This is a genomic window from Alicycliphilus denitrificans (genome assembly GCF_044792555.1).
Taxonomy (GTDB): domain Bacteria; phylum Pseudomonadota; class Gammaproteobacteria; order Burkholderiales; family Burkholderiaceae_C; genus Alicycliphilus; species Alicycliphilus denitrificans_A.
Window position 1 is genome coordinate 170,182 of sequence record NZ_CP126238.1, and the last position, 55,017, is coordinate 225,198.

At 64.3% G+C, this 55,017-nt stretch carries 57 protein-coding genes (2 of these 57 cut by a window edge); 17 read left to right on the forward strand and 40 right to left on the reverse strand.

Annotation, left to right across the window (positions count from 1 at the left end; translation table 11 throughout):
* The 5 genes from uraH to minE all read left to right on the forward strand — a co-directional run.
* On the forward strand, positions 1-90 hold the end of the coding sequence (uraH, locus tag P7644_RS00765; RefSeq protein WP_404301108.1) for a hydroxyisourate hydrolase. The gene continues 321 nt to the left of window position 1, outside the view; the window shows 90 of its 411 coding nt (coding positions 322-411); the start codon falls outside the window, past its left edge; its stop codon occupies positions 88-90.
* Positions 91-286: 196 nt separating this feature from the next.
* The gene (gene pssA, locus P7644_RS00770; RefSeq protein WP_404301109.1) at positions 287-916 is read left to right on the forward strand and encodes a CDP-diacylglycerol--serine O-phosphatidyltransferase; all 630 of its coding nucleotides are present in this window, start codon (positions 287-289) and stop codon (positions 914-916) included.
* A gap of 94 nt (positions 917-1,010) precedes the next feature.
* On the forward strand, positions 1,011-1,754 hold the full coding sequence (minC, locus tag P7644_RS00775) for a septum site-determining protein MinC (RefSeq protein ID WP_404301110.1): 744 nt from the start codon (positions 1,011-1,013) through the stop codon (positions 1,752-1,754).
* A gap of 50 nt (positions 1,755-1,804) precedes the next feature.
* Positions 1,805-2,620: a septum site-determining protein MinD gene (gene minD / locus P7644_RS00780; RefSeq protein WP_404301111.1), complete on the forward strand. Its 816-nt coding sequence runs from the start codon at positions 1,805-1,807 to the stop codon at positions 2,618-2,620.
* Positions 2,621-2,626: 6 nt separating this feature from the next.
* The gene (gene minE, locus P7644_RS00785; RefSeq protein WP_404301112.1) at positions 2,627-2,893 is read left to right on the forward strand and encodes a cell division topological specificity factor MinE; all 267 of its coding nucleotides are present in this window, start codon (positions 2,627-2,629) and stop codon (positions 2,891-2,893) included.
* Positions 2,894-2,905: 12 nt separating this feature from the next.
* Here minE and P7644_RS00790 read toward each other — a convergent pair whose 3' ends face one another.
* Complete coding sequence (locus P7644_RS00790; protein WP_404303264.1) at positions 2,906-3,388, reverse strand: flavin reductase family protein; 483 nt, start codon at positions 3,386-3,388, stop codon at positions 2,906-2,908.
* Positions 3,389-3,539: 151 nt separating this feature from the next.
* Between P7644_RS00790 and P7644_RS00795 the strand changes: the two genes are divergently transcribed.
* Entirely contained in the window at positions 3,540-4,319 is a 780-nt protein-coding gene (locus P7644_RS00795) for an alpha/beta fold hydrolase (RefSeq protein ID WP_404301113.1), read from the forward strand.
* A gap of 88 nt (positions 4,320-4,407) precedes the next feature.
* On the forward strand, positions 4,408-5,040 hold the full coding sequence (locus P7644_RS00800) for a TetR/AcrR family transcriptional regulator (RefSeq protein ID WP_404301114.1): 633 nt from the start codon (positions 4,408-4,410) through the stop codon (positions 5,038-5,040).
* Here the strand turns inward: P7644_RS00800 and P7644_RS00805 are convergent, their stop codons facing one another.
* From P7644_RS00805 to P7644_RS00815, 3 genes are all read right to left on the reverse strand, one after another.
* Entirely contained in the window at positions 5,041-5,463 is a 423-nt protein-coding gene (locus P7644_RS00805) for a universal stress protein (RefSeq protein WP_404301115.1), read from the reverse strand.
* 91 nt (positions 5,464-5,554) lie between these two features.
* Positions 5,555-6,400, reverse strand: a complete 846-nt coding sequence (locus P7644_RS00810; protein WP_404301116.1) for a metallophosphoesterase — start codon at positions 6,398-6,400, stop codon at positions 5,555-5,557.
* A 17-nt stretch (positions 6,401-6,417) separates the two neighbouring features.
* Positions 6,418-7,371 (reverse strand): LysR family transcriptional regulator, encoded by a 954-nt coding sequence (locus P7644_RS00815; protein WP_404301117.1) that lies wholly within the window; start codon positions 7,369-7,371, stop codon positions 6,418-6,420.
* A 126-nt stretch (positions 7,372-7,497) separates the two neighbouring features.
* Here P7644_RS00815 and P7644_RS00820 point away from each other — a divergent pair, with 126 nt between their 5' ends.
* Positions 7,498-7,938, forward strand: coding sequence for a hypothetical protein (locus P7644_RS00820; RefSeq protein WP_404301118.1), 441 nt, complete (start codon positions 7,498-7,500; stop codon positions 7,936-7,938).
* 159 nt (positions 7,939-8,097) lie between these two features.
* On the opposite strand, the gene P7644_RS00825 is transcribed toward P7644_RS00820, so the two are convergent.
* From P7644_RS00825 to P7644_RS00870, 10 genes are all read right to left on the reverse strand, one after another.
* A complete protein-coding gene (locus P7644_RS00825) occupies positions 8,098-9,963 on the reverse strand; it encodes a phosphoenolpyruvate carboxykinase (GTP) (RefSeq protein WP_404301119.1) in 1,866 nt (621 codons plus the stop codon).
* A gap of 332 nt (positions 9,964-10,295) precedes the next feature.
* Positions 10,296-10,454, reverse strand: coding sequence for a hypothetical protein (locus P7644_RS00830; protein ID WP_404301120.1), 159 nt, complete (start codon positions 10,452-10,454; stop codon positions 10,296-10,298).
* Positions 10,455-10,537: 83 nt separating this feature from the next.
* Positions 10,538-11,737, reverse strand: a complete 1,200-nt coding sequence (locus tag P7644_RS00835; RefSeq protein ID WP_404301121.1) for a threonine ammonia-lyase — start codon at positions 11,735-11,737, stop codon at positions 10,538-10,540.
* Between the two features lie 78 nt (positions 11,738-11,815).
* Positions 11,816-13,489 (reverse strand): isovaleryl-CoA dehydrogenase, encoded by a 1,674-nt coding sequence (locus P7644_RS00840; protein ID WP_404301122.1) that lies wholly within the window; start codon positions 13,487-13,489, stop codon positions 11,816-11,818.
* Positions 13,490-13,545: 56 nt separating this feature from the next.
* Positions 13,546-16,266, reverse strand: a complete 2,721-nt coding sequence (gene mgtA, locus P7644_RS00845; protein ID WP_404301123.1) for a magnesium-translocating P-type ATPase — start codon at positions 16,264-16,266, stop codon at positions 13,546-13,548.
* A 120-nt stretch (positions 16,267-16,386) separates the two neighbouring features.
* Positions 16,387-17,424 (reverse strand): homocysteine S-methyltransferase family protein, encoded by a 1,038-nt coding sequence (locus P7644_RS00850; RefSeq protein ID WP_404301124.1) that lies wholly within the window; start codon positions 17,422-17,424, stop codon positions 16,387-16,389.
* Complete coding sequence (locus P7644_RS00855) at positions 17,421-18,311, reverse strand: LysR family transcriptional regulator (protein WP_404301125.1); 891 nt, start codon at positions 18,309-18,311, stop codon at positions 17,421-17,423. Before P7644_RS00855 ends, P7644_RS00850 begins: the two co-directional genes overlap by 4 nt.
* A gap of 37 nt (positions 18,312-18,348) precedes the next feature.
* Positions 18,349-19,512 (reverse strand): acyl-CoA dehydrogenase family protein, encoded by a 1,164-nt coding sequence (locus P7644_RS00860; protein WP_404301126.1) that lies wholly within the window; start codon positions 19,510-19,512, stop codon positions 18,349-18,351.
* Positions 19,509-19,892, reverse strand: a complete 384-nt coding sequence (locus P7644_RS00865) for a cupin domain-containing protein (protein ID WP_404301127.1) — start codon at positions 19,890-19,892, stop codon at positions 19,509-19,511. The genes P7644_RS00860 and P7644_RS00865 overlap by 4 nt, the downstream gene beginning before the upstream one ends.
* Before the next feature lie 173 nt (positions 19,893-20,065).
* Positions 20,066-21,031 carry a Bug family tripartite tricarboxylate transporter substrate binding protein gene (locus tag P7644_RS00870; protein ID WP_404301128.1) on the reverse strand — a complete coding sequence of 322 codons (966 nt, stop codon included), beginning with the start codon at positions 21,029-21,031 and terminating at the stop codon, positions 20,066-20,068.
* A gap of 216 nt (positions 21,032-21,247) precedes the next feature.
* On the opposite strand from P7644_RS00870, the gene recQ reads away from it, so the two are divergent.
* Positions 21,248-23,104 (forward strand): DNA helicase RecQ, encoded by a 1,857-nt coding sequence (gene recQ, locus P7644_RS00875; RefSeq protein WP_404301129.1) that lies wholly within the window; start codon positions 21,248-21,250, stop codon positions 23,102-23,104.
* 64 nt (positions 23,105-23,168) lie between these two features.
* On the opposite strand, the gene P7644_RS00880 is transcribed toward recQ, so the two are convergent.
* The 3 genes from P7644_RS00880 to P7644_RS00890 all read right to left on the reverse strand — a co-directional run bounded on the left by P7644_RS00880 (position 23,169) and on the right by P7644_RS00890 (position 29,650).
* Positions 23,169-26,528: an EAL domain-containing protein gene (locus P7644_RS00880; RefSeq protein ID WP_404301130.1), complete on the reverse strand. Its 3,360-nt coding sequence runs from the start codon at positions 26,526-26,528 to the stop codon at positions 23,169-23,171.
* Positions 26,529-26,900: 372 nt separating this feature from the next.
* Positions 26,901-27,329: a hemerythrin domain-containing protein gene (locus P7644_RS00885; protein WP_404301131.1), complete on the reverse strand. Its 429-nt coding sequence runs from the start codon at positions 27,327-27,329 to the stop codon at positions 26,901-26,903.
* A gap of 14 nt (positions 27,330-27,343) precedes the next feature.
* On the reverse strand, positions 27,344-29,650 hold the full coding sequence (locus P7644_RS00890; protein ID WP_404301132.1) for a nitric-oxide reductase large subunit: 2,307 nt from the start codon (positions 29,648-29,650) through the stop codon (positions 27,344-27,346).
* A gap of 148 nt (positions 29,651-29,798) precedes the next feature.
* Here P7644_RS00890 and norR point away from each other — a divergent pair, with 148 nt between their 5' ends.
* Entirely contained in the window at positions 29,799-31,388 is a 1,590-nt protein-coding gene (gene norR, locus P7644_RS00895) for a nitric oxide reductase transcriptional regulator NorR (protein WP_404301133.1), read from the forward strand.
* A gap of 89 nt (positions 31,389-31,477) precedes the next feature.
* Here the strand turns inward: norR and P7644_RS00900 are convergent, their stop codons facing one another.
* From P7644_RS00900 to P7644_RS00985, 18 genes are all read right to left on the reverse strand, one after another.
* Positions 31,478-31,969 (reverse strand): hypothetical protein, encoded by a 492-nt coding sequence (locus tag P7644_RS00900; protein WP_404301134.1) that lies wholly within the window; start codon positions 31,967-31,969, stop codon positions 31,478-31,480.
* 224 nt (positions 31,970-32,193) lie between these two features.
* A complete protein-coding gene (locus tag P7644_RS00905; RefSeq protein ID WP_404301135.1) occupies positions 32,194-33,024 on the reverse strand; it encodes a class I SAM-dependent methyltransferase in 831 nt (276 codons plus the stop codon).
* A 265-nt stretch (positions 33,025-33,289) separates the two neighbouring features.
* The gene (locus P7644_RS00910) at positions 33,290-33,589 is read right to left on the reverse strand and encodes an addiction module antidote protein (RefSeq protein ID WP_404301136.1); all 300 of its coding nucleotides are present in this window, start codon (positions 33,587-33,589) and stop codon (positions 33,290-33,292) included.
* 3 nt (positions 33,590-33,592) lie between these two features.
* A complete protein-coding gene (locus P7644_RS00915) occupies positions 33,593-33,889 on the reverse strand; it encodes a type II toxin-antitoxin system RelE/ParE family toxin (RefSeq protein WP_404301137.1) in 297 nt (98 codons plus the stop codon).
* A 104-nt stretch (positions 33,890-33,993) separates the two neighbouring features.
* A complete protein-coding gene (gene sugE / locus P7644_RS00920) occupies positions 33,994-34,314 on the reverse strand; it encodes a quaternary ammonium compound efflux SMR transporter SugE (RefSeq protein WP_404301138.1) in 321 nt (106 codons plus the stop codon).
* A 145-nt stretch (positions 34,315-34,459) separates the two neighbouring features.
* Positions 34,460-35,116, reverse strand: a complete 657-nt coding sequence (locus P7644_RS00925; protein ID WP_404301139.1) for a hypothetical protein — start codon at positions 35,114-35,116, stop codon at positions 34,460-34,462.
* Positions 35,117-35,190: 74 nt separating this feature from the next.
* Positions 35,191-35,877, reverse strand: a complete 687-nt coding sequence (locus tag P7644_RS00930) for a hypothetical protein (protein WP_404301140.1) — start codon at positions 35,875-35,877, stop codon at positions 35,191-35,193.
* 73 nt (positions 35,878-35,950) lie between these two features.
* A complete protein-coding gene (locus P7644_RS00935) occupies positions 35,951-36,691 on the reverse strand; it encodes a hypothetical protein (protein ID WP_404301141.1) in 741 nt (246 codons plus the stop codon).
* Positions 36,692-36,887: 196 nt separating this feature from the next.
* Positions 36,888-37,043: a hypothetical protein gene (locus P7644_RS00940; RefSeq protein WP_404301142.1), complete on the reverse strand. Its 156-nt coding sequence runs from the start codon at positions 37,041-37,043 to the stop codon at positions 36,888-36,890.
* Between the two features lie 84 nt (positions 37,044-37,127).
* Positions 37,128-37,388 carry a hypothetical protein gene (locus P7644_RS00945; RefSeq protein WP_404301143.1) on the reverse strand — a complete coding sequence of 87 codons (261 nt, stop codon included), beginning with the start codon at positions 37,386-37,388 and terminating at the stop codon, positions 37,128-37,130.
* Positions 37,389-37,414: 26 nt separating this feature from the next.
* Complete coding sequence (locus P7644_RS00950) at positions 37,415-37,570, reverse strand: DUF1010 domain-containing protein (protein WP_404301144.1); 156 nt, start codon at positions 37,568-37,570, stop codon at positions 37,415-37,417.
* Entirely contained in the window at positions 37,567-38,190 is a 624-nt protein-coding gene (locus P7644_RS00955) for a hypothetical protein (RefSeq protein ID WP_404301145.1), read from the reverse strand. Before P7644_RS00955 ends, P7644_RS00950 begins: the two co-directional genes overlap by 4 nt.
* Positions 38,191-38,264: 74 nt before the next feature.
* Entirely contained in the window at positions 38,265-38,933 is a 669-nt protein-coding gene (locus tag P7644_RS00960) for a hypothetical protein (RefSeq protein WP_404301146.1), read from the reverse strand.
* 71 nt (positions 38,934-39,004) lie between these two features.
* Positions 39,005-39,631 carry a hypothetical protein gene (locus P7644_RS00965; protein ID WP_404301147.1) on the reverse strand — a complete coding sequence of 209 codons (627 nt, stop codon included), beginning with the start codon at positions 39,629-39,631 and terminating at the stop codon, positions 39,005-39,007.
* A 25-nt stretch (positions 39,632-39,656) separates the two neighbouring features.
* The gene (locus tag P7644_RS00970; RefSeq protein WP_404301148.1) at positions 39,657-39,899 is read right to left on the reverse strand and encodes a DUF1010 domain-containing protein; all 243 of its coding nucleotides are present in this window, start codon (positions 39,897-39,899) and stop codon (positions 39,657-39,659) included.
* A gap of 82 nt (positions 39,900-39,981) precedes the next feature.
* The gene (locus tag P7644_RS00975) at positions 39,982-40,461 is read right to left on the reverse strand and encodes a hypothetical protein (protein ID WP_404301150.1); all 480 of its coding nucleotides are present in this window, start codon (positions 40,459-40,461) and stop codon (positions 39,982-39,984) included.
* Between the two features lie 12 nt (positions 40,462-40,473).
* The gene (locus P7644_RS00980; protein WP_404301151.1) at positions 40,474-40,764 is read right to left on the reverse strand and encodes a DUF1010 domain-containing protein; all 291 of its coding nucleotides are present in this window, start codon (positions 40,762-40,764) and stop codon (positions 40,474-40,476) included.
* A 106-nt stretch (positions 40,765-40,870) separates the two neighbouring features.
* On the reverse strand, positions 40,871-41,635 hold the full coding sequence (locus P7644_RS00985) for a hypothetical protein (RefSeq protein WP_404301152.1): 765 nt from the start codon (positions 41,633-41,635) through the stop codon (positions 40,871-40,873).
* A 145-nt stretch (positions 41,636-41,780) separates the two neighbouring features.
* On the opposite strand from P7644_RS00985, the gene P7644_RS00990 reads away from it, so the two are divergent.
* The 3 genes from P7644_RS00990 (at position 41,781) to P7644_RS01000 (ending at position 46,205) form a co-directional block, all read left to right on the forward strand.
* Positions 41,781-42,821 carry an integron integrase gene (locus tag P7644_RS00990; protein ID WP_404301153.1) on the forward strand — a complete coding sequence of 347 codons (1,041 nt, stop codon included), beginning with the start codon at positions 41,781-41,783 and terminating at the stop codon, positions 42,819-42,821.
* Between the two features lie 72 nt (positions 42,822-42,893).
* Positions 42,894-44,282, forward strand: coding sequence for an L-serine ammonia-lyase (locus P7644_RS00995; RefSeq protein WP_404301154.1), 1,389 nt, complete (start codon positions 42,894-42,896; stop codon positions 44,280-44,282).
* A 369-nt stretch (positions 44,283-44,651) separates the two neighbouring features.
* Positions 44,652-46,205, forward strand: a complete 1,554-nt coding sequence (locus P7644_RS01000; protein WP_404301155.1) for a class I adenylate-forming enzyme family protein — start codon at positions 44,652-44,654, stop codon at positions 46,203-46,205.
* A 269-nt stretch (positions 46,206-46,474) separates the two neighbouring features.
* Here the strand turns inward: P7644_RS01000 and P7644_RS01005 are convergent, their stop codons facing one another.
* Positions 46,475-46,780 (reverse strand): GIY-YIG nuclease family protein, encoded by a 306-nt coding sequence (locus P7644_RS01005; protein ID WP_404301156.1) that lies wholly within the window; start codon positions 46,778-46,780, stop codon positions 46,475-46,477.
* Between the two features lie 173 nt (positions 46,781-46,953).
* On the opposite strand from P7644_RS01005, the gene P7644_RS01010 reads away from it, so the two are divergent.
* The gene (locus P7644_RS01010) at positions 46,954-47,418 is read left to right on the forward strand and encodes a PaaI family thioesterase (RefSeq protein ID WP_404301157.1); all 465 of its coding nucleotides are present in this window, start codon (positions 46,954-46,956) and stop codon (positions 47,416-47,418) included.
* Positions 47,419-47,443: 25 nt separating this feature from the next.
* On the opposite strand, the gene P7644_RS01015 is transcribed toward P7644_RS01010, so the two are convergent.
* The 4 genes from P7644_RS01015 to P7644_RS01030 form a co-directional block, all read right to left on the reverse strand.
* On the reverse strand, positions 47,444-48,460 hold the full coding sequence (locus P7644_RS01015) for a Bug family tripartite tricarboxylate transporter substrate binding protein (RefSeq protein WP_404301158.1): 1,017 nt from the start codon (positions 48,458-48,460) through the stop codon (positions 47,444-47,446).
* A gap of 200 nt (positions 48,461-48,660) precedes the next feature.
* Positions 48,661-49,635 carry a Bug family tripartite tricarboxylate transporter substrate binding protein gene (locus P7644_RS01020; RefSeq protein WP_404301159.1) on the reverse strand — a complete coding sequence of 325 codons (975 nt, stop codon included), beginning with the start codon at positions 49,633-49,635 and terminating at the stop codon, positions 48,661-48,663.
* Positions 49,636-49,658: 23 nt separating this feature from the next.
* Positions 49,659-50,801, reverse strand: a complete 1,143-nt coding sequence (locus P7644_RS01025) for an acyl-CoA dehydrogenase family protein (protein WP_404301160.1) — start codon at positions 50,799-50,801, stop codon at positions 49,659-49,661.
* Positions 50,802-50,878: 77 nt separating this feature from the next.
* Positions 50,879-52,384, reverse strand: a complete 1,506-nt coding sequence (locus P7644_RS01030; protein WP_404303266.1) for an AMP-binding protein — start codon at positions 52,382-52,384, stop codon at positions 50,879-50,881.
* A gap of 291 nt (positions 52,385-52,675) precedes the next feature.
* On the opposite strand from P7644_RS01030, the gene P7644_RS01035 reads away from it, so the two are divergent.
* The 3 genes from P7644_RS01035 to P7644_RS01045 all read left to right on the forward strand — a co-directional run.
* Positions 52,676-53,854, forward strand: coding sequence for a thiolase family protein (locus P7644_RS01035; RefSeq protein ID WP_404301161.1), 1,179 nt, complete (start codon positions 52,676-52,678; stop codon positions 53,852-53,854).
* A 160-nt stretch (positions 53,855-54,014) separates the two neighbouring features.
* The gene (locus P7644_RS01040) at positions 54,015-54,782 is read left to right on the forward strand and encodes an SDR family NAD(P)-dependent oxidoreductase (protein ID WP_404301162.1); all 768 of its coding nucleotides are present in this window, start codon (positions 54,015-54,017) and stop codon (positions 54,780-54,782) included.
* A 139-nt stretch (positions 54,783-54,921) separates the two neighbouring features.
* Positions 54,922-55,017 carry the start of a Bug family tripartite tricarboxylate transporter substrate binding protein gene (locus tag P7644_RS01045; protein ID WP_404301163.1) on the forward strand. It continues 900 nt past the right edge of the window, so 96 of the gene's 996 nt are visible here — the first part of the coding sequence; it begins with the start codon at positions 54,922-54,924; its stop codon lies off the right edge, out of view.

Sequence of the window (55,017 nt, forward strand, 5' to 3'; positions counted from 1 at the left end):
GTGATCTTTGCGGTCGACGGCACTGTGCCGCACTACCACATCCCGCTGCTGCTGAGCCCCTACGGCTTCTCGACCTACCGCGGCAACTGAGTGCCGTAGCCACCTGGCCAGGCGCAGCGCCGGTCAGGATGGATGCTATTTAAATGAGAGCTTCAAGCGCAATGAGGATAAGCGCTGGAGGCTCTTTTGCTTGCAATCGACACGGCGTCGCCGACGTCGAGTGGCATGGGCGCTCTTCATAATGGGTGGCAGCGCAGCTTTGCGCGACGACCTAGGAGCCCAGCCCATGACGACCCTGCCCCACGCGCCCAAGCGTTTTGCCATGATCCGCGAGTTCCACCTGGCGGACTGGTTCACGCTGGGCAATGCGGTGTGCGGCGTGGGGGCGCTGTTTTCGTCCATGACCTACCTGGAGACGGCGGACGTGCACCACGTGTACTACGCATGCGCGCTGGTGCTGGCGGCGCTGGTGTTCGACGTGCTGGACGGGCGCATCGCGCGCTGGCGCCAAAAGAGCTCGGCCATGGGGCGCGAGCTGGACTCGCTGGCCGACGTGATCTCGTTCGGCGTGGCCCCGGCCATCATCGCCTACGCCTGCGGCATGCAGGGGCTGTACGACCGCGTGGTGCTGGCCTTCTTCGTGGCCTGCGGCGTGTCGCGCCTGGCGCGCTTCAACATCACGGCCGAGGCGCTGGCCGACGACAGCGGCAAGGTCAGGTACTTCGAGGGCACGCCGATTCCCACCTCCATCGTGCTCGTGGGCCTGCTGGCGCTGGCCGCGGCCATGGGCGCGCTGCGCGAGCAGCTGTGGCTGGGCAAGGTGATGATCGGCGGCTTCACGCTGCATCCGCTGGTGCTGCTGTTTGCGCTCTCGGGCTCGCTGATGATCAGCCGCATCCGCATCCCCAAACTCTGACACGTCCTGATGCAGTGCCGCCGGGGCTGCGTTGGTACACTTTGCGGCTTTGAAGCGCTGCGGCGCGGCGCCCCAACCCCATCCCCCTCGTTTCATGGCCGTTGATACGGCGGGCCAGGCCCGCACCCACCTAGATCTCAAGAGCGCCCAGCTGTCCGTGGTGGCCATGGTGCTCAAGACCGTCGCCGTCGACGCCGTCGACGCCGACCTGGCCGCGCGCAGGGCCGACGATCCCGATTTCTTCGACAACGACCCGGTGCTGATCGACCTGTCCGCCGTGCAGGCCGAGGACCAGCCCATAGACTTCGCCGCCCTGGTGCAGGTGCTGCGCAGCCATCGCACCCAGCCCGTGGCCGTGCGTGGCGGCAGCGCCGCGCAGATGGCGGCGGCCCATGCCGCCGGCCTGATCGCCGCGCCCGACCTGCCCGTGGCGCGTACGCAGCCGCGCGAGGTGATCCGCGAGGTCGTGCGCGAGGTGCAGGTGGAAGTGCCCGTGCCGGCGCCGGCACCCGGCGCGCTGGTGGTGGACAAGCCGCTGCGCTCGGGCCAGCAGGTGTATGCGCGCGGCTCGGACCTGGTGGTGCTGGCCATGGTGAGCTTTGGCGCCGAGGTCATCGCCGACGGCAACATCCACGTCTATGCTCCGCTGCGCGGGCGTGCCATTGCCGGCGCGCGCGGCGACACCAGCGCGCGCATCTTCAGCACCTGCCTGGAGCCGCAGCTGGTCTCCGTGGCGGGTATCTACCGCACCACCGAGACCGAGCTACCCGACAACGTGCGCGGCAAGCCGGCCCAGGTACGCCTTGATGGCGAAAAGCTGCTCATCGAGCCGCTGTAAGCTTCCCGATTACCCACTTCGAAGACAGCAACCCAAGGATTTCTCAGAACATGGCCAAAATCGTCGTCGTGACCTCCGGCAAGGGGGGCGTGGGCAAGACCACCACCAGTGCCGCCTTCGCATCGGGCCTGGCGCTCGCCGGCCACAAGACCGCCGTCATCGACTTTGACGTCGGCCTGCGCAACCTGGACCTCATCATGGGCTGCGAGCGCCGCGTGGTGTATGACCTGATCAACGTCATCCAGGGCGAGGCCAACCTGAACCAGGCGCTGATCAAGGACAAGCAGTGCGACAACCTGTTCGTGCTCGCCGCCAGCCAGACGCGCGACAAGGACGCCCTCACCCAGGAAGGCGTGGAAAAGGTGCTCAAGGACCTGGACGGCATGGGCTTTGACTACATCGTCTGCGACTCGCCCGCCGGCATCGAGAGCGGCGCGCTGATGGCCATGCACTTTGCCGACGAGGCGCTGCTGGTGACCAATCCCGAGGTGTCCAGCGTGCGCGACTCCGACCGCATCCTGGGCATGCTCAGCAGCAAGACCCGCCGCGCCATCGAGGGGCAGGAGCCGATCAAGGAGCACCTGCTGATCACGCGCTACAACCCCAACCGCGTGGAAGACGGCCAGATGCTGGGCCTGGAGGACATCCAGGACATCCTGCGCATCAAGCTCATCGGCGTGATCCCCGAATCCGAGAGCGTGTTGCAGGCCTCCAACCAGGGCCTGCCGGCCATCCACCTGGCAGGCACCGACGTGTCCGAGGCCTACAAGGACGTGGTGGCGCGCTTCCGTGGCGAGGACAAGCCCCTGCGCTTCACCGAGGCCGTCAAGCCCGGCTTCTTCAAGCGCATCTTCGGCGGGAGGTAAGCGGCCATGTCCCTGCTGTCCTTTCTGCTGGGCGAGAAGAAGAAAACCGCCGCCGTCGCCAAGGAGCGTCTGCAGATCATCCTGGCGCACGAGCGCAGCGGCCGCAACGCCGGCAAGCCCGACTACCTGCCGGCGCTGCAGCGCGAACTGGTGGCCGTGATCTCGAAATACGTGAAGATCAATGCCGAGGACCTCAAGGTGCACTTCGAGCGCCAGGACGACCTGGAAGTGCTGGAGGTCAAGATCGAGTTGCCCGAGGCGACGGCCAAGTAGGCCGAAGGCGGCCTACTTGCCCATGGGGCCCGCCGCGATGGCCGACAGGCTGCCGAGCGGGTGCTCGGTATAGAACATGCCCCCGTGGTAGAGCAGGGGCGAGGCGCCGCCCAGGTGGCTGCAGCGCTCCACCTCACCCACGAAGATGGTGTGGTCACCCTCCGCATACTGGCTGCGGTTGATGCATTCGAACACCGCCGCTGCGCCCTCCAGCAGGGGCACGCCGTGCAGGCTCGGGCGCTGGGCCACGTCGGCCCAGCGGTCTATGCCCCGCGTGGCAAAGCGCTCGGCCAGGGCGCGCTGTTCCACGGTCAGCACATGGATGGCGTAATGCCTTGCCATGCGGAAGCCGCGCAGCGACGAGGCCTTGTGCGCCAGGCTCCACAGCACCAGCGGCGGCTCCAGCGAGACCGAGTTGAACGAGCTGATCGTCATGCCAATCGGCCCCCCGTCCTCGCCCCGTGCGGTCACGATGGTCACGCCCGTGGCAAACATGCCCAGCGCGTCGCGGAATTCACGTGGCGAAAAGCGGGGCGCAAGGGCGGTGGCGGGGTGCAGGGAGCGGGTCACAAGAGAAGGCAGCGGCGTATGAGGCGGGGGGGCTATTATCCGTTGGCGGGCACAAGCCTGCAGGCCGGTGCCAATCATGTCCTTGCTACCCACCTTTTCCCTCCTGGGCAGCGGCCCCACCGTGCTGCTGCTGCACGACGCCGACGGCGACCATCTGAGCCTTGCCCCCCTGCTCGAAACACTGGCCGCGGCTGGCTACCGCGCCGTGGCCTGGGACATGCCGGGCTATGGCCGCAGCGCACCGATCGAGCCCTACGGCTTCAAGGGCCTGGCCCAGCGCTGCCTGCTGCTGCTGGATGCGCTGCAGTGCGAAGAGGCCACGCTGGTCGGCCACGGCTTCGGGGCCATGCTGGCGCTGGAGCTGGCGCTGCGCGCGCCCATGCGTGTGCGCCGCCTGGTGCTGTGTGCGGGTGGTCCGCCCCTGGATGCCGCGGCCAGCGCCGCCTGGGTGGCGCCGCGCCTGGCGGCGCTGGATAGGGGCATGGACATGGCCCTGCTGGCCGAGCTTGTGGTGGCACGGGACGCGGGTACCCAGGCGCTGCCCGAGGGCCTGCAACTGGCGCGCCACGCCATGGGCCGGGTGCATGCCGCCACCTACCGCCGCGCCCTGCAGGCGCTCACCGGTTTTGCGCGCCGCGCGCCGGAGCTGGCCCGACTGCATGCGCCCGCGCTGCTCATCGGCGGCGAGCAGGACCGCTGCACCCCGCCCGAGGCATTGCTGGCCCTGGCCCAGGTGCTGCCCGATGCGCGCGCCGTGCTGCTGCCCGGCGTGGGACACTGGCCGCAGCTGGAAGATCCCGAGGGTTTCGAGGGCGCGCTACTGGAATTCCTGGCACGGCCGCCGCGGCTGCACTGACCCGCTCTGTCGGCCCGACCCTGTGGCCGGATGGGCTGTTGTGCCGCAGGGTTTTTTGGGTTATCCCAGTCTGGCTAACATGCATTGCATGAACACCCTGTTGCCGCCCCGCCCCTCATTCAAGGCGCAGATGCACCAGGCACGCGCGGATGCCATCGTCGAGGCCGCCAGCCGCCTGCTGGGCGAAAAAGGCTTCGAGACCATGACCGTGGACGAGGTGGCCGCCGCCGTGGGCATCGCCAAGGCCAGTCTGTACAAGCATTTCACAGGCAAGGACGATTTGTGCGCTGCCGCCATGGTGCACGTGGTGGAGCGCCTGCAGCGCTTTCTGGACGGCCTGCCCTGCGAACTGAGTGCCTTGCAGCGCCTGCAGGCGCTGCTGCGCTGGTCACTGGAGTTGCAGCTGGGCGACGAGACGCAGTTTTTGCCGCATCGCAACTCGGCACTCGCCCAGGCGCTGCGCGCCTGCGATGCCTACCAGGCATCGATGCAGGAGGTGAACACGCGCATCCTGGGCTGGATCGCCGAGGCCCAGGCCGCCGGCCAATTGCGGCGCGAGCAGCCGCCGGATGTGATCCTGTGCGCGCTGTTGGCACGCTCGGCCGATCCCATGCTGGCCATGCTGCGCGAGCGTGGCTACGGCCATGGCCAGATCATCGACTGGGCCATGGACGCCTGCCTTGGCGGGCTGGCGCCAGGCCCGGTGGCTGAACTTGCCTGATCAGCGCACCAGCAGCACCGGCACGGTGCAGTTGGCGAGCACCTGGGTGCTGACCGAGCCCATCACCAGCTTGCCCAGCGAGCCATGGCCGTGCGTGCCCATGACGATGAGGTCGTACTTGCCGGACTCGGCCAGCTTGGCGATGGTTTCGCCGACCGGCCCCACCTTGGTCACGGTCTTGAGCTGCACACCGTGGCGGCCCAGGAACTTCACCACGGGTGCCAACACCTTCTCGCCTTCCTCGGCGTAGTAGCTGTCCACCGTCTCCTTGCCCAGGGCGGCGCGGGCACGCGGCGGCAGCGCGGGCTGTACCGTGATGGCCGTGTAGTTATGCGAGGTGCCCAGCATCTCGTCATGCGCGGCCAGGTAGGCCAGCATTTTCTTGGTATAGGGGCTGCCGTCGACAGCGAGCAGGATGTTCATACAAAGTTCTCCGTAAATGGGGTGACAGGCTAATCTGCGCCTGCAGCGCTGATTTGAGTCATGGGTCTCATGCCCTGCGCCGGGCTACGCATCATACGGTGAGCACGCAGTGGGGCTGGAACGCCTGCTGCTCGCCCTTGCGCGCATAACCCAGTGGATTGGCCACCACGCGGCAACTCCAGGGCTGGTCGTCCGCATGCTGGCCGCACACCTGGTAGTCGCTGGGGGCGTGCAGGTGGCCGTGCAGCCACAGCCGGGCATAGGGCAGCAGGTCGTCCAAGGCATTGCAAAAACCTGCGGTTCCGGGGCTCAAGCCATAGCGTGGGTCGGCGCTGCGCAGGCTGGGGGCAAAGTGAGTGATCGCCACCGTGGGTCCGGCAAAGGGCTGGGCCAGAGCCTGGCGTAACCAGGCCTGGCAGGCCAGGCCCTGCTCGCGCAGTTGCGCGGCCAGAAAAGGCTCTCCTTGGCGTGTGCCGCCGGTCTTGGACAGGTAGAAGTTCGCGGCGCGAAAGGCCTTCTCGCGCCGTTTCAGGCGCTGCTGAGGGTCGGTGATGCCGTGGTGCTCGGCCAACGCGTCGAAGTCACTCCACAGCGTCGTGCCCACCAGGCGCAGGCCCTGCAGCACCAGGCTCTCACGCTCCAGCCAGATCAACCCCAGGCGGTCACAGGTGCGGCGCAGGCGCACATGCGCGGCGTCAAAGTCCTGCCCGTCGTACTCGTGGTTGCCCGGCACAAAAATCACCGGTGTGGGCCAGCCGGCGTATTGCGGCAGGGGCGAGAAGCGCGCCAGGCCAAAGTCCTCGTCCGGCAGCAGCGAGCCCGGCTGGTACGAGCCGATATCGCCGGCCAGCACCAGGATGTCGGCATCCGCGGCGGGTTCGGGGCTGAAATGGGGATGGGCCTCCAGGTGCAGGTCGGACAGCAGTTGCAGCTTCATGGCTGGTGGTGCGGCTTTCAGGTCGTTTGCGTGTTGCGGGCGGCGCGTGCAATGGTGTCGCGCAGCCAGCGGTGGGCCGGGTCGTGACTGCGCCGGCTGTGCCATAGTGCGTCGACATGCACCGCGGGCAGCTGCATGGGCAGTGGGCGCCAGACCAGGGTGTCGTCCACATTGGCCAGGTTCACGAAATGCAGCGGCAGCACCGTGAGCAGGTCGCTAGTGGCGACCACGCGGCCGGCGGTGAAGAACTGGTTCACGGTGAGCACGATGCGCCGCTTGCGCCCCAGGGCCGTGAGCGCCCCATCGATGAAGCCATAGGGCTTGCCCGAAAAGCTCACCAGCAGATGGCGCGCCGCGCAGTATTGGTCCAGCGTGAGCGGCGCATCGGCCAGCGGATGGCCCGCGCGCATCACGCAGACATATTCGCCGGCATACAGGCGCGAGCTTTCATGGGTCACCACGGTGTCGGCCTGGGCGCGGGCCGTCAGGTCGGCCAGCGCGGCCGGAAAGTAGCCTACGGCCAGGTCCACGGTTTCGTCGTCCAGCAGGCGGCGCGGGTCGCGCGTGGTCAAGGGCACCAGGCGCAGCGAGATGCCCGGCGCCTCCTGCTCCACGAGCTGGATCAGCGGCGGGATCAGCGTGGCACCCGTGGAGTCGGCCATGGCCATCACGAAGGTCGTTCGGGCCGATGCCGCATCGAAGTCACCGGGCGCCAGCGACTCCTGCAGTTGCCCCAGGGCATGGCGCACGGTGGGCCACAGGGCCAGGGCGCGCGGCGTGGGTTCCACACCATGGCCGGCGCGCACAAGCAGCTCGTCCCCCATGGAGTCGCGCAGGCGGCGCAGCGCATTGCTCACCGCCGGCTGGGTGATGGCCAGCTTTTCGGCCGCGCGGGTGAGGTTGCGCTCGGCCATCACTTCATCAAAGACGCGCAGCAGGTTCAGGTCCAGCGTGCGAAAGTTCAGCGGCATATCAAATCATCACATACATGAATGTCGGAGATTCAAACTATCAATTAGACATGATCTAGGGTTAACCCTAGTATTACTCCTGTTGCCGGGCAGTTTCGCCATACAACGGCAACAAGGCTTTCCATCATGACGAAATTTGCAGCTATCGACCTCCCCCGTGAACATTGCGGCATTGCCCGCATCGAAGGTGCGGTAAACCATCTGCGCGACAGCGCCAGCCGTTTTGATGCCGTGCGCACTGGCGCATCCCTGCTGTTGGCGGCCCTGGTGGCGGCGCTGTTGGTCGTCACCAACGAGGTGCTGGACAGCTGGGGCGAAGGCCATTTGCTGGCTGGCTGGGTGCTGATGTGGCTTATCGCCTTTGTGGGTATGGCGCTGCTCGCCACACCGGCCCGCCGTGCCATGGTGCTGCTGCGTGGTTCCGTGCAGGCCTGGTCCGAGGCGCGCCGTCGCCAGGCCGAGGATGAAAAGACCTGGAATGCAGCACTGCACGACGCGCGCCTCATGGCCGACCTGAGCCGCGCCATGAATGGCATCGCCGTAGAGGACATGCGTCGCTACCGTTGATACGGCCGGCCCGCGGTGGCCGCGCCTGCAGCACCAGGGCACCTTCGGGTGCCCTTTTTGTTGTGCAAACAACTGCTCAAATCGGCCCAAAGAAAACCCTGCCGCACGGATGTGGGGCGGGGCTTGGCGGCAGGCGGCGCAGCCTGCCCTATGGCCGCATCAGGCCGCCAGGCGCTTTTCCAGCAAGGCCTTGGTGGCCAGCAGCTCCTGGGGCAGGCCCTGGGCCAGCTGCTCGAAGTGGGCCGTGTGCAGCTTCAGTTCCTCGGCCCAGGCGGCCTGGTCGATGCTGGTCACGTTCACAAACTGCTCGGCGCTGAATTCAAGGCCGGTCCAGTTGATCTCGGCATATTGCGGGGCGATGCCGAAGGCGGTTTCCTGGCCCTGGGCGCCGCCTTCGATGCGGTCGATCATCCACTTGAGCACGCGCATGTTCTCGCCATAGCCGGGCCAGACGAATTTGCCCTCGGCGTTCTTGCGGAACCAGTTGGTGGTGAAGATCTTGGGCAGCGCGGCGCCCTGGCCCGCGATCCTGGCGCCTAGGTCGAGCCAGTGCTGGAAGTAGTGGCTCATGTTGTAGCCCATGAAGGGCAGCATGGCGAAGGGGTCGCGGCGCACCACGCCCTGTGCGCCAAAGGCTGCGGCCGTGGTCTCGCTGCCCATGGTGGCGGCCATGTAGACGCCCTCGGTCCAGTTGCGCGCCTCGGTCACCAGGGGCACGGTGGTCGAGCGGCGGCCACCGAAGATGAAGGCGTCGATCTTCACGCCCGCCGGGTCGTCCCAGGCCTCGTCCAGGGCCGGGTTGTTGGTCGCGGCCACGGTGAAGCGCGCATTGGCGTGCGCCGCCTTGCGTCCGGCCTTGCCGTCCTCGGGCGTCCAGTCCTTGCCCTGCCAGTCGATCAGGTGGGCGGGCACCACGCCGGTGTCCTTCTCCATGCCTTCCCACCATACGTCGCCATCATCGGTGAGCGCGACGTTGGTGAAGATCACGTTCTCGTTCAGGCTGAGCATGCAGTTGGGGTTGGTCTGCATGTTGGTGCCGGGGGCCACGCCGAAGTAGCCGGCCTCGGGGTTGATGGCGCGCAGGCTGCCGTCGGCCTGGGGCTTGATCCAGGCGATGTCGTCGCCGATGGTCGTGACCTTCCAGCCGTCAAAGGCCTTGGGCGGCACCAGCATCGAGAAGTTGGTCTTGCCGCAGGCGCTGGGGAAGGCGGCGGCGACGTGGTACTTTTTGCCCTGGGGGCTGGTCACGCCGAGGATCAGCATGTGCTCGGCGAGCCAGCCCTGGTCGCGCCCCATGGTGGAGGCGATGCGCAGCGCCAGGCATTTCTTGCCCAGCAGCGCGTTGCCGCCGTAGCCCGAACCGTAGGACCAGATCTCGCGCGTCTCGGGGTAGTGCACGATGTACTTGGTTTGGGGGTTGCAGGGCCAGCTGGTGGCATCCTTCTGGCCGGCGGCCAGGGGCGCGCCCACGGTGTGCATGCAGGGCACGAACTCGCCGTCGGTGCCGATCACGTCGTACACCGCGCGGCCCATGCGCGTCATGATCTTCATGTTCACGGCCACATAGGCGCTGTCCGACAGTTCCACGCCCACATGGGCGATGGGGCTGCCCAGCGGGCCCATGGAGAACGGCACCACGTACATGGTGCGCCCGGCCATGCAGCCGTCGAACAGGGGCTGCAGCGTGGCGCGCATCTCGGCGGGCGCTATCCAGTTGTTGGTCGGGCCGGCGTCTTCCTTTTTCTCGGAGCAGATGTAGGTGCGGTCCTCCACGCGCGCCACGTCCGACGGGTCGGACCAGGCCAGGTAGCTGCCGGGGCGCTTGGCGGGGTTGAGCTTCTTGAAGGTGCCGGCGTCCACCAGCTGCTGGCACAGCTGGTCGTATTCCTCTTGCGAGCCGTCGCACCAGTGGATCCTGGCGGGCTTGCACAGGGCGGCCATTTCGGCCACCCAGGCGATCAGCTTGGCGTTCTTGACGTAGGCGGGGGCCTGAATGTTCAGGCCCTGCAGGGTGGGAGCGTTCATGGGGGCTTCCTAAGTTGAAAAACAGTTTTTTCAAAGGAAGCGCACCGGGGTCACGTCGCACGGGGCCGCGCGGCAAGGGCGCTGCCTTTGAAAAAACGGCTTGGGTTGGAGGTCTGCTGGCGGATGGATCTTGGGCTACGGCAAGGGCATGCATGCCGCGGTGCGACCGAAGGTGACGATTTTATGAAGACGCCCCGGATTTGTCTGTCAGGCATGCGGCAAATCTATGCAAAAGGAGCATCATGTTATGCGCATTCGTCGCGGTCCTCGATTTGGCGGGCAGAAACGGCAAGGCCCCGCAGGGCGGGGCCTTGGCTGTCAGGAGGGGGGCATCAGGCCATGGTCACGGCGATGAAGGCCAGCAGGAAGATCATGATGGCGCCCACGGCGGGAAGCACCACGGGGATCACGTTCACCACGGACTCGACGGGGTCGGTCGCGCTGGCCGCTTCAAGGTCTGCCGCATTGGGTGCGATGGGGTGCTGGGTCATGAGGCGCGTCTCCTGTTCTGGCTGGGGGTGTCCCGGTCCAGTCTAGCGGCATTGCCGGGCGCCGCGCCCCGGCCTTACCCGCATCAGCGCAGCTCGGCCTCCATATGGGCCGCGCGCAGCTGGTCCAGCACCTGCTGGATATGCGCCTTGCCGCGTGTCTGCAGCACCAGCTCGATCTCCACGTTCTGCGCGGCCAGCATGGTGAAGGCGCGCTGGTGGTGCACCTCCTCGATGTTGGCGCCGGCCTCGGCCACGGTGGCGGTGATGCGCGCCAGCACGCCGGGGATGTCGCGCGCGCTGACCATGATGCGCGCCAGGCGCCCGGAGCGCACCATGCCGCGCTCGATGATGGCCGCCAGCAGCAGCGGGTCGATGTTGCCGCCCGAGAGCACCAGCCCCACCTTCTTGCCGCGAAAGCGCTCGGGGTAGCGCAGCAGCGCGGCCAGGCCGGCGGCGCCCGCGCCCTCGACCAGGGTTTTCTCGATCTCCAGCAGCATCAGCACGGCCTGCTCGATGTCGCCCTCCTGCACCAGCAGCAGCTCGTTTACCAGGCGGGCAATGATGTCGCGCGTGATCTCGCCGGGCTGGCCCACGGCGATGCCCTCGGCTATTGTTGACTGCCCCTGCGGGTGCTGCGTGCCCTGGATGGCGTTGACCATGGATGGAAAGCGCGCCGCCTGCACGCCGACGATGTCCAGGCCCGGCTTGAGGGCCCGCGCCGCGGTGGCAATGCCCGCCAGCAGGCCGCCGCCGCCGACGGCGATGACGAGCGCGTCCAGATCCGGCTGCTCGGCCAGCATCTCCAGCGCGATCGTGCCCTGGCCGGCGGCAATCGCTTCATCGTCATAGGGGTGGACGAAGGTCAGCTGCTGCTCCTGCGCCAGTTGGTAGGCGTGGGCGCGCGCCTCCTCCAGCGTGTCGCCGTGCAGCACCACCTCGGCGCCGAAGCCGCGCGTGCGCTCCACCTTCACGCCGGGGGTGAAGCGTGGCATGACGATCACGGCGCGCAGGCCCAGGCGCTGCGCGTGGTAGGCCACGCCCTGGGCATGGTTGCCCGCGCTCATGGCCACGACGCCGTGGGCGCGCTCCTCGGGCGTGAGCTGGCTCAGCTTGTTGCAGGCGCCGCGCTCCTTGAACGAGGCGGTGAACTGCAGGTTCTCGAACTTGAGGAACACCTGCGCGCCGACGATCTGCGAGAGCGTGCGCGATTCCACGCAGGGGGTATCCAGCACCTGGCCGCGCAGGCGGGTGGCGGCGTCCTGTATGTCTTGAAGGGTGAGCATGATGGTCACTATGAATAAATGAGCTTTTGACGCTTTATACGCTTGTGTTAAAGCCCGTTTTGCCTATGAGTCTGCTGGTCAGGCGGCGGGAAAGGCGCGCGCCAGGATGGCCGCCACGTTCATGCCGCGCAGGTCGATGGCGCCGGCCACGCGGCCCGCGCCGGCATCGTCCAGGCGCGTGGCGATGAAGGCGTCGGCCATGGCGGCCGGGGCGTGCCGGCGCAGCAGGCAGGCCTGGGCCAGCAGCACCAGGCGCTGGGCCAGCAGCCGGCCCAGGGCCTCCAGCTCGGTGGGCGGCAGGGCCAGCAGCGCCTGCAGCTCGCGCAGCGCTGCGGCCAGGCGCGGCTCGCCCGCGGCCGTCTCCCGCAGCTCGGCCAGCAGGGCCTGGGCGGCCTCGGGCTCGCGGGCCAGGGCGCGCAGCAGGTCCAGGCACATGACGTTGCCCGAGCCCTCCCAGATGGAATTCACCGGTGCCTCGCGCAGCAGCCGCGCCATCACGCCGTCCTCCACATAGCCATTGCCGCCGAAGACCTCCATGGCCTCGCCCGTCAGCTCCACGGCGCGCTTGCAGACCCAGAATTTGGCGGCCGGCGTCATCGCGCGCTTCCATGCGCGTTCGGCGGCGTTCTCCGTCTCACGCTCGAAGGCCTGGGCCAGGCGCATCAAGAGCAGCAGGGCGGCCTCGCTCTCCAGCGCCAGGTCGGCCAGCACGGCGCGCATCAGCGGCTGCTCGGAAAGCTGCTTGCCGAAGGCCTGGCGCCGGCGCGCATAGGCGATGGCCTGCACCGTGGCCTGGCGCAGTATGGCGGCGCTGCCGGCCACGCAGTTGAGGCGCGTGTAGCCGGCCATCTCGATGATGGTGGCGATGCCGCGGCCCTCCTCGCCCATCAGGATGGCCCAGGCGTCCTCGAACTCCACCTCGCTGCTGGCGTTGCTGCGGTTGCCGACCTTGTCCTTCAGGCGCTGCACGCGCACCGCGTTGCGGCGGCCGTCCGGGCGCCAGCGCGGCAGGTAGAAGCAGGCCAAACCCGCCGAGGATGGCCCACCGGCGCCGACGCGGGCCGTCACCAGGTGCGCGTCGCACTGCGGCGCCGAGAAGAACCACTTGTGCCCGCGCAGCAGGTATTCGCTGCCGCGCCCGCCGGCCTTCACCGGCATGGCCAGCGTGGTGTTGGCGCGCAGGTCCGATCCGCCCTGCTTTTCCGTCATGCCCATGCCCAGCCAGATGCTGGCCTTGTGCGCCACGGGCAGGTCGCGCGCGTCGTAGGCGTCGCTGTAGAGCCTGTCCTTGAGCTGGGCCCAGAGCGCGTCCTCCTTCTGCAGCAGTGGTATCGCGGCCTGGGTCATGGTCGCCGGGCACAGCGTGCCCTGTTCTACCTGGCCGTGCAGATAAAAACCGGCCGCCCAGGCAGTCCAGCGGCCCGTGTGAAGCTCTCGAAACGGTAGCGAAACCAGGCCCTGCGCGCGGTACAGCGCCATCAGCTCGTGCCAGGCGGGGTGGAATTCCAGCGCGTCGATGCGCTGCCCGCGGCTGTCAAAGCGCTGCAGCTCGGGCGGGTGGCGGTTGGCCTGCTGCGCCAGCGCATAGGTGTCAAAGCTGCCCAGGCGCTGCGCGTAGCGCTCCAGCGCGGGGCGGGCCCAGGCCGCGCCCGCGCGCTGCAGCGCCTCGCACAGGGCGGGGTCGGTGGCCAGCGGGTCGTAGTCGGCCAGCTCGGGGAACTGATTGAAGACTTGGTGGGTGGTCCAGTCCATGGTGCGCCTGCCTCGCGTGCGTTGCGTCCGGCGGCTAAGTCTATTCCGACTGCCGATTACTGCCAGCCCCAGCGTCGCCGGTAGATGCCCTTCATGGCCTGGGTCAGCACCATGTAGCCCAGCACGATCAGCGGCAGCAGCGCGAAGTACAGCGGCGGCAGCGCCTGCAGCTTGAAGTAATGCGCCAGCGGCCCCATGGGCAGGAAGAGGCCCGTGGCCATGATGAGGCCGGTCATCACCAGCAGCGGCGTGGCCGCGCGGCTCTGGATGAAGGGCAGCTTGGGGCTGCGGATCATGTGCACGATCAGGGTCTGCGTGAGCAGGCCGACGACGAACCAGCCCGACTGGAACAGCGTCTGCTGCGCGGGCGTCTGTGCGCCGAAGGCGAACCACATCATGGCGAAGGTGGTGATGTCGAACACCGAGCTGATGGGCCCGAAGAACACCATGAAGCGCCCTATGTCGCCCGGCTGCCAGCGCAGCGGCTGGCGCAGCAGCTCCTCGTCCACGTTGTCGAACGGGATCGCGATCTGCGAGATGTCGTACAGCAGGTTCTGCACCAGCAGGTGGATCGGCAGCATCGGCAGGAACGGCAGGAAGGCCGAGGCCACCAGCACCGACAGGACGTTGCCGAAATTCGAGCTGGCCGTCATCTTGATGTACTTGAGCATGTTGGCGAAGGTGCGCCGGCCCTCCAGCACGCCCTGCTCCAGCACCATCAGGCTCTTCTCCAGCAGGATGATGTCGGCGGCCTCCTTGGCGATGTCCACCGCGCTGTCCACCGAGATGCCGATGTCGGCCGCGCGCAGCGCCGGCGCATCGTTGATGCCGTCGCCCAGGAAGCCCACCACATGGCCGCCCGCCTTGAGCCGGCGCACGACGCGCTCCTTGTGCATGGGCGTGAGCTTGGCAAACAGGTTGTGCTGCTGCACTGCCAGGTCCAGCTCCTGGTCGCTCATGCGCTCGATGTCGCCGCCCAGCAGCACGCCCTGCTGCGCCAGACCCACTTCGCGGCAGATCTTGGCGGCCACCAGCGCGTTGTCGCCGGTCAGCACCTTCACGGCCACGCGGTGCTCGGCCAGGGCCTTGAGCGCCGCGGCCGTGGAATCCTTCGGGGGATCGAGAAAGGCCACGTAGCCGATCAGGGTCAGGGCGCTTTCGTCGGCCAGGCCGTAGACCTCCTGCGTCGGCGGCCCTTCCCGGGCGGCCACGGCCACCACGCGCAGCCCCTCCTCGTTCAGTTCGGCCGTCACGGCGCGAATGCGCTCCAGCAGCTCGGGCGTCAGGGGCTCGGCTGCCGCGCCATGGCGCACCTGGGTGCACACGGCCAGCACCTCCTCCACCGCGCCCTTGGTGATGAGCAGGTGGTGCGCATCGCGCTCGGCCACCACCACCGACATGCGCCGGCGGTTGAAGTCGAACGGGATTTCATCGACCTTGCGGAAGTTCTTCGCGGGTTCGAGCTCGCGGTGCACCTCGGCGTGCTCCAGCACGGCCACGTCCAGCAGGTTCTTCAGGCCCGTCTGGTAGTAGCTGTTGAGGTAGGCCAGCTCCAGCACCTCGTCGGACTCCGCGCCCCAGACATCGACATGGCGCGCCAGGAAGATCCTGTCCTGCGTCAGCGTGCCGGTCTTGTCGGTACAGAGGACATCCATGGCGCCGAAGTTCTGGATCGCGTCCAGCCTCTTGACGATGACCTTCTTGCGCGACAGGAACACCGCGCCCTTGGCCAGTGTCGAGGTCACGATCATGGGCAGCATCTCGGGCGTCAGGCCCACGGCGACGGCCAGGGCGAACAGCAGCGCCTCCAGCCAGTCGCCCTTGGAAAAACCGTTGATGAAGAGCACCAGTGGCGCCATCACGAACATGAAGCGGATCAGCAGCCAGCTGACCTTGTTCACGCCCGCCTGGAAGGAGGTGGGGGCGCGGTCGGTGGCGATGACGCGGCTGGCCAGCGCGCCGAAGTAGGTGGCGTTGCCGGTCGACAGCACCACGGCCGTGGCCGAGCCCGAGACCACGTTGGTGCCCATGAACACGATGTTGTCCAGCTCCAGCGGGTTGCCGGCGCCGGTGTCGCGTTGGACGGCCGCCTTTTCCACCGGCATGGACTCGCCGGTCATGGCCGCCTGGGCCACGAACAGGTCCTTGGCCGCGAGCACGCGGCAGTCGGCAGGAATCATGTCGCCGGCCGACAGCAGGATCAGGTCGCCGGGCACCAGCAGCCTGATGGCCAGCTCCACGTGCCGTGCGCCCGTGCCATCGGGCAGGCTGCCGCGCAGCACCGTCGCGGTGTTGCTGACCATGGCCTTGAGCGCGTCGGCGGCCCTGTTGGACTTGCCCTCCTGCCAAAAGCGCAGCAGCGTGGACAGCGCCACCATGCTGCCAATCACCAGGGCGCCCTTCATGTCATGGGTCAGGTAGGAGATGGCGGCCAGCAGCGTCAGCAGCAGGCTGAAAGGGGTGCGGTAGCAGTGCCACAGGTGCATCCACCAGGGCAGGGGCTTTTCATGCTCCACCTCGTTGGGGCCCACGCGCAGGCGAATGGCGTCGGCCTGTGCCTCGGCCAGGCCGGCGGTGGTGCTGCCGAGCCGCTGCAGCAGGGCCTCGGTGTCGGCCTTTGCCGCCGCAGCCAGGAGCCTGGACTGCGCGGCGGGCAGCTCCCGACTGACGCCGGTGCGGGTCAGGGTCTCCAGCAGGGCCAGGCGCCTGAAGTGGCGCACCATGCGGCGCGTGCGCACGAAACCGGCGAAGACCTCACGCAGAATCTTGTAGTGCATGGGAGCGCTCCTGAAACTCCTCTGCCGGATGCATGTGTCAGTGCGGCGGCGCTTGTCCTCGTAAGCCGGCTTGCATGGTGCTGAATCGGAGTCTGGTGCGCAAGCGCACCGAAATCGCGCTTACCGCACCGCGATGTCTGAGAACAGCTTGCGCGTGCCCACCGGCGCCACGGCGCGCGCAATGGCGCCTATATGGTCCGGGGTGGTGCCGCAGCAGCCGCCCACGATGTTCACCAGGCCCTCGGCGGCGAACTCGTGCACCAGGCGGCTGGTGACCTCGGGGGTCTCGTCGAAGCCGGTGTCGCTCATCGGGTTGGGCAGGCCGGCGTTGGGGTAGCAGCTGATGAAGGTGTCCGGTGCGGCGCGGGCCAGCTCCTGGATGTAGGGGCGCATCAACGCCGCGCCGAGTGCGCAATTGAGGCCGATGGACAGCGGGTGCGCATGGCGCACGCTGTGCCAGAAGGCCGTCACCGTCTGGCCCGACAGAATGCGGCCGGACGCATCCGTCACCGTGCCGCTGATCATGATGGGCAGCACCTCGCCCGTCTGCTCGAACGCCTCGTCGATGGCGAACAGCGCGGCCTTGGCGTTCAGCGTGTCGAAGATGGTCTCGACCAGGATCACGTCGGCGCCGCCCTTGATCAGCGCCAGCGTCTGCTCCAGGTAGGCGGCGCGCAGCTGCTCGAAGCTGATGTTGCGCGCGCCGGGGTCGTTCACGTCGGGGCTGATGCTGGCGGTCTTGGGCGTGGGGCCGAGCGCGCCGGCGACGAAGCGCGGCTTGTCCGGCGTGGAGAACTTGTCGCAGGCCGCGCGCGCCAGTTTCGCGCTCTCCAGGTTCATCTCGTAGGCCAGGTCGGCCATGCCGTAGTCGTCCTGCGCTATTGCTGTGGCGCCGAAGGTGTTGGTCTCGATCAGGTCGGCGCCGGCGGCCAGATACCCTTCGTGGATGTCGCGGATCACGTCCGGGCGCGTCAGGCTGAGCAGCTCGTTGTTGCCCTTCACGTCGCGCGCAAAGTCCTTGAAGCGCTCGCCGCGGTACTGCGCCTCGGTCAGCTTGAAGCGCTGGATCATGGTGCCCATGGCGCCGTCCAGGATGGCGATGCGTTGTTCGAGGATGGCGGGCAGCGCTTGAGCGCGGGTGTAGGCAGGCAGGGTCATGGGCCCGATTGTAGGAAGGGTGCCGCGCATTCCAGAAACACCCGCAGCGCGGGGGCGTCGGCCTCCTCGTGCCAGGCGAGCACGCCCACCGTGGGGTGGTGCAGCCCCGCGATGGGCACGAAGCGCACGCCCTGCACGCCCGCCTGGGCCAGCGACGCGGGCACCAGGGCCACGCCCAGGCCCAGCGCCACCAGCGAGACCACCGTGAGCCATTGCCTTGCCGCGTGGCGCGTGCGCGGGTGGATGCCGGCGCGCTGGAACAGCGCGATCACGTTGTCGTGGTTGGCGGGCGCGACATCGCGCGCGAACATCACGAAGCTCTCCTGCTCCAGCGCGCCCAGCGCGACGCTGGCCTGGTGCGCGAGCGCATGGCCCTCGGGCAGGCAGCAGACGAAATGGTCGGCCGCCAGCGGCCGGCAGGCCAGGTGCGGCGGCATGGTGGCGGCGTTGACGAAGCCGGCGTGCAGCTGGCGGCGCAGCAGCGCGTCGAGCTGCTCGCTGGAGGACAGCTCGCGCAGCTGCACCTCGATGCCCGGCGCGCGCTGCCCGAAGGCGCGCACGATGCGCGGCATGTCGCGGTAGACCATGGAGCCGGTAAAGCCTATGTCCAGCCGCCCCTGCAGCCCCGCGGCCACGGCGCGCGCCGTCTCGGCCGCGCTGGCCACGCGGTCCAGCACCACGCGCACCTCGGCCAGATAGGCCTGGCCCGCCGCCGTCAGGGCCACATGCTTGCTGCTGCGCTCGAACAGGCGCACGCCCAGCTCCTCCTCCAGCGCCTTGATGCCCGAGGACAGCGGCGGCTGGGTAATGGCCAGGCGCCCGGCCGCGCGGCCGAAGTGCAGCTCTTCGGCGAGCACGGCAAAGTAGCGCAGCAGGTGCAGTTTCATGCCGGCATGATGCACCACGCGCGCTTCTCCAATGGGCTCAATACGACTTGGGCAGGCCCAGCACCTTTTCGGCGATGAAGCACAGGATGAGCTGCGGGCTCACGGGCGCCAGGCGCGGGATCCACGACTCGCGCATGTAGCGCTCGACGTGGTATTCCTTGGCATAGCCCATGCCGCCATGCGTGAAGATGGCGCGCTCGCAGGCGCGGTAGCCTGCCTCGGCGGCCAGGTATTTGGCGGCGTTGGCCTCGGCGCCGCAGTTTCTGCCCTGGTCGTAGAGCCAGGCGGCCTTCTGCACCATCAGGTGCGCGGCCTCCAGCTCCATCCACACTTCGGCCAGCGGGTGCTGTATGCCCTGGTTCTTGCCGATCGGGCGGCCGAACACCTCGCGCTCGGCGGCATAGCCGGCGGCGCGCGCCAGCGCCGCGCGGCCCAGGCCCACGGCCTCGGCGGCGATCAGGATGCGCTCGGGGTTCATGCCGTGCAGGATGTAGGAAAAGCCCTTGCCCTCCTCGCCCACGCGGTCCTCCACGGGGATGCGCAGGCCGTCGATGAACAGCTGGTTGGTGTCCACACACTTGCGGCCCAGTTTGTCGATCTCGTGCACCTCGATCTTGCTGCGGTCCAGATCCGTGTAGAACAGGGTCAGCCCTTCGGTGCCGCGCGCCTCTTCCACTGGCGTGGTGCGCGTCAGCAGCAGGATCTTGTTGGCCACCTGCGCGGTGCTGATCCACACCTTCTGCCCGTGCACCACGTAGTGGTCGCCCTCGCGCACGGCGCGGGTCTTGAGCTTGAGGGTGTTCAGGCCCGTGTTGGGCTCGGTCACACCGAAGCAGGCCTTGTCCCGGCCCTGGATCAGCGGCGGCAGCCAGCGCCTCTTTTGCTCATCGGTGCCGAACACCACCACCGGGTGCAGGCCGAAGATATTCATATGCACGGCCGAGGCGCCCGACAGGCCCGCGCCCGTGGCCGAGATGGTGTGCATCATCAGCGCGGCCTCGCTGATCCCCAGGCCCGCGCCGCCGTATTCCTCGGGCATGGCGATGCCGAGCCAGCCGGAGTCGGCCAACGCCTGGTGAAAATCGGCCGGAAAGCCGCCCTCCTGGTCTTTCTTCAGCCAGTAGTCGGCATCAAACGGTGCGCAGACGCGCTCGATGGCGGCCTGGATCTGTTCCTGTTCGGGGGTCAATGCGAAGTTCATGGTCGGATTACCTTGTCGGGAGACTCGCCGTAGGGCGGGCTGTAGATCACCAGCAGCTTCACGGGCTGCTCGCTGGTGACGGTGAAGACATGCATCTGGTCGGCCGGGAAGAAGCACATATCGCCCGGCACCATGTCGAAGGCCTCGCCGGCCACTTCGGCGCGGGCCGTGCCTTCGAGCAGGTAGCAGGCCTGCTCTATGCCCGGGTGGGCATGCGGCAGGGCGCCGCCGCCCTTGTGCAGCGTGCCCAGCAGCACCTCCATCTGGCGCGCGCCCACGGTCTCGGGGCCGATCAGGCGCTGGTTGTGCGTGTGGTGGTGGTTGGCGGGCTGGTAGCTGGGCACGCTGGCGGCGCGCACCAGGTAGCGGGATATGGTCATGTGGGGTCTTTCTCCATTGCGTCGCGCACTGTCAGCAGCCGATGGAACTGGCGCGCCCCATGCGAGGGCCGCCGTGCAAGGGCCGCCCCGCAGCACTGGTGGCGTCCCCCTTCCCACGCGCAGCGTGAGAGAAGGGGGAAGCGGCGCAGCCGCACAGGGGGTTGTCGCATTTTTTATTCGGGTTGAATGCCGGCCTGCTGGATCAGGCTGCGCCAGTGCGTCAGTTGCCCGGCCACGTACTGGGCGAATTCCTCGGGCGTCTTGCTGGGCCAGACCTGGAAGCCGATCTGCGCCAGCTTGTCCTGCAGCTCCTTGTCGGCCAGCGCGGCCTGCAGCTCGGTGTTCAGGCGCTGCACCACGGCCGGCGGCAGGCCCGCGGGGCCGAAGATGCCGTTCCACGAGGTCAGGTCGAAACCCTTCACCGTCTGGCCTATGGCCGGCACGCCCGGCAGCAGCGGCGTGGGCTGGGCGGTGGTGATGCCCAGGGTGCGCACCTTGTCGGTCTTGAGCATGCCCATGCCCGATCCCAAATCGGCCACATACACCTGCACCTGGCCGCCCACCAGGTCGGTCATGGCCTGGGGGCTCGATTTGTAGGGCACGCCCAGAACGTCGATTTTGGCGATGTGCTTGATGCTCTCCATGGCCACCAGCGAGGTGCTGTTGGGCGTGGCATAGCTCAGCTTGCCCGGGTTGGCGCGCGCGTAGTCCAGCAGCTCGGCCAGCGTCTTCACCGGCAGCGCGGGGTGCACGGCCAGCGCGAACGGCAGCTCGCCCACGCGCGCCACGGGCGTGAAGTCCTTGATCGGGTCGTACTTCAGGTTCTTGTACAGCGCCGGATTCGCCGAGTGCGAGGTGTTGGTCGTCATGAACAGCGTGTAGCCGTCGGGCTTGGCCTTGGCGACGAACTGCGCGGCCACCTGGGCGTTGGCGCCGGGCTTGTTGTCCACGATCACCGGCTGCTTGAGCCGCGCCGCCAGCCCTGCGGCCACGGCGCGCGCCACCGAGTCGGTGCCGCTGCCGGCCGCGAAGGGCACGACCAGGGTCACGGGCGCGCTGGGGTAGGCCTGGGCCAGGGCCGCCGTGGCCGCAAGGGCCAGGGCGCCGGCGATAAAGCTGCGGCGAAGCAGGGTCTGCATGGCATGTCTCCGTTGTAATGCTTGCTTTGCGCGCCATTCTTTGGCGATTCAGCCATTTGCGTCAAATTCAATTGCCGGACTGGTCAATAGGTATTGCGAATGGTTGGCCGGGCGCACAATAGACGCCCGCGCCGGCCGCTGCGGAATTTGTGTCAAATTGGCTTGTAACGCTTATCTATCAAGCGTTATAAGCTATCAAAAAGAGAGTTTTCTGGTTTGTCCCCCGCGCATTTCGTCCTGCACGACGTCTTTGGCTACGAGCAGTTCCGTGGCCCGCAGCAGGCCATCATTGAGCATGTGATCGCCGGCGGCGATGCGCTGGTGCTGATGCCTACGGGCGGCGGCAAGAGCCTGTGCTACCAAGTGCCGGCCATCGCCCGGCGCGACGCCGGGCGCGGCGTGACGGTGGTGGTCTCGCCGCTGATCGCGCTGATGCACGACCAGGTGGGCGCGCTGCATGAAGCGGGGGTGGAGGCGGCCTTTCTCAACTCCACGCTCGACTGGCCGCAGACGCTGGAGGTGGAGCGGCGCCTCTCGCGTGGCGAGATCACGCTGCTCTACGCCGCACCCGAGCGCGTGACCACCGAGCGCTTCATCGGCCTGCTGGACGATCTGCACGCGCGCGGCCAGCTCTCGCTGTTTGCCATCGACGAGGCGCATTGCGTAAGCCAGTGGGGCCACGATTTCCGGCCCGAGTACCGGCAACTGTCCATATTGCACGAGCGCTACGCCGGCGTGCCGCGCATCGCGCTCACGGCCACGGCCGACGAACTCACGCGCGCCGACATCGTGCAGGGGCTGCAGCTGCAGGACGCGCGCCAGTTCGTCAGCAGCTTCGACCGGCCCAATATCCGCTATCGCATCGAGGAAAAAAAGGAGCCGCTGGCGCAGCTGCTGCGCTTCATCACGCGCGAGCACCTGGGCGACGCGGGCGTGGTGTATTGCCAGTCGCGTCGGCGCGTCGAGGAAATGGCCCAGGCGCTGCAGGACGGCGGCATCAACGCCCTGCCTTACCACGCCGGTTTGCCGGCCGACATGCGCCAGGCGCACCAGGATCGCTTCCTGCGCGAGGACGGCATCGTCATGGTGGCCACCATCGCCTTCGGCATGGGCATCGACAAGCCGGACGTGCGCTTCGTCGCCCATGTGGACATGCCCAAGAACATCGAGGGCTACTACCAGGAGACCGGCCGCGCCGGGCGCGACGGCCTGCCGGCCGACGCCTGGATGGTCTACGGCCTGCAGGACGTGGTGAACCAGCGCCGCATGATTGATGAGGGCGATGCGGCCGAGGAATTCAAGGCCGTGCTGCGCGGCAAGCTCGACGCCCTGCTGGCCCTGGCCGAGGCCACGGACTGCCGGCGCGTGCGCCTGCTGCACTACTTCGGCGAGCAGTCCCAGCCCTGCGGCAACTGCGACAACTGCCTCAACCCGCCCGCCGTGTGGGACGGCACGGACGCGGCGCGCAAGCTCCTGTCCACCATCTACCGCGTGCACGAGGCCAGCGGCCTGACCTTTGGTGTCGGCCATTTGATGGACATCGTGCGCGGCAAGCCCACCGACAAGGTGCGCCAGTTTGGCCACGACGGGCTGTCCACCTTCGGCCTGGGCAAGGACTACCACGAGGCGCAGCTGCGCGGCGTGCTGCGCCAGCTGCTGGCCGTGGGCGCCGTGGGTCTGCACAAGGTGACGACCGACGCCGGCCACAGCTTCGACACCCTGGCGCTCACGCCGGGCTCGCGCCCCGTGCTGCGCGGTGAGCAGCAGGTGCTGCTGCGCGAGGCCACGGCCAAGGCCGCATCGAAACCCAAGCGCCGCGCCGCCCAGGCCAGCGCCGCCGCCGCCGACCTGGGGCAGGACGCGCAGGTGCGCTTCATCAACCTCAAGGCCTGGCGCGCCGAGGTGGCGCGCGAACACAACCTGCCGGCCTATGTGATCTTCCACGACGCCACGCTGGCGGCGATTGCCGAGCGCAACCCCGCCACGCTTCAAGATCTGCACGGCATCAGCGGCATGGGCACGAAGAAGCTGGAGGCCTACGGGGCCGAGGTGCTGCGCGTGGTGGGGGCGTAGCCGGCTACGCCGGCAGCGTCTGCACGTCGAAGGCCAGGCTGTTGCGCCCGGGCCTGGGGGTGTTTTAAACGCAAGCTGTCGTTTGATCGGGCGCATGCCCCTTGACGAAGGCCTCGAAGGCCGCGGGCTCCAGGGGGCGGCTGTACCAGTAGCCCTGTATCTCGTCGCAGCCGCAGGCCTGCAGCTGCGTGGCCTGCTCGGCCGTTTCCACGCCTTCGGCGATGGTGCTTATGCCCAGGCTGTGGGCCATTTTGATAATGGCCGTGACGATGGCCAGGTCGCTGTGCTGTGCGCTCAGGTCCTTGACGAAGGACTGGTCGATCTTCAGCTTGTCGATGGCGTAGCGCTTCAGGTAGCTCATCGATGAATAGCCCGTGCCGAAATCGTCCAGCGCGACCTTGAAGCCCGCCTCGTGCAGCTGCGCTATGGTGGTTTCGGCCAGTTCGGGGTATTTGAGTGCCACGGCCTCGGTCAGTTCCACCTCGATGCGCTGGGGCGGTACGTCCACGCGGCGCACGATGTGCAGCAATTCCTCCACCAGCTGGGGGCGGCCAAACTGGGTCGCAGACAGGTTCACGGCAATCACCAGCGGTGGCAGGCCGGCCGCATCCCAGGCGCGTATCTGGCGCGCGGCCTGCTCCACCACCCAGAAGTCGATGGCGCTGATGGCCCCGCTTTGTTCGGCAATGGGGATGAACTCGGCCGGCGACACCAGCCCCCATTTGGGGTGGCGCCAGCGCAGCAGCGCCTCGGCGCCCCTCAGGGGGCCGCTGTCCGGCGCGCCATGGCCCAGCGAGCGCTGCGGCTGGTAGACCAGGAACAGCTCGGCGTTGTGCGCCGCATCCTTCAGGCCGGTGGCCAGCTCCAGCGAGCGCTGCGTGTGGGCCTGCATCTCGGGGGCAAAGAAGCGCAGGCCGTTGCGCCCGTCCTGCTTGACGCGGTACATGGCCACTTCCGCGGCCGCGGTCAGGGTGCTGGCGGTCCTGGCATCGTTGGGATACACGGCAATGCCGGCCGACGCGCTGATGGATACGGGATGGCCTTGCACGGTCGTGCTGGCCTGCAGCTGCAGCAACGCCTCCTGCACCATCAGGGCGACGCTGGCCTGGTCGGCCTTGGGCACGATGGCCACGAAGGCGTCGCCGGAGTAGCGTGCCAGCGTGCTGTGCGGGCTCAGGCTGATGCGCAGACGGTTGGCGACTTCCACCAACAGCTCGTCGCCGGCCGCATGGCCCAGGGATTCGTTGATGAGCTTGAAGCCGTCCAGGTTCAGCCACATCACGGACAGCCTGTGGCGGCTGCTGCCGGCCCTCTCGATGGCCAGGGCCAGTTGTTCGTCGAAGGCCTTCTTGTTGAGCAGGCCGGTCAGCGTGTCGAAGTTGGACAGGGCGCGGATGCGCTCCTCGGCTTCGCGCCGCTGGGTGATGTCTTCCTTGTGCGCGACGTAATGCGTGATCTGGCCGGCGGCGTCGCGGATCGGGTAGAGGAAGGCGCTTTCGGTATAGATCTGGCCGCTCTTGCGGCGGTTGATGAGCTCGCCCTGCCAGGGCAGGCCCTGGGGCAGCTTGCGCCACATGTCTTCATAGGTGGAGCGGGGCGTCAGCCCCGATTGCAGCATTTTGGGATTGAGCCCCAGTATTTCCTGCGCGCCGTAGCCGCTGACCTGGCTGAAGGCCCGGTTGACGTACACGACGTGGGCCTGCGTGTCGCAGATGACCACCTGGTGCGGGCTTTGGTCCAGCGCCTCGGACAGGCGGTGGATCAGGGCATCCTGGCGCCGCTGGTGGATGCGCCTCCAGATGGAGTCGGCCAGCATTTGCAGCGTTTGCACATCCTGCACGTCATAGTCCTGCGCCTTGTTGCCCACGCACAGCAGCATGCAGACCTTGTCCCCCTCCAGCAGGGGCAGGCTGATCAGCCGCGCCAGGCTGGCGGGCGCCCGCTCGGCGGCCTGTATGGGGGCGGTGCCTAGGTTCAGGACGACGGGGTGGCGCTCACGCAGCGCCTGCAGGCAGTGGTTGGCCAGGTCGGGCTGGTCGGCTGGCGCTGCCGTGCTGGCGGCCAACTCGCAGCGGCTCTGGTCGTTAGGCACGAAATGGATGGTCGCCACGTCACTGCCCGTGAGCTGCTGGGCATGCAGCAAGGCGCGGCGCAGAAAGTCCGCCTCGGGTTCGTCGTTGTCGTACTGCTGCAAATCCAGCAGGGCCGCGTGCTGGCGCGACTGGAGCGCCAGGCGCTCCTCGTTGTGCACCGTGGCGGTGATGTCGCGGACCAGCGTCAGGTAGCTGTCCTCGGGGGGCGTGGCGCCGGGCTTCTTGGCGATCGCCAGCTCAAAATGGTGCAGGCCCGTGGGCAGTGTCAGGCCGTAGCGCTGGCCGCGGGTGATGCCATTGCGCTCGGCCTCGGCCAGGGCCATGAAGCAAGTGGCGGCGACCTCGGGGGGGAGGATGTCGTCGATTTTTTTGCCCAGTATCTGATCGATGGGCGCCGCCAGCTTGGCCGGTTCGCTGGCATGGACGGCCAAGCAAACCCCCTGGCGGTCCACCTCTAACAGCAGGTCGGGCAGCGTTGCCAGCGTCGCCCGCTGCCTGGCCTCGGCGGCCCACAGATCCTGGAAGGGGCTGTGCACCGTCGCCGTGAACAGCCCGCGGCACAGAAAACCGTAGGCCAGAATCTTGTAGACATGCCCGGCGATGTTGTAGACATCGTTGGCGTTGGCATAGAGCGTGAAGAAAAATTCGCTCATGGCCATGGTGCATGCGGCCAGCGCCAGCTGCCCCAGGCCGTGGCCGTGGGAGCGGGGCAGTTGCAGCCCGAAAAGCAATGCCGCCAGCAGGTAGGCGGCGATCAGGCCGTATTCGAAATGGATCTTGAAGTGCGTCAGGCCTTCGCCGGCGATGAAGGTGCGCGGCATCCAGTCCGGGTGGAGCAGAAAAACATAATGCGCGCCCCCCACGATCAAGAGCACCACCAGCAGCCAGAGCAGGCGGTCGGCCTGGTCCGCCGGGCCGCGCTGGCGCTGGGGCCACAAGGCCGCACAGAGCAGGGTCACGGCGGCCAGGGAGCGCGCGGCCAGCCAGAAGTGGATGCCCTTTTCCGTGCCGCTGGGCGTGATGAAGTCGGGCATGCCGGGGAAGGACAGGCTGTGCCCCATGTCCAGCAGGGCCACCCCCAGCAGCCCCAGCCCCAGGATCAGGGTGCGCCCGTTGGGCCGGTATTTCTGTGTGGCCCAGGCCAGGCCGAACACCATGGCCGCAATCGAAATCGACAGCACTTCCATGGTGGTGTGCAGCGGCAAATAGCTCGCCAGGTCGCGGGACACATCGGGGGGTGGCAGCGCCCAGAGCAACAACAGCCCGGCCAGCAGGGACGCGAGCCAAAATCCGGATTGACGAAGCTCCGTGAAATAGGGGGTGGGCGGCATGGCGTGCTGGGAGTGGCGATTGGCGATGCAATGTATGCAATGTACGCAATTGTTTCAGACGCCAGGCCGGCCAAGCAAAAAAAGAGCCGGCGTGATGCCGGCTCAAAGCAAGGTGCCATGCATTCCTTGCTGACGGAGTTAGATATGCCTGAGTAGCAACATATCTCAGACGCCTTCTCTGCGCATCGTCATTCCCGCGCAGGAACGTCACCCCGGACTTCGATCCGGGGCGGGAATCCATGGTTCCCTGCAAAGGCTGGATGCCCGCCTACGCGGGCATGACGGTACTTTCTGAGACATGTAAATAATCAGGCAAATATCGCTGAAACGATTTATGGAAAAGCGTCTTCAGCTATGAAATTATTACTTCCCTCAGGGTGCCGCCAGCGCCTCCTCGGCCTCGATGCGCGGATAGAACTCACGGTTCTCGCGCTGCATGCGCTCGTGCACGCGGCGCAGCACGTCGTTGGCTTCGTTGCGGAAGGCCTGGGCATTGCCGCGCACTCTCTCGGCGGTGTTCCATTGCCGGGCAAAGGCCATGAAGGCCGTGGCGATGGAGCCCATGTCGTGCTGAAAGCGCTGGCTCAGGCGTGCCAGCTCGGGGTTGCCGGACTTGGCCAACGCCGGGTACAGCATTCGGTCCTCCACCGCCAGGTGCAGCTTGATGGTGGAACTGATCGCCACGATGCCGCGTGCGATGGCTGCGGCATTGTCCTGCACGCCCGCATGGGTGAGTTTGCGCAGGTTGTCGATCTGACCCAGGATGTCCACATGGTCATGCTTGAAGCGGTCTATGTTCATGGCAGAACCTCTGCTCAGCGGCGGGCGCCAACCAGGTTGCCGCTGGGCTCGGCCGGTGTGCGGGCGCCGAACAGCACGCCGCTGGCCACCTGCCAGCTCACGCACAGGGCGCCGGTGATGAACACCAGGTCACCGAAGGTGCGCACCCAGCGCAGCGTCTCCAGGAAGGGCTGCTGCATGAATTCCTCGCTGCGCGCATACCACAGGCCGTGGGTCACGCTGGCGTGGAACTGGAACAGGCCAATGGGTAGCAGGCTGGTGAACATCATCAGCACCAGGCCGGCGTTGAGCCACCAGAAACCGGTCTTCATCAGGCGCTCGTTGAGCTGCAACTCCGGGCGCACATAGCGCAGCACCAGCAGCGTGAACCCTAAGGCCAGGAAGCCATAGACGCCAAACAGCGCGGCGTGGGCGTGCACCGGCGTGGTGTTCAGGCCCTGGATGTAGTACAGCGAGATCGGCGGGTTGATCATGAAGCCGAAGACGCCAGCGCCCAGCATGTTCCAGAAGGCCACGGCCACGAAGCACATCAGCGGCCAGCGCAGCTTGCGCATCCACTCGGTCTTGTGCTGCAGGCGCCAGTGCTCCCAGGCCTCATGGCCCAGCACCACCAGCGGCACCACTTCCAGTGCGCTGAAGGAGGCGCCCACGGCCATCACCGGCGTGGTCGTGCCGGCGAAATACAGGTGGTGGAAGGTGCCGGGCACGCCGCCCAGCATGAAGAGGGAGGCCGAGGCCAGGCTGGCGGCCGTGGCCATGCGGTAGGACACCAGGCCCAGGGTCGAGAAGATGAAGGCCAGGGCCGTGGTGGCGAAGACCTCGAAGAAGCCCTCCACCCACAGGTGCACCACCCACCAGCGCCAGTACTCCATCACCGAGATGTGGGTACGCTCGCCATAGAACAGGCCGGCGCCGTAGAACAGGCCGATGCACACCACCGACGAGGTCAGCAGCGCCAGCAGGTTCTTGTCCTGGCCGTTGGGGGCCAGCAGTGCCGGGAAGATGGCGCGCGCCATCAGCACCAGCCAGAAGGCGATGCCGGCAAACTTGCCGATCTGCCACAGGCGGCCCAGGTCCACGTACTCATAGCCCTGATGGCCGAGCCAGAAGTTCCACTCCTGGGGCATGACGTGGGCAATGGTCAGGTAGTTGCCGATGAACGAGCCCACGCACACCACGACCAGCGCCCAGAACAGCACGTCCACGCCCAGCTTCTGGTACTTGGGATCCTTGCCGCCATTGATCACCGGGGCCAGGAACAGGCCGGCGGCCAGAAAGCCCGTGGCGATCCAGAACAGCGCCGCCTGCAGGTGCCAGGTGCGCACCAGTGCGTAGGGGAACCACTGCGAGACATTGATGCCGTAGAACTCCTGGCCTTCCACCGTGTAGTGGGCCGTGAAGCCGCCCAGGAACACCTGGGTGCAGAACAGGGCCACCACCAGGAACAGGTACTTGCCCAGCGAGCGCTGCGAGGGCGTCAGCTGCACGCGGGAGAGTGGGTCATGCGCGGGCGGGGTCGGTTCCTGCTCGTCATGCTTGCGCAGGAAGGCCCAGCCCCAGACCAGGAAGCCCACGCCGGCCATCATGATGACCACGCTCATGATGGACCAGACCATGTTCTCGCCGGTCGGCACGTTGCCGATCAGGGGCTCGTGCGGCCAGTTGTTGGTATAGGTGGCGCCGCTGCCGCCGCCCACGTCGGCGGGGCGCTCGGTGGCGGCGGCCCAGGCGGTCCAGAAGAAAAAGCCGGCCATCTGCGCGCGGCGCTCGGCGCTGGGCAGGGTGTTTTCCTTCATGGCAAAGCTCTCGCGCGACTTGCGCAGCGACGGGTCGTCGCCAAACAGCTTGTCGTAGTACTTGGCCGTCTCGGCAATGGCCTGGGCGCGCAGCGGCGTGATGGTCATCGTGTCCGCGGCCTTGTCAAAGGTGTTGCTGCGGTACTCGGTCTTCAGCCGGTCACGCAGCACGGCCTGCTGGCCCACGTCCAGATCGGCAAAGGTCTTGCCGTAATCCTTCTGCGCGGCCAGCTCCAGCCAGGCCGTCAGCTCGCGGTGCAGCCAGTCGGCCGTCCAGTCCGGGGCCTGGTAGGCGCCATGGCCCAGGATGGAGCCCAGCTGCATGCCGCCCGTGGACTGCCAGGCGGTCTGGCCGTCCAGGATGCTCTCCTCGGTATACAGCGGCTTATCGCTGCCCTCCACCAGCACCTTGCCCGGAATCGGCGGTGCGGTGCGATAAACCTCGACACCGTAATAGCCTAATAGGCTGAAGGTGACGATCAGCACGCCTATGAGCGTGTACCAATACTTGGCGTATTTCCCCATGCAGGGCCTCCATCGTTGCACTATGAACGCTGGCTGTTACGCAAGCTTGGTGCCAGCATGCTGCACCGCAGTAAATCAAGGGTTTACACCGATGTAGGTAAAATTAACCCCAATCAAACTGGGTTAAATATACCCATAAAGGGTTTTTATGACCGTGAAAGAGGCTGAAGCCGCGGCCGCCCTGGTGGCCCTGTGCGCCGACCTGGGCACCGAGCTGCCCCAGGCCGTGCGCCTGCAGCGGCTGGTGGATGTGTTGCGCACCCAGTTCGGCTGCGGCGCGGTGGCGCTCTTGCGCCTGGAAGAGGAGCGCCTGCGCCCCATGGCCGTCACCGGCCTGGTCAGCGACGCCCTGGGCCGGCGCTTCGTCGTCGGCCAGCACCCGCGCCTGGCGGCCATCCTGGCGCAGCGCGACGTGACCTGCTTTCACCACGACAGCAACCTGCCCGACCCCTACGACGGCCTGCTCGACACCCTGGTGGGCGAGCCGCTGCCGGTGCACGACTGCATGGGCGTGGGCCTGCATGTGGAGGGGCGGCCCTGGGGCGTGCTCACGCTGGATGCGCTGACCACCGGCACCTTCGGCCCGGCCGCGCGCCGGCGCCTGACGCACAGCGTGCCGCTGGTCGAGTCGGTGATCCGCGTGGCCCGGCTGGAGCAGGACCTGCGCGCGCTGCGCCTGGCATCCACCAACCTGGTGGAAGGCGGCGCCGCCCTGGCGGCGCTGGAACGCGGCGGCGGCGAGATGGAAATCGTCGGCGAGAGTCCGGCCTTGAAGCGCCTGCTGCACGAGCTGGGCATCGTCGCCGCCTCCGAGCTGCCGGTGCTGCTGCTGGGCGAGACCGGCGTGGGCAAGGAGCTGTTCGCGCGCCTGCTGCACCACCAGTCGCCGCGCCACAAACACCCGCTGGTGCACGTCAACTGCGCGGCCCTGCCCGAATCGCTGGCCGAAAGCGAACTCTTCGGCCATGTGCGCGGCGCCTTCTCCGGCGCCGTGAGCGACCGCCCCGGCCGCTTCGAGGCCGCCGAGGGCGGCACCCTGTTCCTGGACGAGGTGGGCGAGCTGCCCCTGTCGGTGCAGGCCAAGCTCCTGCGCACGCTGCAGAACGGCGAAATCCAGCGCCTGGGCGCCGACCGCCCGCGCAGCGTGAACGTGCGCGTGATCGCCGCCACCAACCGCAACCTGCGCGAGCAGGTGGCCAGCGGCGCCTTTCGCGCCGACCTGTACCACCGCCTGTCCGTCTACCCCGTGCCCATACCGCCGCTGCGCGAACGCGGCAACGACGTGCTGCTGCTGGCCGGACGCTTCCTGGACTTCAACCGCGCCCGCCTGGGGCTGCGCAGCCTGCGCCTGTCGCCCGACGCCCAGGAGGCCCTGCGCCGCTACCGCTGGCCCGGCAACGTGCGTGAGCTGGAGCATGTCATCAGCCGCGCGGCGCTGAAGGCCCTGAGCCGCGGCGTGGACCGCAACGCCATCGTCACCCTGGAGGCCGGCCTGCTGGACCTGGACGCACTGGAACTGCCCGCCGCCGGCAATGCCAGCCCCCCTGCGCCCGCCAGCGCCAGCGCCGCGGCGCAGGCCGCCGGCACCCTGCGCGACGCCGTCGACGCCTGCCAGCGCCAGGTCATCACCACCACGCTGGACCGCCACCAGGGCAACTGGGCCCAGGCCGCGCGCGCGCTGGACGTGGATGCCAGCAACCTGCACAAGCTGGCGCGGCGCCTGGGGATGAAGGGGTGAACTGAACATCGCCGAGGCCGCGCCGGCAATGAGGGGGCTGAGCGGCGGAACTGTTCAGAGCCTCCCCTCGGCGCGCCGCTTGTCAGCCGTCATGCCTTGAACACGTTCTTGAACAAATTCTTGACCAAGTCGAGCACCGACTTTGCCAGCAGGCCCGCCGTGAACGCAGTGAATCCAAGCGTCTCAGGGGATGACTGAAACTCTTGGGGGCTCTGCGTGAAATGGCTCAGGCCCCAAATGAACACAGGGGCGACCACCGCACCAAGGAACGGCCTGATGAAAAGCCAGCGCGAGAACCGCCTGTTGAACTTCCCGCCCGTGGCCTTCTCCGGGTACGGCTCGCCGTTCTCGCGTTCAAACCCCGTTGCATACCGGTCTAGGCAAGAGGTCAGCGCCGCGATGGCGCTGCCGCAAAAACCAATCAAAACCGGAGCAAGGAGGGCCGGGAGGGCAGGAGAGTTCAATGCATGCGCGCCGGCAAGAAATGAGGCCAGGGACGCCAGCAGCAGGTAAGCGATAGTGAACTGCGCAAGGCGGTCGAGCGTCCTCAGCTCGTCGTCCGGAAGGGCTGATTTCGGCATATACCGACCTTTCTCCTTGGCTCAAATAGCGATTTCCGTTGGCTCAAGTAGCGATATCTGGTGATTCGCGTAGCCATGGCATGCAATGTCTACAGGGCCCGTCATCCCCGCGAAGGAACGCCACCCTGGACTCCGATCCGGGGCGGGTCCACCGCAGCGACGAATCAACGGCGCGGGGGCTCATGGCCCGCCGTGCAGCGGCCGGTTGAGCGCAGGGCCGGGCATCATTGCACGCTGCTGGCAGGCTTTGCGATGCGAGCGCTAAACAGCACGCGCCCTGCCAGCAGATGGGCGACCGGCCGCAACGCACGCAGCAACAGGCGATCTGCCTTTGCGAGCTGCTCGAACCGATCCGGAATCACGCGCGTGACGAGGAAGTTGAAGTGCTTTGTGAACAAGGGCGGCTCAAGCGGTTTCATTATTTCCGCAAGGTCGAACTCGCTGAGCTTTCTCTCATCCTCGGTGATGTATGGCTTGCCTGGGCCATAAATGAACCTTTGCATCCTTGGATAGAGCACCTTCTGAATCAGGCTGGAGCGCCTGATCCTGTCGGTGGTGGAGTGCGAGTAGATCTCGTTAACCACGAACACCGCGCCGGGCTTGGCTACACGGACGATCTCGCGCATTGTTCTCTGGATGTCGACGTGATGAAGGATATCCCTGGCGACAACATAGTCGAAGGTGTCGGCTTCGAATGTCATTTGCTCGGCAGGCATTTCCTCGAAAACGATATCCAATCCCTCACGGAGTGCGAGCGCTCTTGCGATTTCAAGGGAATCGGGGCTCAGGTCAAAGGCACTGACTTTGGCCCCCAGCTTTGCCAGGCGGAGCGCGTCATCACCGAAGCCGCAGCCCACAACCAAGACGTTCTTACCCTTGACATCGCAGCCCACCAGGTACCCGTACATTGCCCAGTACGCATTCCACCAACGTCGGTCGGGATGTTCCAGAACGCCCCATGAGAACGGCGCGGAAAGGATGGACTTATGAAGCTTTGCGTGTTCTCGGTGGTACTCGAGTTCACGCTGCTGCCGATCAGTGAGTTCTGTATTCACGAACGCCCCCCTTGAAGAGTGGTTGATTGTGGCGCACAACGACTGACAAAAGCGGCCTGCCGAAAGGCCAAGAATACCGAAAACTATTGTTTTGGCCCCTTGAAGTTTGAGGCGCTTTTCTGTGTGCAACCCTGAAGATGAGGCAAAAATTGATACTTCAGAAGGCCGTATCAATAACGTCGAAAATCAGGGATGGCCAAGCGAAGCGAGGAAATCGCAAGCGCAGCTTGCGACTGCACCTTGGATCGTAGTGTTCGGCGTCCGGTTAATGATTGACTGCTTCTGCATGAAGCTTTATTCCAAGCGCTCTCATGACTTTCAGGATGGTATCGAAGCCCGGAGCGCGATCACCCGAGAGCGCTTTGTAGAGACTTTCACGAGAAAGCCCTGCATCGCGAGCAACTTGAGACATACCTTTGGCGCGTGCAATATCGCCAAGTGCTTTGGCTATGAACGTGGCATCACCATCTGCCTCTTCAATACACGCTTCAAGATATGCCGCCATTTCTTCAGGCGTACGCAGATGCTCTGCGACGTCATAACGGGAGGTTGCTGTCTTTGCCATGTCTTACTCCTTCAGATTGTGCGCCAACCGCAACGCCGTTTTGATATCTGCGGCCTGAGATGACTTATCACCGCCGGCCAACAGAATCACAACCTCTCGGCCCCGCTTAGTGAAATACACGCGATAGCCGGGGCCAACATCGATACGCAACTCGGAAACACCTTCACCGACCGGCTTCACATCGCCGGGATTGCCGGCCGCAAGCCGCTCGATTCGGACCAAGATACGTGCACGCCCTTGGACATCGCAAAGGCCATCTATCCAAGCAGCGTAGACATCGGTTTTGCGGATTTGGAACATAGAGCAACTGTAGCCAATAGGCTACGTATTGTCAATGCGAGTGCCAAGACGCCTCACGAAAAAGCTAAGCCGACCGCAGTATGCGGGTCGGCTTGACTGTACTGTTAGGCTGGGGTTGCAAGTTTGAGTCCAACAATACCGGCGACGATAAGTCCAAGACTTAAGAGCCGCAAAGGATTTGCGGACTCACCCAGCAGAACAATGCCGAGTATGGCGGTGCCAACTGCACCAACACCGACCCATATTGCATAGGCCGTGCCCATTGGAAGAGCTTTCATAGCCACACCAAGCAAACCTAGGCTAATGATCATGGAAAACACGGTAGCGATTGTGGGCCAAGGCCGGGTAAAGCCTTCCGTGTATTTGAGTCCAACTGCCCAGCCAATCTCAAACAAGCCAGCAATAACTAGAATGAACCAGTTCATACTTCATCTCTCTTGCTTGGGGTCGTCCCCGGACAGGGTGGAGAGGTGAGGTCGTCCCCACTTCCGTGAAGCCTAATGTGGAAGTGAGGGGCGCGACGCGGCATTGTCGCGGCGCGTCCCCTCGACTGTAGGGTTGGGCCACGAGTCACCAATCAATTGGCTCTCCCAGTTCATGGCTGAATTTCTGAGCAAGGCGCTCCCTCCAGCCTTGAATCGTACTTGCGATGTCGGCCATGTTACTTTGGTCGATCCCCATCCGTCGAAGTGCAATGTGCATATTGTCAGTAATTTCGTGACCACTAAATCCTAGAGTACGCGCGTTGGCAGTTGTCTTCGCCTGAACCCCTTTTTCTGATGATAGATGCCAGTCTCTTGGCCATTCATGGTGATGCTTGAAGAAGTTAGCTGCGGTATCGATGACTACCAAATGGCTCATCTGAGTTTCTGGATCTCTCGTGGCCTCTATTTCGAGGAGTTCATGCTTTCTATTCAGAATTGATGCCTTCCGTCCAGATAGATGGTGAAGCTGGCTGACGATTGCAATCGATTGAGTGAGTGTGGCTTGGCCAAGAACAAATGCTGAACCAATTAGTAGGCCAATCTCTTCATGGAGCATTTCCATTGGCACACCCCAGAACTTACGAGCTACTCCATATGGGCCTTCTCGTGCACAAAAACTTTCTTGGGACTCTGCCGCCACCTCTGACAGTGAGCGCGCGATGCTTTGAAGCGGAAACATCACGAATGGATCGTGCAGTTCGTTCAATAGCCAGCGAACCGAAGTGATTGCTTGGGCGTGCATACGAAATTGAGCTTGTCTAGTGGCCTAACTAATAAGGTAAGCGGCAGCTGGAAGCTGTCCGCTTGAGCGAAAGGTTAGGGCGCGGACTCGTCATCGAAGCTGTCATGGGACGGGTGTGAACCAAACTGACCATTATCACGATATCGGGCGTAGTAATCGCGGGTGGCATCCATCGATCGATTTTCACGGCTACTATCTGTGCTCGATGTTGATTGTTGTTGGTGCTTCGTCTGCTGTAATTTACGTCGAATGGGTGCTTTCGGAGAAACCTGCGAACCATTGTTATGTGTTTTTTTGATATGAGCATCTAGTCGATCCTGACGTACAAACGATGAGCAGTAAGGACATTTGCAAAGCTGGGGCTTCGATTTTTTCTTGACAGCAACTGCAAGCAATTGCTCTGTTTTTTCTTCGCTGTGAACCCTTGACATATGCTTTTTTATCTTGGTCACAACTACACCGCAGATAGAACAAATCGTTGTCGGCTTTGGCTTCAGCGTAGGCCCAAATTTGAGCGAGATCGGCTTTACGAAAATTGTCCTAATCTTCTTAGACGGCATCGGCAGAGACTGCGACACCTGCCTCGCTCCCTGTGCAGAAAACGAAGATTTTGGGCCAACTCCTCCTCCATGAGCAGTTGGCATCGAGCGGCCTTTAGAAATATCGTCTATATATCCCCATCCTCCGCACTTGAAGCAATTCTCGTTAGAGCCTAAACAACTACATGACTGGCGTAGAAACTCGCTGATGGATTGGTTCATTGATCGCACTAACAAACAAGGTAAGCCGGCCGCCGTAGGCGGATCGGCTTGACCGCTGGGTTAGGTCTCTCATTCATAGCCCCTCGGCGAACTTTTGTGGCGAGAGTTTATAAGAGCCGGCTTCTGTAATACATAGACGTTTGTCGATTGTGTTTAGAAAGAAGGATTTTGTCGAAAACTTTCCAAGGTAAACCCAATCTATAATTCCATTAGGCTCGCAGATATCTTTATTGTCTAGAAAGAACACATTGGCCGCGCCATTGAAGACGGCTTTTCCATCGCGGTAGCCAGCCGATACGGTGCCTGCAAGCTGCATTAAAACGAGTGCTGCGACACAGGTAAATATACTTTTATCATGCTTATAGATGCGGTAGCTGATGCCTACGCTTGCCGCGAATAGAACAAGTGCAAGTACAAGAACGCTTTTCTCGTTTTCGTAGTGGAATTTATTTCCAAAGAATGCCATTACTGCTCTGTAATAATCAAAACCGAAGCTAACTGAGTACAAGAGAATTAAATAGCCAGATAGTTTTACGATAAAGTTGCCATCTTTTCGATCTGATTGGCTAAAAAGCACGAAGGAAAAAAGGATGGGAACTGACACTAAAACTAGCAGGCGATTTAGCGGTGCACTGATGTAGTCGATTGAAGAGGCATATGGAAATACATCAAATCCGATTGCTCGCCAATACCCAAAAATGTAAATCGCTCCTAGCAATGTGGCGTAGGCGTAGAGCAACACACCTAACCCGAGCTTATCGGCGGCCAAGTAGACACTTGAGGTGCGGGATTGGGCTTGCAATGAATCTTGCATCGAGACCTAACGAATAAAGTAAGCGGCTTGCCGTAGGTAAGTCCGCTTGACTGCCGGGTTAGGTTGTGCGCGGTGTGATGTTGACTTTGGTTGTCATTTTCGAGGTGTTCGTGATCACAATTGAGACGTCTAGGCTGTGCTCTGCACTTTGACCAAGATGCGAGACTGCTTTTTCAGTGACATATGCCTCGACAGTTTATTTTATTTTTTCTAGTGGTGGATTCAGTTCTTTGATCAGTACCGATCCAGCCCCATTGAAATCCGATGCCCCCTCAATTTTGATTGAGTATTGAAAATCGACCTTTAAAGCTGAAAAAATAGTGACTTCGGCATTGTGTTTTTTATGATTCATGAAATATTCCTTTTTGATATACCTAACGCTAAAAGTAAGCGGCTGGCCGTAGGCCAGTCCGCTTGACTGTAAGGTTAGACAGGACTATTTGCCACCGTATCCATTGCGAATAGTTCGAAGGATTACCCTACCGTGCGGCTCCTCTCCATCTCCTTGGATGGTTGAATAAGTAATCCCGTTTAAATGCTTGTTGATTCTCTTATCCCCAAGTTCCGTGATGCGCCAGCTCTCATCTGCGGCTTTTTTATAGTCGTAGTCTTTTACTTCGGTGTCGTTGCCTGCGTGAAGAACAATTCGGACTCCTTCAACTTCCCAAACTTTATCTTCAAAATCTCGTGCTTTCATTTTTTCCTTTCTATGTGAATGTGAGGCTAACGCCGAAAGTAAGCCGCCCGCCGTAGGCGGGTCGGCTTGACTGCACAGTTAGACCCGAAGGCCAACGGGCGGTTGCCAGTCAAGCTGGTAGACGTCCTGTTGAACCACTTGTTAGGCTTGGGGACAAGTGAACCTTTAATTGAGATACTCATATACTTCTATCGCCGTATCTGCGCAAGGCCATAATGCGAGATCTTTCTTCATTGCGCATGCTCTCAATGGAGATATAAAACTGAGGCTCGGGATCAACCTTTCCTTCCACAACTCGATGGCAGTGGATAGGCGCCTTCTTGCCATTTTTTGAAAGGTATTCGTGCGCAAGGCTATGGGCTTCAAGCAGTTGTGCATCAATGATTTCAGCGCCTTGCGTCTTGGTTAGGTTGCGAACAACTATGGCGACGTTCAAATCTTCAAAATAGACCACATCACGAAACTCTAGGAGTTTATGGTCTTGAATATTTAGTTTTTCCAGGAGCGTGTCGATACACTTCCCCACAGGCCGTTTCCATAGCCTGTCGAAGAACTCATCAAAGACCTTTTTGCCAAAGCAGGTTGCTGTGAACACTGCTAAGCCCCCAACAATCTCAACTCCAGAAAAAGCCGTTGGACTCTGGTGTGTGTAAAGCGTTGGGTTGCTCTTGAAAGACTCAGGGGACTCTTCCCAGTCACCTTCTTTAAGAGCTCGCTCCAGTGGTTCGAGTGCGTCAATGGCCGCTCGCATAAAGTGCTGCTGACCTTCTAGCCCGAATGTGTATTTATAGCTATCAATCATGCTTCTATCGTTTTATGAGAGAGCCTAACGTTGGAATTCAGCGGCCGCCGTAGGCGGTCCGCTGGAATGAAGTGTTAGATTCCATCGCTCTTTTTCCCGGTGACTTCAAGCTTGCCATCGCTTTGCTTTTTGGCAAGCGGCTCGGCACGCCTAAAAACAGAAAGAAGAATCTTTAACTTCATGACCGGATTTCCTTGAACCCGTTGATCTATTAGTTTTTCTTGTGTCTCAGTAAGACCAAATACTTGAATAAGTTGCCTTGCAGAGCTTTCGCAGAAAGCTATTTGCTTTTGCGTAAGCTCAAGCTCTTCTTTAGTTAAGTTAATTTTGGAAAGCTTGTGATCGATAGACCCCTTTTGGATTTTTCGGTATGTATCGTGGGCTGTGTTCAAGGCGCTGCATACAGCCTTAACAATTCCGGCCACGGTAATTGCTACAAGCAATAGTTCAGAGAGTTCAATAAAGCCCGGTGAAGCATATTGAATGCGCACAACCTCTGGTCGAAGCTTGGGCGGTATTTTGTGAAATAGCTGGCTGAAAAAGTTGACAGTGCTGTATCCCCCCCTCCAAGGGAATTTGCCGTATATGTAATCAATTTCCTCCCTCCTTGCCAAAGGAAGGTCGGGAAGTAGCGAATAGGCGAAACCATAGAGCTGCGTGTAGTCTTTTGTTGCCTCGGACAGCTCTTCAAGCTTCCATCGCCCGTCTAGGCTCAATTTTGTTTTGGTTGGTTGCAGTGCCACTATGTATCCAAGAATCTAACGAATAAATTGAGCGGCGGCGAAGCCGTCCGCCTCGAATGGATGGTTAGGAGTCACGCTATTGGCGTCGGTAACACGAACTGATGTGGTGATTTCTCATGGATTGCCTTCATCTTTGAAGCATCTTGCATGAACCACTCGATCATTTCCCAACGGTCAAGTGAACTTGACTGGTTACCCATGCTCTTCCTGATTTCTAGAAGAAGTGTTCCCATCAAGGCAATCCAGTGGGAAGTCTTTTCATCGATGGGTCTACCATCTCGCTCAGTGTGATAAAAAAATTGCATTAGCTCGCTGTAAGCACGAACAACCTCATCATTTGCAACCAAAGACAGCTTGAAGCCGACTTGCCGATATTCAACTGACAGCATTCTTGCAAGAGCAATTTCATCCTTCTTCTTATTTTTATATTTAGGGTCATGCGCGACAGCAGCATCGCTAGTGAAGAGAAGAAAAAATGGTTCGAGCAGGGCGTTGTAAGTAGCAAGTCTGTCTTCGCGCAATTTGTCCTCAAGCTCCGCAATACGCTTGGTTTGCGCCTCCTGTTTTATCTGCGAAGATTCGATACGGTTCTGTATAAGCCAGCCAATGCCTCCCAGAATAACCAGAAGAATTGGCGTGATAAGCGTGGCGATCGCGCTAATCGTATCGAGCAGGTCTTTTTCGACTGGTACGGTCATTGCTGAATTCGTCGTTTCATGTTGACTAACGGGCGAGGTAAGCCGACCGCCGTAGGCGGGTCGGCTTGACCGAAATGTTAGAGCCAGAAGCCAAAACGGGTAACCGTAACTTGGCGACGGGCACGAACTGCGAAAAAGCGCTGCACCACCGAAGCGGCACAGCACTTAAAAAATGAAACTGGCGCAGCAAACGCAGGCGAAGCCCAGAGAAACGACAAACCCAGCGCTGAACAGCGCTTGAGAAACTAAATGCCGTTTGAATAAACATGGTCTAAATAAAGCGGTGGTTTCTTTGGGACTAACGAACGAGGTAAGCCGACCGCCGAAGGCGGGGCGGCTTGAGCGCCGGGTTAGCTAGTTGAAATTTCAAAAACAACCATGCGGTGTTGGTAAGAAGTTTTTGGAAATCCTGAGTCACGTCGCATTTCGTTAACACAAGCCAAGAAAGCTTTTTTGTAAGTTTCTTGAGAAACAGATTCCTTAGAATTCATAGCTTGCATATTTAGATCGAGAAATTTACCTAAAGCCTCGACTACTTCTTCAGAAGCCCAGAGCGCAGCTTCGTCATATGCAGCCAAGAATGCATTTTTTTGTTCGGTTGTTGCGGGAGTAGCCGAAGCTAGAAATACGCGAATTGTTTGCGAGAGTTTTGCATATATATTTCTCTTACGAACAAGTAGCTCCTGTTCTCGGATTAGATTTGCCTTTTCGCGCTCGATAGTTCTTTGTGCCCAAAGAGCTGCCAAATGTTTAGATAAAGCAAAGACGACCGCACTACCGCCTCCGAGTGCAAATAAAACAGCTCCCGCAAATTCAAAAGCTTCTGTCATATGGGATCTTAGCTAACGGGCGAGGTAAGCCGACCGCAGAATGCGGGTCGGCTTGACCGAAATGTTAGAGCCAGAAGCCAAAACGGGTAACCTGAATTTGGTGACGGGCACGAACTGCGAAAAAGCACAGCGCCACCGAGGCAGCGCAACACTGCGAAAACGATAGCTGCTTGCGCTTGCTACGCAAGGGCTAGAGGCCAAAAAGACTGGAAACCTGCGCAGCCCATGCAGGCGAAGCCCGGAGAAACGGCAAACCCAGCGCTGAACAACGCCTGAGAAACGAAATGCCGTTTGAATCAACATGGGCTAAATAAAGCGGTGGTTTCTTTGGGACTAACGACGAAGGTCAGCGGCAGGCGGACAGCGCAGCTGGGCGACTGTCCGCTGGACCGGATTGTTAGCCCTGTTGTTACTTCTGATGAGCCTCAGCTGGGTCTGCACACTTGCCAAAATTCACTGGGCCGTAAGCGTTATCCATTGCTTTGTCGAATAGCTCTCTATCGACATCGCAAAGTGCTAGAGTTTTTTTGTTTTCACGGCCGCAGAAGTTGCCTCCGATCTCAAATGACGTGATCTGCTGAAATAGCGCGTACAACGCGTCTCTGCCTTCTTTGCAGTCTGTACCATCAAGATTAAGTACGTCTTCGGGTTTCTTATTTACGTTGGCGGCGACGCGTGCTGCATACTCAGCCGTTGGATTGATGCCGTAAGGACAGTTGGGAGGGGTGCCAATTGAACCAACGCAGTCGTTAGGTGGCGCATAGACGGACATTATTGACATTGCAGTTTGTGGTTTCCCTGACTCGGATTTTTTCTTCATCCACAAGCCCCATGCGGTAATTCCGGCTTCGACAGTTGGAAAGACTGCATGCCCTTTGCTGTCTTTTGAGGTTTGGTTAGGCCATGGAGCTTTTGATGGGGTTTTTAGCACACCCGGATTGTTGTATCGCAGCGCGATAGGTAAGCAAGCAGCTTTTGTATCGGGAATGGGTGATAAAACCCCATTAATCCATATACGTATCCCTACGCCACGAGTGCCATCTGGTGCAAAAACCTGCGGCGAACTGTTATAGGGCTTTTGCACGGGGTTGCCGCAAAAAGAAACCGTGGTTTGCGCATAGCTCGGCGTTAAAGTGATCGACAAAAATGCAAGCCATAACCATCTGAAAATCATGGTGTTCTCCGTATTTAACTAATAGGCTAACTAGAATTAGACGATGAGGATGCTAGCTGAACTGGTCTGATTGCACAATACATTTTGCAACATCTAGAGTCAAACCCTCTCTATCCGCTGTTTAGTCAAACCTAAAATTTTGCGGATGGCATCGCCCTCCGCCCCAGCCTCCGCCAGCACCGACTCGCCCAGTGGCGCGTCCCCAGCTAAGCCGCCCAAGCTGCTGGAGCGCATGCGCATTCACCTGCGCACGCGCCACTACAGTATTCGTACCGAGGAGGCCTATATCGACTGGGCGCGGCGCTTCATCCTGTTTCATGGCAAACGCCATCCGCAGGACATGGGTGCGGCCGAGGTGGAGGCATTCCTGAGCCACCTGGCGGTGGATAGACAGGTGTCGGCCTCCACACAGAACCAGGCCAAGGCCGCGCTGCTGTATCTGTACAAGCAGGTGTTGGGCATTGATCTGCCCTGGTTGGACGAGGTGATTCAGGCTCGGCGCCCGCGCCGCCTGCCGGTGGTATTGACGCCGTCGGAGGTGCGCGCGCTGCTCATGCACATGAATGGCACCACGGGGTTGATTGCGCAGCTTTTGTATGGAACGGGTATGCGTTTGATGGAGGCGCTGCGTCTGCGCGTCAAGGATGTGGAATTTGCCCGGCGCGAAATTGTGATTCGCGAGGGCAAGGGTAATAAGGACCGCATTACCGTATTGCCGGAGAATTTGATTAACCCGCTGCAGGCGCAATTGAAAAAGGCCCTTGCCTTGCACGAAAAGGATGTGGCAGCCGGCCTGGGGCGGGTGTATTTACCGCATGCGCTGGCTGTCAAATATCCGCAGGCGGATAAAAGCTGGGCTTGGCAGTGGGTATTTCCATCACCGGTGCGTTCCGTGGACCCGCGTCCCGATGCGCGCACGGGTGATAACGTGGAGCGCCGCCACCATGTCTATCCTGAATCGGTGCAACGCTCGGTGCGCGATGCGGCGCGGCTGGCGCAGATTGACAAACCGGTGTCTCCCCATGTGCTGCGCCATTCGTTTGCCACGCATTTGCTGCAGGCGGGGTATGACATTCGCACGGTGCAGGAGCTGCTGGGTCATGCCGATGTGAGCACGACCATGATTTACACCCATGTGCTGAACAAGGGTGGGCGGGGGATACTGAGCCCGCTGGATGCGTTGTAGGGGGCACAGGCTGTCTTGGGCGCAATATCCGCCATCAAGTAGCCGAGTGATGAGGCGTAAAGGAGTGCAGCCATGGCCGTCAGCGTTTTCGACCTGTTCAAGATCGGCATCGGGCCGTCCAGCTCGCACACCGTGGGCCCCATGCGGGCCGCGCGCCTGTTCGTGCAGCGCCTGGGGCGCGAGGGGCAGATGCCAGCGGTGGCGCGTGTGCGCTGCACGCTGTATGGCTCGCTCGGCGCCACGGGGCGCGGCCACGCCAGCGACCGCGCCGTGCTGCTGGGCCTGTGCGGCCACGCGCCCGACACGGTGGACGTGGCGCTGATCGCGCCGCTGATCGCGCGCATCCGCAGCCAGGGCCGGCTGCCGCTGGAGGGCGGCCCCGAGATTGCCTTCGACTGGCTGGCCGACCTGCCGCTGGTGGCCGATGTGACGCTGCCGCTGCACGCCAACGGCATGCGCTTCGAGGCCTTTGATGCGGGCGGCGGCCTGCTGGATGCGCAGGTGTACTACTCGGTGGGCGGGGGCTTCATCGTCAGCGAGGAGGCGGCGCAGGACGCGCAGCGCAAGGCGCAGATTGCGCCCGACACCGAGGTGCTGCCGCTGCCGTTTCACAGCGGCGCGCAGCTGCTGGAGCGCGCCGCGGTCCAGGGCGGCTTGATTGCGCAGGTGATGCGTGTGAACGAGCGCCATTGGCGCCAGGATGCCGAGATCGATGCCGGCCTGCTCGCCATCTGGCGCACCATGCAGGACTGCGTGGCGCGCGGCTGCGGCGCCGAGGGCGAGCTGCCCGGCGGCTTTCGCGTGCGCCGGCGCGCTCCGGCGCTGCTGCGCGCCCTGCAGGCGGCGCAGGGGCTGCAGCAGGACCCGCTGCAGGTGATCGACTGGGTGAACCTGTACGCGCTGGCCGTCAACGAAGAGAACGCCGCCGGCGGGCGCGTGGTGACGGCGCCCACCAACGGCGCGGCGGGCATCGTGCCGGCGGTGCTGCACTATTACTGGCGCTTTATCAACGGCGCGACCGAGGCCGGCGTCATCGACTTCCTGCTCACCGCCGGGGCCATCGGCATTCTGTACAAGGAGAACGCCTCCATCTCGGGCGCCGAGGTTGGCTGCCAGGGCGAGGTGGGCGTGGCCTGCTCCATGGCCGCGGCCGGCCTGTGCGCGGTGCTGGGCGGCACGCCGGCGCAGGTGGAAAACGCCGCCGAGATCGGCATGGAACACCACCTGGGCCTGACCTGCGACCCGGTGGGCGGGCTGGTGCAGATCCCCTGCATAGAGCGCAACGCGCTCGCCTCGGTCAAGGCCATCAACGCCGCGCGCATGGCGCTGCACGGCGACGGCACGCACCATGTGAGCCTGGACCAGGTCATCAAGACCATGCGCGAGACGGGCGCCGACATGATGAGCAAGTACAAGGAAACCTCGCGCGGCGGGTTGGCGGTGAATATCGTGGAGTGCTGAGGATTCAAAGCGGGTCGTCATCCTCGCGTTCGCGGGGATGACGGGGGGCAAACTGCTTTCCCTGTGGCGGTTTCGATTCGGCAAAGCCGGGGTTGCCCAATCACAAAGCGCATCTACCGTGAAACCCTGAGCCCGCGCCCGGCCCCCGCCCTTATCGTGGCAGGCCCATTGGATAACGAGCCGTCATGCTCACCTTCAGCCTGGCCCGCGCGGCCCATTGCAGGCTCCTTCCCCCACTGGGGGAAGGTGGGGATGGGGGCCTGGCACGCGCCTTGATGCCCATCGGGCCGGCCCCCACCCCAACCCTCCCCCAGAGGGGGAGGGAGCCTGAGAGGCAATGCGGCGTCTTCCACCCTACTTTTGAATTCCATGCACCCAGATATTGAACACCTGCTATCCCAACCCTTCGGCTCGCTGCCCGAGTTGATCGCGCAGCAGGCGATGTACCGCCCCCACCACACCGCACTGGTTCTTGAAGCGCAAAGCCTGGACTACGCCGCGCTGTGCGCCGGCATGAACCGCGTGGCGCGCAGCCTGCAGCGCGACGGCCTCAAGCCTGGCGACGTGGTGGCCATCTGCGCCGGCTCCTCGGCCGAATACCTGCTGGCCTATCTGGGCGCGCTGCGTGCCGGCGTGGCCGTGGCGCCGCTGGCGCCCTCGGCCACGGCCGCGCACCTGAGCGCCATGCTGGACAACTGCGGCGCGCGCCTGGTGCTGCGCGACCGCGAGGTGGCCGCGCAATGGCCGCTGCACGCGGGCGCCGCGCTGCGCTGCGTGGCGCTGGACGACGCGCCCGAGGCGGGCGAAGCCTGGTCGCAATGGCTGGCCCAGGGCGATGGCGCGCCCGAGCCGATCGCGCCCGAGCCCGACTGGCCGTTCAACGTGATCTATTCCTCGGGCACCACCGGCGTGCCCAAGGGCATCGTGCAGTCCTGGGCCATGCGCTGGGCCCATGTGCGCCGCGCCATCAGCAACGGCTACGGCCCCGATGCGGTCTCGCTGTGCGCCACGCCGCTGTATTCCAACACCACGCTGGTGGCGGCCCTGCCCACGCTGGCGCTGGGCGGCACGCTGGTGCTGATGCGCAAGTTCGACGCCGCGCATTACTTGAAACTGGCCGAACAGCATGGCGCCACGCACACCATGCTGGTGCCCGTGCAGTACCAGCGCCTGATGGCCTGCCCGGCCTTCGACGGCACGAATTTGAGCCGCCTGCGGCACAAGTTCTGCACCAGCGCGCCGTTCGGCGCCGCGCTCAAGGCCGAGGTGCTGCGGCGCTGGCCCGGCCGGCTCATCGAGTACTACGGCCTGACCGAGGGCGGCGTGCGCTGCGAGCTGCATTGCCACGACTTTCCCCACAAGCTGCACACCGTGGGCTGCCCCGGCGAGGGCGCCGACATCCGTTTCATCGACGAGCAGGGGCGCGAACTGCCGGCCGGTGAGCAGGGCGAGATCGTGGGCCGCTCGGCCGGGATGATGAGCGGCTATTACCGCCTGCCCGAGAAGACGGCCGAGGCCGAGTGGTTCGACGGCGAGGGCCAGCGCTTCATTCGCAGCGGCGACGTGGGCCGGCTGGACGAGGACGGCTTCATCGTCCTGGGCGACCGCAAGAAGGACATGATCATTTCCGGCGGTTTCAACATCTACCCGAGCGACATCGAGGGCGTGCTGGCCCAGCACCCGCAGGTGATGGAGTGCGCGGTGGTCGGCGTGCCCTCCGAGCAATGGGGCGAGACCCCCGTGGCCTACGTCGTGGCGCGGCCCGGCCAGCAGCCCACGGCCGCCGAGCTGCGCGAATGGCTCAACGCCCGCGTGGGCAAGACCCAGCGCGTGGCCGATGTGCGCCTGGCCGAGCGCCTGCCGCGCAGCGAGATTGGCAAGGTTTTGAAGCGCGAACTGCGTGAGCAGTACCTGCAGGCTTGACCCAGCAATCCAGGAAGTGCCTGCGATCACTGATGCGCAGTGCCGCACGCCGAGCCGGCCTACCCGTCATTCCCGCGCACGCGGGAATCTACCGGCCTGCCTGAGGCACTGGATCCCCGCATGCGCGGGGATGACGGCAGTGGCGGGCGTGACTCAGGGGCCGATTTTGCGACGCCAGGCGATGTGCACTGCCCGCAGCCATTCCCGCGCAGGAACGTCACCCCTGACTCCGATCCGGGGCGGGTATCCACAATCCGCGCCGCATGACCTCAACCGGGTTCTTGAGAGCCGGTAATGCTCGCATACAGATCACGCCAGGTCGGGTTGCCTGCCTCGATGAGGTCAATCTTCCATGCGCGACGCCAGCTCTTGATGGCCTTCTCGCGTCCTATGGCGGCCTCCATGCTCTCGTGCGGCTCGAACCAGACCAGGGTGTGAACGCCGTACTCTTTGGTAAAACCTTCTACGAAGTCGCCCTTGTGTTGCCAGACCCGTTGAACAAGATTGGACGTGACGCCTGTGTAAAGCGTGCCATTGCGACGGCTGGCCAGAATGTAGACACAGGGCTGCTTCATGGGCGCAGGGTACTGGATTCCCGCTGTCGCGGGAATGACGGCGGGCGGTGGTTCGCGTCACATGTTCAAAAACCTCGTCATCCCCGCGTACGCGGGGATCCACGGTTTTGCGCTGGGGCAGTCCCGGCGCGCCTCATACAGTCCTACAACCGACCAACCATTTGCATGCACTTATGAAGAATCAAACAACCGTTCCCGACATCCCCGTCAGTCCCTTCGCCGGCGAGGCCCCCGACATGTTCTTCGGCCTGCCCATGGCCATGGCGCGCGCCATGGCGCTGCGCGGCGAGCGCATCGGCCACAACCAGGCCCAGGTGCGCATGGGCTTCCAGCCGGACCAGGCCAACAGCCGCGGCGAGGTGCATGGCGGCTCGATTGCCACGCTGCTCGACTGCACCCTGGCCGCGGCCGCGCGCGCACACGATCCTGCCGCCTATGGCGTGGCCACCATCGACCTGACGCTGCACTACGTCGCCGCTGGCAGCGGTGACCTGATCGCCACCGCGCGGTGCGAGCGGCGCGGGCGCTCCATCAGCTTTGCGCGCGGCGAGGTGCGCGGCGAGGACGGCACGCTGGTGGCCCTGGCCACCGGCAGCTTCAAACTGATTGCCCGCCAGCCCGCGCCCGCCGGGGCGTAGGCGCTGCGGCGGGCAGTGGTGCGGGTCAGGTGGGCTGCACGCCCGCGGCCTGCAGCAGGCGGCCCCAGATCGGGGCCTCCTCTGCCCACGCTCGGGCAAACTTTGCCGGCGTATCGTCGTCCACGGGGATAAAGCCGGCGGCGATGATGCGCGCCATGCCTTCGCGGCTGGCCACGGCCTGGTTGGCGGCGCTGGCCCATTGGCGCGCCACGTCGGCCGGCAGGCCCTTGGGCGCAGCGATGGCCAGCCAGCCGACGATGGCCAGTGCGTCCTGCTTGAAGCCGGCTTCGGCAAAGGTGGGCGTATCGGGCAGCAGCGGCACGCGGCGCGGGCCGGTCACGGCCAGGGCGCGCAGCTTGCCACTGTCGATATGCGGCTTGAGCGACAGCAGGCTGCCCATGCCGATCTTGACCTGCCCGCCCAGCAGGTCCGCGACCATGGGCGCCTCGCCCCGGTACGCGACATGCGCCATGTCGGCACCCGCAATGTCGCTGAGCGTGGCGCAGGCCAGTTGGCCATGCGAGCCAATGCCGTAGGAGCCGTAGGACAGCTTGCCCTTGTTGGCCTTGATCCAGGCCATGAACTCCTGCATGTTCTGTGCCGGCACGTCGTTTGTCACCACCAGCGCAATCGGCGCCAGGCATACCCGCACCAGCGGCGCCATGTCGGTCAACGGGTCGAACGGCATCTTCTTGAAGATGTACCGGTTGGTCAGCATGGACGAGGTGGTGCCCAGCAGCGCCGTCAAGCCGTCGGCGGATGCCTTGGCCACTGCCTCGCCTGCAATCACGCCGCCCCCACCGGGCTTGTTGTCCACCACCACGGGCTGGCCGAAGCGCTTGGCCATGTGCTCGCCCAGCACGCGCGTGATGACGTCGGTGGCGCCGCCTGCGGCGAACGGCACCACCACCCGCACCGGGCGGGTGGCAAAGCTGGCTTGTCCCTGGGCCAGGGCGGTCAGCGGGCCGGCGGCCGCGGCGCCGGCGGCCAGTGCCAGCAGCTGGCGGCGGTTGTAGCGTGGAAGCTGGGTTGTGTGGGTCATCTCGCTGGTCTCCTTTGGTTGTGATGTGCTGAGCGATTTATTCATAGCCTGCAGCGACTCGGTCTGTCTGCTTGCTTTTGCTCCCTCCCCCTCTGGGGGAGGGCGGGGGTGGGGGCTGGCGGTGCTTGAGTATGTAGCGCGCGTACTCCTGGCCGACCGGCCCCCATCCCCACCTTCCCCCAGAGGGGGAAGGAGCAAAGTCAGTCCATCGAGATCTTGGCCGCCTCGGCCACTGCCTTCCAGTGGGTGGCGTCCTTTTCCACCTGGGCCTTGAAGTCATCGGGCAGCGAGCCCACGGGGATCAGGCCCATGTCGGTCAGGCGCTTGTGGAGCTCGGGCGACTTGATGATGGCAGCCACCTCGGCGCCCAGCTTGTCCACGATGGGCTTGGGAGTGCTGGCCGGCAGGAAGGTGCCGAACCAGCCGTTGGCCTCCAGGCCGGGGTAGCCGGACTCGGTCATCGTGGGCACCTGGGGCAGGGCGGGGTGGCGCTGGGCGCCGGTGATGGCCAGGATGTTCACCTTGTCCGACTTGATGTGCGGATAGGCGGCTGTGGCATCGACGAAGGCCAGCGTCACCTGCCCGCCCAGCAGGGCCGCCATCTCGGGGCCCGAACCCTGGTAGGGGACGTGGGTGATGTCGATGCCGGCCTTTTGCTTGAAGCGCTCGCCGTTCATGTGCGACGAGGTGGCGTTGCCGTAGCTGCCGAAGTTCAGCGTGCCGGGCGCGGCCCTGGCCTTGTCCACGAACTGCTGCAGCGTGGTCACGCCCGTGCTGCGCGGCACCATCAGCAGGTCGGCCGACTTGGCGATCTGCGACACCGGCGCCAGGTCGGTCAGCTTGTACGGCACCTTTTTGTACAGCGCCGGGATCTGCACCACGGCGGTGATGCCCATGAGCACGGTGTAGCCGTCGCCGGGCGCCTTGGCCACGATGTCGTTGCCCAGGATGCCGCTGGCGCCGGGCTTGTTCTCCACCACCACGGGCTGGCCCCAGCGCTGGCTGAGCTGCGTGCCGATCAGGCGCGCGATGGTGTCGGTGCCGCCGCCGGCCGGGTAGGGCACGATGAAGCGTATGGGCTTGCTGGGGTAGGCGTCCTGCGCCTGTGCGCCGGCCATGGCGCAGGTGGCGGCCAGGGCCATCAGGGCCAGGGTGGTGCGTCGGGTGAATGCCATCTGTATCTCCTTGTTTGAGGTGTTCACAGGGTGCGCGCGATGATCTCTTTCATGATCTCGTCGCTGCCGCCGTAGATGCGGCCGATGCGGGCATCGGTCCAGGCGCGGCCCACCTGGTATTCGGTCATATAGCCGTAGCCGCCGTGCAGCTGCAGGAACTCGTCGAGCAGCTTGTTCTGCAGCGCCGTGGCGTTGAGCTTGACCATTGCGGCGCGCTCGGGCGTGAGCTTGCGCTGCATGTGCAGCGCCATGCAGTCGTCCACGAAGATGCGCAGCATGGTCGCCTGGGCCTTGGCCTCGGCCAGCTTGAAGCGCGTGTTCTGGAACTCGAACACCGCCTGGCCGAAGGCCTTGCGCTCGCGTGTGTAGTCCACGGTCTTCTGCAGAAAGACCTCGATGGAAGCGGCGGCGCGCACGGCAACCACCAGGCGCTCCTGGGCCAGTTCCTGCATCAGGTACTTGAAGCCCATGTTCTCCTCGCCCAGCAGGTTGCCCACGGGCACCCTGACGTTGTCGAAGAACAGCTCGGAGGTGTCCTGCGCCATGAGGCCGATCTTCTCCAGCTTGCGGCCCTTGGAAAAGCCCGGCGTGCCGTCTTCGACGACGATCAGCGACACGCCCTTGGCGCCCAGCTCGGGCGCGGTCTTGGCGACGACGATGACGAGCTCGCTGTTGATGCCGTTGGTGATGAAGGTCTTGCTGCCGTTGATGACGTAGTGGTCGCCCTCGCGCCGCGCCGTGGTGCGCACGGATTTGAGGTCGCTGCCCGCGCCGGGCTCGGTCATGGCGATGGCGCCGATCAGCTCGCCCGCGGCCATGCGCGGCAGCCAGCGGTCCTTTTGCTCGGTGTTGCCATAGGCGTGGATGTAGGGAGCGACGATGTCAGAGTGCAGCGGAAACCCGAGGCCGCTGGCGCCGGTGCGCGCCACTTCCTCGATCAGGATGGCCGCGTGGCCGAAGTCGCCGCCGCCGCCATAGGGTTCGGGCAGCATGGTGTTGAGCAGGCCCTCGCGCCCGGCCTTGCGCCAGACCTCCTTAGGCACGATGCCGTCGCGCTCCCACTGGGCGTGGAAGGGCACGATCTCCCTGTCGAAAAAGCGCCGTGCCTGTTCGCGGAACTGTTCGTGGTCTTCGCGGTAGATGGTGCGGGTGATCAGGTCTTGCATGGTCAGAGTCTCAGGGTAAGAAGCAATGGTCAAATCAGGCTCTAGCACTTGTGTATCAAGCGCTTGTAGCTACTTTTTCAGGAGTCGCGCAGGGAGAATCCCGCCTGCGCCTCGGCGCGAAAGCGTTCCTTGAGCTTGCGCCGCAGCAGCTTGCCCGTCTCCAGGCGCGGCAGCGCATCGACGAACACCATGCGCTGGGGCAGCTTCATGCGTGCCAGCACCTCGGTGGCTTGCTCGGCGATGGCGCGGGCCGTCTGTTGCGTGGCCTCGGTGCCCGGGCACGGCACCACGATCGCCAGCGGTACCTCGCCAAAGTCGGGATGGGGCACGCCGACCACCGCCACCTCTTGCACGCCGGGGTGGCGCGCCAGCGCGTTTTCTATTTCCTGCGGGTACAGGTTCACGCCGCCCGACAGGATCAGGTCGGCGCGTCGGTCGCTCAGGAACAGGTAGCCCTCGGCGTCCACATGGCCGATGTCGCCATAGGTGATCCAGCCGCGCTCGTTGATGGCCTGGCGCGTCTTCTCGGGGTCGTTCAAGTAGCTGAACTGCCCGCCGCCCGAGAAGTACACCTGGCCGATTTCGCCCGCGGGCAGCTCGCGGCCGTCGTCGTCCAGGATGTGCAGCTGGCCCGTGGTGGGCCGGCCCACCGAGCCGGGACGCAGGAGCCATTCGGCCGAGCTGATCATGGTGGTGCCGCAGCCCTCGGAGCCGGCGTAGTACTCCATCAGGATCGGGCCCCACCAGTCGATCATGGCGCGCTTGACATCCACCGGGCAGGGCGCGGCGGCATGGATGGCCAGGCGGTGGCTGGACAGGTCGTAGCGGCGGCGCACCTCCTCGGGCAGCTTGAGCAGGCGGCCGAACATGGTGGGCACCCACTGGCTGTGGGTGACGCGGTAGCGTGCTATCAGGGCCAGCGCGCTTTCCGCGTCGAAGCGTTCCATGATCACGGCCTGCCCGCCCAGATCCAGCACGCGCAGCGTGTAGCGCAGCGGCGCCGCGTGGTACAGCGGCGCGGGCGACAGGTACACCGTGTCCTCGCCCATGCCCATGATGCGTGCCGTGCCCAGGGCCTCGGGGTCGGCCTGGCCGCGCAGCTCGGCGGGCCACAGGGGCTTGAGCACGCCCTTGGGCCGCCCCGTGGTGCCCGACGAATACAGCAGGTCGCGGCCCAGCGGGCGGCCGGCAAAGCTCACCGGCTCGTCCGGCAGGGCCTGCAGCGCGGCATGCAGCGAAGCGGCCTGTGGGGAGGCATCGTCCACCGTCCAGCAGGGCAGGGGGTGCGTGGCCTGCAGCTCGGTGAGCTGCGGCAGTGTCTTGGCGGATGCCACCACCAGCCGCGCGCCGCAATCCTGCACGATGTAGGCCACCTCGGCGGGCGTCAGGTGGGTGCTGAGCACGGCGGCATACAGGCCCGCCTGCCGGGCCGCCAGGGCCAGGGCCAGGATCTCGACCCGGTTTTCCAGCACCACCGCAAAGCGCTCGCCCACCTGCAGCCCCTGGGCATGAAGCCACTGCGCCATGCGCAGCGCGCTTTGCGCCACCTCGCCCGCGGTGTGGCGGGCGTGCGTCTCGGCCATGACCAGCACCACGCGCTCGGGGGCCGCTGCGGCCCGGTCAAAAAAATCCTGCTTAGCTGTCACCCATGACTCCTAGGGTTGCATCGCCGCGGTGCCGACTGCCAATCACCACCGGGGATCTGCCACCAGTTATCCAATACGAAATGGCTGTCTCAAAAAACAAAACCTCAATTACATTCTTTCAGGCAGAAAACCCAAAAAGCACAGGGTAAACACGGTGTTAAGCACAAACAAACCTATAAAAAATTGGTTTTAATGGATCATTAGTTCCATAAAACCTGTGGAGTAAACATGAAAAATCCCGTCATCGTCGATGCCATTCGCAGCCCCATGGCCCGGGCCAAGCCTGATGGCGCACTGGCCCAGGTGCACCCGGTGGACCTGCTGTCGCAGGTGCTGGAGCAGCTGGTGTCCCGCAACAAGATCGACCCCGGCCAGGTTCAGGATGTGATCTGCGGCTGCGTCAGCCAGGCTGGCGAACAGGCCGGCACCCCCGGGCGCCTGGCCTGGCTGGCCGCCGGCCTGCCCGCGCATGTGCCCTCAACCACCATCGACCGCAAGTGCGGCTCCAGCCAGCAGGCCGTGCACTTCGCGGCCCAGGCCATCATGGCGGGCGTGCAGGACATCGTCATCGCCTGCGGCGTGGAGTCGATGAGCCGCGTGCCCATGGGCAGCTCGCGCATGGGCAAGAACACCACCGGCGCGCGCTTTGACGCACGCTACGCACCCGGCCTGGTGGGCCAGGGCGTGTCGGCCGACCTGGTGGCCGCCAAGTGGGGGCTGTCGCGCACCGAACTCGACGCCTACGCCGCACGCTCGCACCAGCGCGCCCACGCCGCACAGTCGGGCGGCGGCTTTGCCCGCGAGATCGTCGGCATCGACACGCCCGCAGGTCGCGTCATGGCTGACGAAACCATCCGCGCCGGCACCACCGTGGACAAGCTGGCCGGCCTGAAGGCCGTGTTCGAGAACGAGGAGCTGTCGGTGCGCTTCCCGCAAATCCAGTGGAGCACCACGGCCGGCAATGCCTCGCAGATGACCGACGGCGCCAGCGCCATGCTCATCATGAGCGAGGAGCGGGCACTGCAGCTGGGCCTGCGCCCGCGCGCACGCTTCGTGGCCTTTGACGTGGTGGGCGACGACCCGCTGTACATGCTGACCGCCCCCATCCCCGCCACCCAGCGTGTGCTGGCCAAGGCCGGCATGAAGCTGGACGACATCCACCACTACGAGATCAACGAGGCCTTCGCCAGCGTGCCCATGGCCTGGCAGAAGGAGCTGAAGGCCGACGGCGAGCGCCTGAACCCGCGCGGCGGCGCCATCGCCCTGGGCCACCCGCTGGGCGCATCCGGCATCCGCCTGATGACCACCATGCTGCACGCCCTGGAGGACAGCGGCCAGCGCTACGGCCTGCAATCCATGTGCGAGGCCGGCGGCATGGCCAACGCCACCATCATCGAACGCCTGTAATTTTTTGCGTGCCTCACTCCCTCCCCCTCTGGGGGAGGGCAGGGGTGGGGGCCAGCGACGCCAGCCTCAGCACATCGCCTGGTTGTGCGAGCCAAGCCCCCATCCCCGCCTTCCCCCAGAGGGGGAAGGAGCAGGGGAGCGTCCAACACAAGGAGTAATCATGAAACTGCAACAAGGAATGACCGCCCTCGTCACCGGCGGCGTCTCGGGCCTGGGCGAGGCCTCGGCCATCGCCCTGCTGGAGCGCGGCCTGAACGTGGTGGCCGTGGACCTGAACGACGAGCGCGGCCAGGCGATGGAGCAGAAGTACGCCGGCCGCCTGCGCTATGTGAAGGCCGATGTGTCCGACGAAGCCCAGATGCAGCAGGCCATTGCCGCAGCCGAGGCGTTTGGCAACTTCCGCGCGCTGGTGCATTGCGCCGGCATCGGCGGCCCGGTGCGCCTGATCGAGAAGGACGGCAGCCCCGGCTCGCTGGAAAAGTACACCAACATCATCCGCGTGAACCAGATCGGCAGCTTCAACACGCTGCGCCTGGCGGCCGTCGCCATGGCCAAGAACGAGCCCATCGACGGCGAGCGCGGCGCCTGCGTGCTCACCGCGTCGGTGGCGGGCTACGAGGGGCAGATCGGCCAGATTCCCTACGCCTCGTCCAAGGCCGGCGTGATCGGCATGACCATCGTCGCCGCGCGCGACCTGGCCTCCAAGCTCATCCGCGTGTGCACCATCGCCCCCGGCCTGTTCGACACACCCATCCTGGCCAAGCTGCCCGAGGCCGTGCGCCAGTCGCTGGGCGCCTCGGTGCCCAACCCCGCGCGCCTGGGCCACCCCAGCGAATACGCGATGACGGCGCTGCACATCCTGGAGAACCCGATGCTCAACGGCGAGACCATCCGCCTGGACGGCGCCATCCGCATGCAGCCGCGCTGAGATCGTGAACACGCTCTTGGAGCGTGTCCACGATATTGGGTAAAAATAGGCGAAAACGCCCACCCAGAAAGCGCAAGAAGCTATTTATTTAATAGTAAAACAGGCGACCGAACGGCCGTCCTGATGGAAGGAGACAAATATGCACATCCGTAACCGCCGGCATGCCCTGGGCGTGGGCGCAGCCGCCCTGCTGGGCCTGGCAACCCTGGCAACATCCCTGCCCGCGCGGGCCGAC

Excerpts from the sequence above, each read along its gene's own strand:
- P7644_RS00900 (WP_404301134.1), bottom strand. The coding sequence starts at position 31,969 with ATGCCGAAATCAGCCCTTCCGGACGACGAGCTGAGGACGCTCGACCGC.
- P7644_RS01020 (WP_404301159.1), bottom strand. The coding sequence starts at position 49,635 with ATGGCATTCACCCGACGCACCACCCTGGCCCTGATGGCCCTGGCCGCC.
- P7644_RS00990 (WP_404301153.1), top strand. The coding sequence starts at position 41,781 with ATGGCATCGCCCTCCGCCCCAGCCTCCGCCAGCACCGACTCGCCCAGT.
- P7644_RS00980 (WP_404301151.1), bottom strand. The coding sequence starts at position 40,764 with ATGTTGATTCAAACGGCATTTCGTTTCTCAGGCGTTGTTCAGCGCTGG.
- P7644_RS00945 (WP_404301143.1), bottom strand. The coding sequence starts at position 37,388 with ATGAAAGCACGAGATTTTGAAGATAAAGTTTGGGAAGTTGAAGGAGTC.
- P7644_RS00880 (WP_404301130.1), bottom strand. The coding sequence starts at position 26,528 with ATGCCGCCCACCCCCTATTTCACGGAGCTTCGTCAATCCGGATTTTGG.
- mgtA (WP_404301123.1), bottom strand. The coding sequence starts at position 16,266 with ATGCACTACAAGATTCTGCGTGAGGTCTTCGCCGGTTTCGTGCGCACG.
- P7644_RS00805 (WP_404301115.1), bottom strand. The coding sequence starts at position 5,463 with ATGAACATCCTGCTCGCTGTCGACGGCAGCCCCTATACCAAGAAAATG.
- P7644_RS01030 (WP_404303266.1), bottom strand. The coding sequence starts at position 52,384 with ATGGCCGAGACGCACGCCCGCCACACCGCGGGCGAGGTGGCGCAAAGC.
- norR (WP_404301133.1), top strand. The coding sequence starts at position 29,799 with ATGACCGTGAAAGAGGCTGAAGCCGCGGCCGCCCTGGTGGCCCTGTGC.
- P7644_RS00910 (WP_404301136.1), bottom strand. The coding sequence starts at position 33,589 with ATGGCAAAGACAGCAACCTCCCGTTATGACGTCGCAGAGCATCTGCGT.
- P7644_RS00950 (WP_404301144.1), bottom strand. The coding sequence starts at position 37,570 with ATGAGTATCTCAATTAAAGGTTCACTTGTCCCCAAGCCTAACAAGTGG.
- P7644_RS01035 (WP_404301161.1), top strand. The coding sequence starts at position 52,676 with ATGAAAAATCCCGTCATCGTCGATGCCATTCGCAGCCCCATGGCCCGG.
- P7644_RS00965 (WP_404301147.1), bottom strand. The coding sequence starts at position 39,631 with ATGACCGTACCAGTCGAAAAAGACCTGCTCGATACGATTAGCGCGATC.
- minD (WP_404301111.1), top strand. The coding sequence starts at position 1,805 with ATGGCCAAAATCGTCGTCGTGACCTCCGGCAAGGGGGGCGTGGGCAAG.
- P7644_RS00835 (WP_404301121.1), bottom strand. The coding sequence starts at position 11,737 with ATGCTCACCCTTCAAGACATACAGGACGCCGCCACCCGCCTGCGCGGC.
- P7644_RS00955 (WP_404301145.1), bottom strand. The coding sequence starts at position 38,190 with ATGATTGATAGCTATAAATACACATTCGGGCTAGAAGGTCAGCAGCAC.
- P7644_RS01010 (WP_404301157.1), top strand. The coding sequence starts at position 46,954 with ATGAAGAATCAAACAACCGTTCCCGACATCCCCGTCAGTCCCTTCGCC.
- P7644_RS00865 (WP_404301127.1), bottom strand. The coding sequence starts at position 19,892 with ATGACCATATCCCGCTACCTGGTGCGCGCCGCCAGCGTGCCCAGCTAC.
- P7644_RS01005 (WP_404301156.1), bottom strand. The coding sequence starts at position 46,780 with ATGAAGCAGCCCTGTGTCTACATTCTGGCCAGCCGTCGCAATGGCACG.
- P7644_RS00850 (WP_404301124.1), bottom strand. The coding sequence starts at position 17,424 with ATGACCCTGCCTGCCTACACCCGCGCTCAAGCGCTGCCCGCCATCCTC.
- P7644_RS00940 (WP_404301142.1), bottom strand. The coding sequence starts at position 37,043 with ATGAATCATAAAAAACACAATGCCGAAGTCACTATTTTTTCAGCTTTA.
- sugE (WP_404301138.1), bottom strand. The coding sequence starts at position 34,314 with ATGAACTGGTTCATTCTAGTTATTGCTGGCTTGTTTGAGATTGGCTGG.
- P7644_RS00925 (WP_404301139.1), bottom strand. The coding sequence starts at position 35,116 with ATGCACGCCCAAGCAATCACTTCGGTTCGCTGGCTATTGAACGAACTG.
- P7644_RS00890 (WP_404301132.1), bottom strand. The coding sequence starts at position 29,650 with ATGGGGAAATACGCCAAGTATTGGTACACGCTCATAGGCGTGCTGATC.
- P7644_RS00860 (WP_404301126.1), bottom strand. The coding sequence starts at position 19,512 with ATGAACTTCGCATTGACCCCCGAACAGGAACAGATCCAGGCCGCCATC.
- P7644_RS01000 (WP_404301155.1), top strand. The coding sequence starts at position 44,652 with ATGCACCCAGATATTGAACACCTGCTATCCCAACCCTTCGGCTCGCTG.
- P7644_RS00820 (WP_404301118.1), top strand. The coding sequence starts at position 7,498 with ATGACGAAATTTGCAGCTATCGACCTCCCCCGTGAACATTGCGGCATT.
- P7644_RS00790 (WP_404303264.1), bottom strand. The coding sequence starts at position 3,388 with ATGTTTGCCACGGGCGTGACCATCGTGACCGCACGGGGCGAGGACGGG.
- pssA (WP_404301109.1), top strand. The coding sequence starts at position 287 with ATGACGACCCTGCCCCACGCGCCCAAGCGTTTTGCCATGATCCGCGAG.
- P7644_RS00995 (WP_404301154.1), top strand. The coding sequence starts at position 42,894 with ATGGCCGTCAGCGTTTTCGACCTGTTCAAGATCGGCATCGGGCCGTCC.
- minC (WP_404301110.1), top strand. The coding sequence starts at position 1,011 with ATGGCCGTTGATACGGCGGGCCAGGCCCGCACCCACCTAGATCTCAAG.
- P7644_RS00930 (WP_404301140.1), bottom strand. The coding sequence starts at position 35,877 with ATGAACCAATCCATCAGCGAGTTTCTACGCCAGTCATGTAGTTGTTTA.
- P7644_RS00970 (WP_404301148.1), bottom strand. The coding sequence starts at position 39,899 with ATGTTTATTCAAACGGCATTTAGTTTCTCAAGCGCTGTTCAGCGCTGG.
- P7644_RS00800 (WP_404301114.1), top strand. The coding sequence starts at position 4,408 with ATGAACACCCTGTTGCCGCCCCGCCCCTCATTCAAGGCGCAGATGCAC.
- minE (WP_404301112.1), top strand. The coding sequence starts at position 2,627 with ATGTCCCTGCTGTCCTTTCTGCTGGGCGAGAAGAAGAAAACCGCCGCC.
- P7644_RS00975 (WP_404301150.1), bottom strand. The coding sequence starts at position 40,461 with ATGACAGAAGCTTTTGAATTTGCGGGAGCTGTTTTATTTGCACTCGGA.
- P7644_RS00885 (WP_404301131.1), bottom strand. The coding sequence starts at position 27,329 with ATGAACATAGACCGCTTCAAGCATGACCATGTGGACATCCTGGGTCAG.
- P7644_RS00855 (WP_404301125.1), bottom strand. The coding sequence starts at position 18,311 with ATGAAACTGCACCTGCTGCGCTACTTTGCCGTGCTCGCCGAAGAGCTG.
- P7644_RS00815 (WP_404301117.1), bottom strand. The coding sequence starts at position 7,371 with ATGCCGCTGAACTTTCGCACGCTGGACCTGAACCTGCTGCGCGTCTTT.
- P7644_RS00870 (WP_404301128.1), bottom strand. The coding sequence starts at position 21,031 with ATGCAGACCCTGCTTCGCCGCAGCTTTATCGCCGGCGCCCTGGCCCTT.
- P7644_RS00985 (WP_404301152.1), bottom strand. The coding sequence starts at position 41,635 with ATGATTTTCAGATGGTTATGGCTTGCATTTTTGTCGATCACTTTAACG.
- P7644_RS01025 (WP_404301160.1), bottom strand. The coding sequence starts at position 50,801 with ATGCAAGACCTGATCACCCGCACCATCTACCGCGAAGACCACGAACAG.
- P7644_RS00840 (WP_404301122.1), bottom strand. The coding sequence starts at position 13,489 with ATGGACTGGACCACCCACCAAGTCTTCAATCAGTTCCCCGAGCTGGCC.
- P7644_RS00795 (WP_404301113.1), top strand. The coding sequence starts at position 3,540 with ATGTCCTTGCTACCCACCTTTTCCCTCCTGGGCAGCGGCCCCACCGTG.
- P7644_RS00830 (WP_404301120.1), bottom strand. The coding sequence starts at position 10,454 with ATGACCCAGCACCCCATCGCACCCAATGCGGCAGACCTTGAAGCGGCC.
- P7644_RS01040 (WP_404301162.1), top strand. The coding sequence starts at position 54,015 with ATGAAACTGCAACAAGGAATGACCGCCCTCGTCACCGGCGGCGTCTCG.
- P7644_RS00810 (WP_404301116.1), bottom strand. The coding sequence starts at position 6,400 with ATGAAGCTGCAACTGCTGTCCGACCTGCACCTGGAGGCCCATCCCCAT.
- P7644_RS00825 (WP_404301119.1), bottom strand. The coding sequence starts at position 9,963 with ATGAACGCTCCCACCCTGCAGGGCCTGAACATTCAGGCCCCCGCCTAC.
- P7644_RS01015 (WP_404301158.1), bottom strand. The coding sequence starts at position 48,460 with ATGACCCACACAACCCAGCTTCCACGCTACAACCGCCGCCAGCTGCTG.
- P7644_RS00935 (WP_404301141.1), bottom strand. The coding sequence starts at position 36,691 with ATGCAAGATTCATTGCAAGCCCAATCCCGCACCTCAAGTGTCTACTTG.
- P7644_RS00915 (WP_404301137.1), bottom strand. The coding sequence starts at position 33,889 with ATGTTCCAAATCCGCAAAACCGATGTCTACGCTGCTTGGATAGATGGC.